Raw genomic sequence first — 57472 nt, forward strand, 5'->3', positions numbered from 1 at the left:
CGGGGCGGGAAGCCGGGGTGGCGGATATGAAACCGTGCGGAGCGAACTGGGGGTCGGGGAGTCCGCGGGTCAGTACTGGTCGCCGGCCGCGCGGGAGGCCAGGAGGCGGCGGATCGAGTCGACGCGCGCGTGGCGGTCCGCGACGTCGCCTGCCCACGCGTCGAGCTCGCAGCCCAGCTCGGCGGACTCGTGGGTGCACCCCCGCGGGCACAGCTCGTCCGCGGCGTCCGCGATGTCGGGGAAGGCGAGGATGAAGTGCGCGGGGTCCACGTGGGCGAGCCCGAAGGACCGGACGCCCGGGGTGTCGACGATCCACCCGCCGGACGGCACCTCGTAGCGGATCGCGGAGGTCGAGGTGTGGCGGCCGCGGCCCGTGACGTCGTTGACGATCCCGACCGCGCGGCCCGCGTCCGGCACCAGCGCGTTGACCAGGGTCGACTTGCCCACGCCGGAGTAGCCCACCAGCACGGTGGTGATGCCGTGCAGCTCCTCGCGGAAGCGCACGAACCCCGGGTCCGCCTCTGGCCCGCCGTCGCGCCGCACCGAGGTCTCGATCACGGTGACGCCGAGCGGCTCGTACGCCGCGCGCAGGCCCTCCGCGCTCGCGAGGTCCGCCTTGGTGAGCACCAGCACCGCGTCCATGCCCGCGTCGAAGGCCGCGACCAGGCAGCGGTCGATCATGCGGGGGTTCGGCTCGGGGTCGGCGAGGGCGGTCACGATCGCGAGCTGGTCCGCGTTGGCGACGATCACGCGCTCGGTCGCGTCCGTGTCGTCCGCCGTGCGGCTGAGCGAGTTGCGGCGCTCGAGGCGCTTGACCACCCGTGCAAGCGTGTCGGGCGCGCCGGAGACGTCCCCGACCACCTTCACCCAGTCGCCGATCACCAAGCCGCGCCGCCCCAGCTCGCGGGCCTTGACCGCGGTGACCACCGCATCGTCCACCTGCACGGTGAAACGGCCCCTGTCGACCGCGATCACGGTGCCGTCCACTGCCTCCTCATGCGCGGGCCGGATCTTCGTGCGCGGGCGCGAGCCGCGCCGATTGGGCCGGACCTTGGCGTCCGACTCGTCGTACTCGCGGCGGGCCATTCAGCCGTCCAGGTCGAGCATCCCGCGCCACATGGCGGGGAAGTCGGGCATGGTCTTCGCGGTGGTGCCCACGTTGATCACGCGCACGCCGGGCACGGCGAGCCCGACGATCGCGGCGAAGGTCGCCATCCGGTGGTCGTGGTAGGTCTCCATCGCGGCGGCGCGGAGGCCGCTCGCGGGCAGGCCGCCGAAGGTGAGCGAGTCGGCGTCGGCGGTGCAGGACCCGCCCAGGCGCTCGACCTCGGCCGCGATGGCGGCGAGGCGGTCGGTCTCGTGGCCGCGCAGGTGGCCGATCCCGGTGAGCCGCGACGGTCCCTCCGCGAGGGCGCACAGCGCCGCGATGGTGGGCGTGATCTCGCCGGCGGGGGAGAGGTCCGCGTCGATGCCGCGGAGCTCGCCGGTCCCGGTCACTGTCATGACGTCGCCGTCGAGCGTGCAGGTCGCGCCCATCCGGGTGAGCAGCTCGGGGAAGTACGCGCCCGGCTGCGTGGTGGTGGCGGGCCAGCCCGGGATGCGGACGGTGCCGCCGGCGACCAGCGCGGCGGCCATGAACGGGCCGGCGTTGGACAGGTCGGGCTCGACGCGGACGTCGCCCGGGTGGATCTCGCCGGGGTGGACCACCCAGGTGCGCTCGTCGGGCTGGTCGACGCGGATCCCGGCCTCGCGCAGCGCCTCGCACGTCATGTCGATGTGCGGCAGGCTCGGCAGCGTCGCGCCGGCGTGGCGCACGGTGAGCCCCTCGGGCAGGCGCGGCGCGGTGAGCAGCAGGCCCGTGACGAACTGCGACGAGGACGAGGAGTCCACCTCGACCACGTCCGGCACCTCCGCGGGCGGCGTGACGGTGAAGGGCAGCGTGCCGCGGCCCTCGTCCTCGACGGTCGCGCCCAGCAGGCGCAGCGCGTCCAGCAGGGGACCCATGGGGCGCACGCGGGCGCCCTCGTCGCCGTCGAAGCTCACGGGGCCGTCCGCGAGCAGCACCATCGGCGGGACGAACCGCATGACCGTGCCCGCGAGCCCGCAGTCGACGTGGACCCCGCCACGGAGCGGGGCGGGCGTCACGCGCCACTCGGCCCCCGCATCGTCCACCGCGACGCCCAGGCCGCGCAGCGCGCCGATCATGAGGTCCGAGTCGCGCGAGCGCAGGCCGCCGCGGACGGTCACGGGCTCCGCGGCGAGCGCCGCGAGCACCAGGTAGCGGTTGGTGAGGGACTTCGAGCCGGGGACGGAGACCGTCGCGTCGAGGGGACGATGCGCGGAGGGCGCGTCCCACGCCTCGCCGAGTCCGGTGCCGGGGGGAAGGGTGCCGCTCACGCGGCGCGCTTCTTCTTCGCGCTCTTCGAGCTCTTCGCGGGCGTGGCCTCGGGCTGGTCCTTGGCCTTGGCGGCGGCCTTGAGGGCGGCCTTGACCTCCGCCTTGGCCTCCTTCTCCTTGAGCTTGGCCTCGACCGCCTTCTCCTTGGCCTTCACCTTCTTGGCCTTCTTGCGGTCGATGTGGCGCTGGCTGTGGCCCGCGGTCGCGGCGAGCAGCACGCCGCCCACGAGCGACAGGTTCTTGAGGAACTGCTCGAGCTCGGCCTCCTTGCGTGCCTCGTCCTGCTCCTTCCAGAAGGGGTGGGCGAGGGCCGCGGTGGCGCCGGCGAGGCCGGCCAGGCCCAGGGCGGCGGCGCGCGGGCTGCGCGACAGCGCCAGGGTCGCGGCCAGCGCGACCGAGGCGGCGCCGTGCACCTTCACCAGGTCGACGGTGCTGACCTCCTCGAGGCCCAGCTCCTTGAGCGCGGGCTCGACGGTGGGGGCGACGCGCGCGGCGCGCGTCTCGGGCTCGAGGTAGCTCTGGACGCCTCCGTAGATGAACCACGAGGCGAGCAGCGGCCGGGCAAGTGCACGCAACATGCCTCCTACGCTACCAACACGCGGGCGCGCCGTCAGGGGCGGGAATGCGAGAGCGATGCTCGCCGTTAGCAACCCTTGTGACGACCACCGTGGAGAGGCCCCGGGCGTCGCGCACTCCCGCGCGGCGTCCCTCGGCTGTACGCTCGCAACCGATGACCGACATAACCGAGTTCGATTTCGAGGCGGAGGCGCTGTCCTACATGGACCAGCTCTACGCCGCCGCGCTGCGCATGACGCGCAACGGCGCGGACGCCGAGGACCTGGTCCAGGAGACGTTCGCCAAGGCGTTCGCCGCGCAGGACAAGTTCACGCCGGGGACCAACCTCAAGGCGTGGCTGTACCGGATCCAGACCAACGCGTTCATCAACACGTACCGCAAGAAGCAGCGCGAGCCCAAGCGCTCCGACGCGGAGACCGTCGAGGACTGGCAGCTCGCCGCCGCGGCGGAGCACACGTCGAGCGGGCTCGCCTCGGCCGAGGACAACGCGCTCGACGCGCTCGGCGACGACGAGATCAAGCGGGCCCTGTCCGAGCTCTCGGACGACTTCCGCATGGCCGTCTACCTCTCCGACGTGGAGGGGTTCGCGTACAAGGAGATCGCACAGATCATGGACACCCCCGTGGGGACCGTGATGTCCCGGCTGCACCGCGGCCGGAAGCTGTTGCGAGAGAAGCTGCGGGACTACGCCGCCGAGCGTGGTCTCTACGAGAAGGCCCCGATGAAGAAGGACCAGAAGGACAAGGACGGGGGTGTGTGCCGTGCCGAAGCCTGAATGCGAGGAGGCGCTCGATCGACTGTTCGAGTACATCGATCACGAGCTGCCCGAGGATGAGATCCACCGGATCGGCGAGCACCTCAAGGAGTGCCCGCCGTGCGAGGCGGAGCACAAGATCAACGAGAAGATCAAGCGCCTGGTGAACAAGACGGGCCACGACGTGGCCCCCGAGGACCTGCGCGCGCGCATCCTCCAGACCATCCGGGCGACCCGCCCGGACGGCGCCTAGCGCCGGGGACGATGCGGGGGGCGCGCCACGCGCCCAGGTGACCCGCGCATCGTCCCCCCGAGAACGACGAAAGCCGCATCGGCGAGGCCGATGCGGCTTTCCTCATTCATCCGGGCGGAACGGCTCAGGCGTTGGGCCGCTTGCCGTGGTTGGCGCCACCCTTCGCGCGCGCCTTGCGCTTGCGGCCTCGCTTGCTCACAACGTTCCCCTTTCTGGACGCAGGAATTCGACCCCCTATCCTCCCACATCTGAGGACATCGTCACACCGGGCGCATGGGACGGTGCGGGGACCGCTACGCTCCCCTCAAGCCGCCCATGCCGGATGCCGATGGAGGAACCGTGAGCGATCAGCCCCAGTCAGTCATCCCGTTCCTGCACGCGCTTGCCTCGACGGGCGGCTCCGACCTGCACTGCAAGGTGGGCTCCGCGCCCCGCGTGCGCGTCGACGGCCGGCTGCGCAAGCTGCAGGTGCCGCCGCTGACCCCCGAGGACACGCGCCACATGGTCGCGCAGGTGCTCCCCGAGGACCTGGTGCCGGTGTTCCGCGACACCCACGAGGCGGACTTCGCGTTCTCGCTGTCGGGCGTGGGACGCTTCCGCGTCAACGCCTACGTGGCGCGCGGCGCCGAGGGCCTGGTGTTCCGCCGCGTCGCCGTGGGCGCGCAGAGCTTCGAGGAGCTGGGCCTGCCGGGCGTCATCGCGGACCTCGCGCTGGAGCCGCGCGGGCTGGTGCTGGTCACGGGCCCGACGGGCTCCGGCAAGACCACCACGCTGGCGTCGATGATCGACCTCATCAACAGCTACCGCGAGGTCAACATCGTCACCATCGAGGACCCGATCGAGGTGCTGCACCAGGACAAGAAGGCGATCATCTCGCAGCGCGAGGTGCGCTCCGACACGCTCGACTTCACGTCCGCGCTGCGCGCCGCGATGCGCCAGGACCCCGACGTCATCATGGTCGGCGAGATGCGCGACATCGAGACCGTGCGCGCGGCGCTGTCCGCCGCCGAGACCGGTCACCTGGTGCTCGCGACGCTCCACACGGTGGACGCGCAGGACACCATCAACCGCATCGTCGACTTCTTCACGCCGCACGAGCAGAACCAGGTCCGCGCGACCCTCGCGCAGACGCTGCGCGGCATCGTGTCGCAGCGGCTGGTGCGCAAGGGCGACGGCGGCGGCCGGACCCTGGTCGCCGAGGTCATGGTCAACACCGGCCGCACGGCCGAGGCGATCGTGGACCCCGCGAGCCAGCCGCCCATCCTCGACCTCATCGCGGACGGCGAGTACTACAAGATGCAGACGTTCGACCAGCACCTGTTCCAGCTGGTGCGGGACAACGTGGTCGCGCTGGACGACGCGGTCGCGATCGCGTCGCGTCCGCACGACCTGCTGGTCGAGCTCCGCGGCGCCGGCGTCATCGACTGACGCGGCGCCGGGCTCAGGCGGCGGGCGGCTCGATCCCGAGCCAGGAGTGCCAGCGCGAGTGCAGCACCAGCCACGCCATGAGGCCGTAGCCGGCCTGCAGCGGCAGCGAGTCGTGACCCGTGGCCATGTCCGCGCCCCACTGCTCGTGGCGGGCGAGGGGGCCGTACATGTCGATGTAGCCCACGCCGCGGCGGGAGGCCGCGTCCTCGCACACCGCCGCGAGCTCCGCGATGCGCGGGTTGTCCGGCTCGGCGCCGGGCGGCGGGCCCGCGATGAGGGTCTCGAAGCCCAGCGCGTGCGCGCGGTCGAGGAAGTTCGCGATGTTGAGCCGCGTCATGGTGGGGGAGACCCCGCGGTGCACGTCGTGGCGACCGATCGCGAAGAGCACGTGGTTCGCCTCGGGCTCCGTGCGGGCGGTGCGCCGCAGCGCCTCCTCGTCCCAGCGGCTGGTGAGCTCGCCGGTGGTCTCGTGCGGCACCGCGAGCGTGTGGAAGGCGAGGTCCGGCGCGAGGGGGAGGGTGCGCGCAGCGACGCGCCCCGCCCACCCCAGCGCCTTGGGGTCTCCGTGTCCGGCGACCAGCTCGTCGCCGACGAGGAAGACGTTCCTCATCGGGCGAAGGCCCGCGCGACCAGCTCCGCCTGCTCGGCCGCGTGGCGCGACGCCAGGCCCGAGGCGGGCGAGGCGGACGCCGGGCGGGACACCACCCCGAGGGTGGTGCCGACCACCTGCGGAAGGCTCAACGACATGCGCGACCACGCTCCCTGGTTCTGAGGCTCCTCCTGGACCCACACCAGCTCGGCGCCATCGAACGGGGCGAGGGCCTCGCGGATCGCGTCGTGCGCGAGCGGGTACAGCTGCTCAAGACGCACGATAGCGGTCGACGTGTCCCCCGCGCGCTCACGCTCCGCGACGAGGTCGTAGTAGACCTTGCCCGCGCACAGGAGGACGCGGTCGACCGAGGCCGGATCCACCGCATCGTCCCCGATGACCTCCCGGAAGGTGCCGGTGGTGAAGTCCTCGACCGCGGACTGCGCGGCGCGCAGGCGCAGCATCGACTTCGGGGTGAACACGATGAGCGGCTTGCGCGGCCGGTTGTACGCCTGGCGGCGCAGCAGGTGGAAGTAGCTGGCCGGCGTGGACGGCATCGCGGCGATCATGTTCTCCTCGCCGCACAGCTGGAGGAAGCGCTCGACGCGGGCCGACGAGTGGTCGGGGCCCTGGCCCTCGAAGCCGTGGGGCAGCAGCAGCACCACGGAGGAGGACTGCCCCCACTTCTGCTCGGAGGAGGAGATGAACTCGTCGATGATGGTCTGCGCGCCGTTGACGAAGTCGCCGAACTGCGCCTCCCACACCACCAGCGAGTCCGGCCGCTCGACCGAGTAGCCGTACTCGAAGCCCAGCACGCCGTACTCCGACAGCGGGGAGTCGTAGATGTGCAGGCGGGCCTGGTCGGAGGACAGGTACAGCAGGGGGGTCCACTCGGAGCCGGTGTTGCGGTCGTGGTAGACCGCGTGACGCTGCACGAACGTGCCGCGGCGCGAGTCCTGCCCGGACACGCGGACCGGGACGCCCTCCTGCAGCAGGGTGCCGAACGCGAGGATCTCGCCGTAGCCCCAGTCGATGCCGCCCTCGCGGCTCATGACCTCGCGACGCTCGAGCAGCTTCTCGAGCTTCGGGTGGACGGAGAAGCCCTCGGGCGGACGCACGTGGGCGCGCCCGATGCGCTCGACCTGGCTGGCGGAGACGGCCGTCTTCCAGCCCACCATCACGCCCGCGTCCGAGGACTGCGAGGACGGCAGCTCGAGGCCCGAGATGGCCTCGGAGTCGGAGGACGGCTTGTAGCCCTCGCGGGTCTCGATGAACACCCGCTCCAGCTGGGCGAGGTAGTCCTTCGAGACCGACTCCGCCTCCTCGGTGGTGATGTCGCCGCGGCGGATGAGCGCCTCGGTGTAGAGGTGGCGGACGGAGCGCTTGCCCTCGATGAGGTCGTACATGCGCGGCTGCGTCATCGACGGGTCGTCGCCCTCGTTGTGGCCGCGACGGCGGTAGCAGACCATGTCGACGATCACGTCGCGGCCGAACCGCTCGCGGTACTCGAACGCGAGCCGGGCGGCGCGCACGCACGCCTCCGGGTCGTCCCCGTTGACGTGGAAGATCGGGATCTGGAACCCCTTGGCGATGTCGGTGCAGTAGCGCGTCGACCGCGAGGACTCGGGCCCGGTGGTGAAGCCCACCTGGTTGTTGATGATGACGTGCACGGTGCCGCCGGTGCGGTAGCCCTTGAGCAGCGCCATGTTGAGCGTCTCGAGCACCACGCCCTGGCCGGCGAAGGCCGCGTCGCCGTGGATGAGCAGCGGCAGCACCGGGTAGCCGTCCGTGGCCGGGTCCGCGCCCAGCGCGTCGAGCTTGGCGCGCACGATGCCCTCGAGCACCGGGTCGACCGCCTCGAGGTGCGACGGGTTTCCGGCGAGGTAGACGCGCGTGGTGGCGCCCGACTCGGCGGTGAACGTGCCCTCCGTGCCCAGGTGGTACTTGACGTCGCCGGAGCCCTGCACCGAGCCGGGCACCGCGGTGCCCTCGAACTCGGAGAAGATCTGCCCGTAGCTCTTGCCGGCGAGGTTCGCGAGCACGTTGAGGCGGCCGCGGTGGGCCATGCCGATGCAGACCTCGTGGACGCCCGCCTCGGCGGCGGCGCTCATGACGGAGTCGAGCAGCGGGATCAGGGACTCGCCGCCCTCGAGCGAGAAGCGCTTCTGGCCCACGTACTTGGTCTGCAGGAACGCCTCGAAGGCCTCTGCCGCGTTGAGGCGGTGGAGGATCCGCAGGTGCTCCTCGCGCGTGGGCTTGGTGTAGCCGTGCTCGAGTCGGTCCTGGAAGAACGACCGCTGCTCGCGGTCCGCGATGTGCATGTACTCGAGGCCGATGGTGCGGCAGTACGCGTCGCGCAGGCGGCTGAGCACGGTGCGCATCTTCCACGACTGCTGGCCGGCGAAGCCGCCCGTCTCGTACGAGCGGTCGAGGTCCCACAGCGTGAGCCCGTGGGTCTGCACGTCCAGGTCGGGGTGCTTGCGCGGGCGGCTCGACAGCGGGTCGACGTCGGCCATGAGGTGGCCGCGCGAGCGGTACGCGTGGATGAGCTCGGCGATGCGCGCGGGCTTGGCCGCCTCGGTGGCGGGGTCCGTCGCCGCGTCCTGCACCCAGCGGACGGGCTCGTACGGCACGCGGATCGAGGAGAACACGCGGTCGTAGAAGCCGTCGAGGCCCAACAGCTTGCGGTGCACGATCCCGAGGAACTCGCCCGACTGCGCGCCCTGGATGACGCGGTGGTCGTACGTCGAGGTGAGGGTCATGACCTTCGACACGCCCAAGCGGGTCACGGTCTCCTCGGACGCGCCCTGGAACTCGGCCGGGTAGTCCATCGAGCCGACGCCGATGATCGCGCCCTGGCCGTTCATGAGGCGCGGCACCGAGTGGACCGTGCCGAGCGTGCCCGGGTTGGTGAGCGTGAGCGTGGTGCCCTGGAAGTCGGCGGCCTGCAGCGCGCCGTTGCGGGCGCGGCGCACCACGTCCTCGTAGGCGGCCCAGAACTCGGCGAAGTCCATGCGGTCGGCGCCCTTGATGGACGGCACCAGGAGCTGGCGCGAGCCGTCGGGACGCGCCAGGTCGATCGCGAGGCCCAGGTTGACGGACGCGGGCGTCGACAGGGCGGGCTTGCCGTCCTGCTCCGCGTACGCGACGTTCATCGACGGGAACTCCGCGAGCGCCTCGACGATCGCGAAGCCGATGAGGTGCGTGAAGCTCACCTTGCCGCCGCGGGTGCGCGCCAGGTGGTTGTTCACCACCACGCGGTTGTCCATGATCAGCTTCGCGGGCACGGTCCGGACCGAGGTCGCGGTGGGCACCGCGAGGCTCGACTCCATGTTCTCGACCACGCGCGCGGCGGGGCCGCGCAGACGCTCGACGCCCTGCGTCACGTCCTTGGGCGCCACCTGGGAGAACTCCGGGCGCTGCAGGTAGGCGGCGGTGGGGGCCTGCGCGGTCGCGATGGGCTGCGTCGCGGTCGGGTCCGCCTCGGGGGACGATGCGGCGGCCGGGGGCGCCGGCTTGCTGCGGGGCGCCTCGGGGGCGGCGGGGGAGGTCGCGTCCTGCGCGGGCTCGGCGACCGGCGCGGGGGCGTCGGCGCGCTGCGCCGCGGGCGGCGGAGGCGGCGGAGGCGGGGGCGGCGGCACGGCTCCGGCGGCCGCGGACGGGGTCACCGTCGGGATGGCCTGCGTCGGGGGCTGGGGGACGGTGGCGTTGTGCCCGGCGTCAGGGGTCTCCTGGCGCGTCGCGGAGTCGCCCGGCGTCGCATCTGCCCCGCGCGCGCCGCCCAGGATGAGCGACGCCACTGACGGGGCACCTGCAGCGCGGGCGACGGAGACACGGTCGGTATCGGGCGCAGAGGTGTCTGGGGACACGGTGGAGGCCGCTCGCTTTCTTGGCGCATCAGCGTCGATGGTGATCAGTGGTTCCTATCCTTCCCCCAAAACGGGTGCGCTCGGAACCAAGTTCCGAAAGTTTTGGGGAACCTTTACGTGATGCGATGCCAGGGAAGACCGCGCGCCCGGTCCTGTGCGGGGGACGGGCCCGCCTGTACTCTTTCGACACCATGGACCCCGACAGTTCCGGCCGACCATGACCGCGTGGCTCCTCGTGGGTGCCGGGGTGCTCCTCACGCTCGGCACCGCCGTGTTCGTCGCCGCCGAGTTCTCGCTCGTCGCGCTCGACCCCTCGCACGTCGAGGACGAGGGCCGCGGACGCCGCGTCCGTGCCGCGCTGCGGCGCCTGTCCACGCAGCTGTCGGGCGCGCAGGTGGGCATCACGCTCACCACCATCCTGCTCGGCTACACGGCGCAGCCGGCGCTGGTCGAGCTGCTGTCCATCCCGCTGTCCACGAGCGCGCTGTCGCGCGCGGCGGTGGCGGGCCTCGCGGGCACCATCTCGCTGGTGGTGGTCAACGCGTTCTCCATGATCGTCGGGGAGCTCATCCCCAAGAACCTCGCGCTCGCGGAGCCCCTGCGCACGGCGCAGGTCGCGGCGCCCCTCAACATGGCGTTCACCGGGGCGCTGCGCCCCGTGATCGCGCTGCTCAACGCCGCCGCCAACGGGATCCTGCGGCTCATGGGGATCGAGCCCAAGGAGGAGCTCGCCGGCGGGCGCTCGCGCCAGGAGCTGGCCGCGCTCGTGAGCCGCAGCGCGGAGGCCGGCACGCTCGCACCGTCGACGGCCCTGCTGCTCAAGAACTCCATCGAGCTCGACGACCTCGCCGCGATCGACGTCATGACCGACCGCACCCGCCTCCACACGCTCGGCCGCGACGCCACCGCCACGGACGTCATCGCGGCGTCGCGTGCGACGGGGCACTCGCGCTTCCCGGTGGTGGGCGAGGGCACGGACGACGTCCTCGGCATCGTCCACCTGCGCGCCGCGATCGCCGTGCCCGCGCATCGTCGCCCCGACGCGTCCGTCCGGGCGCTCATGGCGGACGCCCCGCGCATCCCCGAGACCATGCAGATGGGCCCGCTGCTGGTCGAGCTGCGCGGGCTCGGCTACCAGTGCGCGATCGTGGTCGACGAGTACGGCGGCACCGCCGGGTTCGTCACGCTCGAGGACGTGGTCGAGGAGCTGGTCGGCGAGGTCGCCGACGAGCACGACCGCCGCCGCGCCGCCGTGCACCGCGCGCCTGGAGGCGCGTGGATCGTCCCCGGCGACCTCCGCCCCGACGAGGTCCACGAGCGCACCGGCCTGGTGATCCCCGAGTCGCCCGCCTACGAGACGCTCGGCGGGTTCGTGATGGCGCGGCTGGGCCGCGTGGCCGAGGCGGGAGACGCGGTCGAGGCTCCCGGCGTGGGCGCGCGGGTCGAGCGCATGGACGGCCGTCGCATCGACCGCGTGCGCCTCACCCCGATCGACGTCGAGGAGGACGAGCGATGAGCGCCGGCATGGTGCTCGCCGTGATCGGGCTGCTGCTGGCGAACGCGTTCTTCGTGGGCGCGGAGTTCGCGATCATCTCCGCGCGCCGCAGCTCGATCGAGCCGCGCGTCGAGCAGGGCTCGCGCGCCGCCCGCACGGTGCTGTGGGCCATGGAGAACGTGTCGCTCATGCTGGCCACGTCGCAGCTGGGCATCACCGTGTGCTCCGTGGCGCTGGGCGTGGTGGCGGAACCCGCGCTCGCGCACGCCCTCGAGCCCGTCCTGCACACGTTCGGCCTCGGCGAGGCGGCCGCGCACGGCGTCGCCGTGGCGATCGCGCTCCTCGTGATCGTCGGGCTGCACGTGGTGGTGGGCGAGATGGTGCCCAAGAACGCCGCCGTATCGAGCCCGGACCGCGCCGCGATGGTGTTCGGCCCGCCGCTGGTCGCGGTGGCGCGCGCGGTGCGCCCCATCATCGTGGCGCTCAACTGGGTCGCGAACGCCACGGTGCGCCTGCTCGGCTTCGAGCCCAAGGACGAGGTCACGAGCGCGTTCACGGCGGACCAGGTCCACAGCATCGTCGAGCTGTCCTCCGCGGAGGGCACCATCTCCGACCCGACGGGCCTGCTCACCACCGCGATCGAGTTCTCCGAGCGCTCCGTCGAGGAGGTCATGGTGCCGCTCGACGCGGTCCACGCGGTCGCGCTCGGCGTCACGGTCGAGGAGCTCGAGCGGGTCGCCACGGACACCGGGTTCTCTCGGTTCCCCGTCACGGATGACGGCGCCTACGTGGGCTACCTCCACATCAAGGACGCGCTGTACGCGCGGCCGGGGGAGCGCGAGGAGCCCATCCAGGCATGGCGCGTCCGCGACCTGCCCGCGGTCGCGCACGGCGCCGAGGTCGAGCTCGCGCTCGCGCTCATGCGACGCTCCGGCGCGCACGTCGCGACGGTGATCCGTGACGACCGCGCGGTGGGCATGGTGTTCCTCGAGGACATCCTCGAGGAGCTGGTCGGCGAGGTGCGCGACTCGCTCGCCCGCAGGGACGCCGGCGCGTAGCAGGACGGTGACCGATCACGGGATGTGACGGAGCCGACATCCCCAAGGGGTTGGCCCCATCGTTACCATTTGGTAATAATTGATCCGGACGCCCCGGCGGAGATGACGCCCCGGGACGTTCGTGCATCCGATGTCCGTGGCCCCAAGGAGGCGATGGTGAGCAAGCGCGCCGCCCATCACGCGCTCCGGTCGACCCACCGCTCCCGCAGGGAGCGCCGCATCGAGCACACCGCCGAGATCCAGGTCCGCACCACGCTGCGCCGCCGCAAGGTCGTCACCCGCGCGGGCGTCATGGTCGGCTTCCTCGCCGCCATGGTGATCTACCCCGTGATGGGCACCATCGCGCCGTACGCGAACGCCGCGGAGCAGCTGCCCGGCGTGGTCAAGGGCGAGTCGCCCACCACCGCGACCGCGATCCTAGGTGCGGGCCCGCAGTTCGAGTCCTCGGACCTGCCGCTGCCGACGGTCGACGACCAGTCCGGCGCGGTCCTCACCGCGAACGACGTCCCGGTGACCTCGAGCCTTCTGCCCGACTGCGACCCCGACTTCGACCCCGTGATGTCCAACGGCAACCTGCGCAGCGACCAGCTGTGCTCGCTGTGGATCTCCGGCCAGGCGCTGCGTCCGGACGCGGCGCTCGCGTTCGCGGCGCTCAACGAGCGCTTCCGCACGGAGTTCGGCACGGACATCTGCATCACCGACTCGTACCGCACCCTGTCGAGCCAGTACGCGACCAAGGCGTCGAAGGGCTATCTCGCCGCGACGCCCGGCACCTCGATGCACGGCCTGGGCCTCGCGATCGACCTGTGCAGCTCGCACGCGTACGGGATCTACTACAACTGGTTCGCGAACAACGCGGCCACCTACGGCTTCTGGAACCCCGACTGGGCCAAGACCAGCAAGTACGAGCCGTGGCACTGGGAGTACCAGACCTACGACCAGTACTGATCGCGCGCGCGTCGCGCCCCCAGGTCCGGGTGTAGGACTGGAGGGAGACGCGAGGAGGCGGCGATGCGGGTCGGGGTCCCCACGGAGACCAAGAGCGGCGAGACGCGCATCGCGCTGACGCCCTCCGGCGCGCACGCCCTCACGGCGCGCGGCCACCAGGTCCTGGTGCAGTCCGGCGCGGGCGCCGGCGCCGGGATCACCGACGCGGACCTGCGTGACGCCGGCGCACGGCTGGTGTCCGCGGAGGACGCCTGGGCGGCCGACCTGGTGGTCAAGGTCAAGGAGCCCCAGCCCGACGAGCTCGCCCTGCTGAGCGGCAACGTGCTCTTCACGTTCCTCCACCTGGCGGCGAACCCCGCGGTCGCGGACGCGTTGGTCCGCGCCGGCACCACGGCGCTGTCCTACGACACGGTGCAGGCGGCCGACGGCTCGCTGCCGCTGCTCACGCCCATGAGCGAGGTCGCGGGGCGTCTCGCGGTCCTCGCCGGCGCGCACCACCTCCTCAGCCCGCAGGGCGGCCGCGGCGTGCTGCTCGGCGGGGTGCCCGGCGTGCCGGGCGCACGCGTCACCGTGCTGGGCGCCGGGGTCGCGGGCTCGCAGGCGATCGCGCAGGCGGTGGGCCTGGGTGCGGACGTCACCGCCGTGGACCTGTCCCTGCCGGCGCTGCGGCGCATCGACGAGCGCCACGGCGGGCGGGTCCGTACCGTCGCGTCGACCGCCCACGCGATCGCCGCCGCGGTGGAGGGGTCCGACCTGGTGATCGGCGCCGTCCTGGTGCCGGGCCGCCCCGCGCCGGTGGTGGTGACCCACGCGATGGTCGAGAGCATGGCGCCAGGCAGCGTGCTGGTGGACATCGCGATCGACCAGGGCGGCTGCCTCGAGGACTCGGTGCCCACCACGCATCGCGACCCGGTGCGCGAGGTCGCCGGCAGCCTGATCTACGCGGTCGCCAACATGCCCGCCGCGGTCGGGGTCACCGCCACCCGCGCGCTCACCAACGTCACGCTGCCGTACATCCTGCGCCTGGCGGACGGGGTGGACGATGCGCTGGCCGGGGACCCCGCGCTCGCCGGCGGGGTCAACGTGCGGGACGGGCGGGTGGTCCACCCCGCAGTGGCGGCGGCGCTCGGGAGGGCGCGGACGCCCGCCTAGGCTGGGCGCATGTCCGAGACCCCCGACGCGAACCCGACCCCCCGCACCTGGATGCCGCTGGCGATCGCGGGATCGATCGCCGCGCTGGTGGTGATCGGCGCGTTCGTCGCGTCGGGCCTGCGGTCCGGCATGAGCGCCGGGCAGGCGGACGCGGTCGAGGTGTGCGAGGCCGCGTACGCGGCCACGGCGACGGACGGGGAGACCCCGCCGCGCATCGTCGCCGGGGACGTCTACGGCAGCGCGGACTGGCGGGACCTGCGGGCCTTCCTCGAGGAGCAGGGGCTGCTCGAGTCCGCGGGCGCGGAGGTCGACGAGGCCGAGGCGGACGCGTCCGCCGCAGCGCTCGCGCAGGAGGGCCGCGACCACGTCACCGTGGTGTGGTGGCTCGACAGCGAGGAGCACCTCACGTGCGAGGTGGACGTCGACGGAGAAGCGGCGCTGGCGGACACCGTCGCGATCGCCCCGCTCGGCTGACCGGGCGCCGTCAGGCGACGGTGCGGGCGGGCTCCTCGGCGCGCGAGCCGACCGCGTCCTGCACGCGGGCGAAGCCGTCCGCCTGTGCGAGCGCGACCAGCTGCTCGGCGATGGTGCCGACCACCGCCGGGCCGCGGAAGATCAGGCCCGAGACGAGCTCCACCAGCGTCGCTCCCGCGGTGATCTTGTCGTAGGCGTGGCGCCCGTCGAACACGCCCCCGAGGCCGGCGAGGGTCAGCCGGTCGCCGGCGTGGAGGTAGGTGCGGCGCACCAGCTCGGTGCTGAGTTCGCGCACGGGACGGCCGGACAGGTTGCCGCGGATCGCGGGGTCGAGCGTGACCGCGTCGCGGTCCTTGCGGAGGTTCGCGAGGGTGAGGCCGTCGACGCGGTGGTCGAGCGCGACGTCGACCAGGTCGCGGAAGTGCTCCCAGGGCTTATCGGAGGGCATCTTGAGGACGATGCGCTGGCTGGGGGACGCCTGGTCCACGGCGGCGAGCAGGCGGTCCAGGGCGTCGGGCTCGGTGAACGCCTCGCCCACGGTGGTGTTGGGGCAGGAGATGTTGAGCTCGAGCAGCGGGCTCAGGCCGTCGAGCGCGCGGACGGAGGCGACGTAGTCCTCGATGCCCTCCTCGAGGTCGCCCGCGAGGGCGTCGTTGGTGCGCGCGACGGACAGCTTGAAGGGCAGCGCGGTGAGGCGGGGGTGGGAGGCGTCGGCGAGCTCGCGCAGCCGGGCCGCGACGCGCTCGGCGCCGCCGTTCGCGAGGCCCACGTGCACCACCAGCGACTCGTCCGCGGGGAGGCGGTGGAACCACGGGCGCGGGTTGCCGGCGCACACGCGGGACGTGACCGACCCGAAGGTGAGGAACCCGAAGCCTGTCATCTGCAGGATGCCGGGGATGGCGACGTTCTTGTCGAGCCCGGCGCCCAGGCCCAGAGGGTTGCGCAGCGTGAGGCCGTACGCCTCGGTGGTGAGCGCAGGGTCGCTGTGCGTGAGGAGCGACTCCGCGGCCGCGAGCACCGGGGTGAGCCGCTGGGCCCATCCGCCGTGCCTGACCATGTCGTCGTGCACCCGGTCCGGGTGCATCCGGAAGATCACGGGCTTGACGCCCTTGGTGTACGCGGTGGTCATCGCGCGGCGTGCGGTGGTGCCCATGGAGCCCGGTTCCTTCTCGTAGCTGCGGCACGGCGGGCAGGGACCGGGGAGCTCGCGAGGTCCCGTCGCGTCGCTCGTCGGTGAGGTCGCCGCCACGCTAGACCCCCGCATCGTCCCCCTCCCGGGACCTCGGGGCCTGGCGCGTGGGCGGCGCCGCCCTGGGGTGCCCTCACAGGGCGTCATGCCTGCGAGAAGGGCGGCCCGAGCGCCCGTAGAGTGGGCGCGTGACCTCAGGACCGTCCGTCCGCCGCGCCGCCGCGGCGCGGCGCAGCAGCCTCGCCGACGTGGCGGCGCTCGCGGGCGTGTCCAAGGGCACGGTGTCGCACGTGCTCAACCACCCCGAGCGCGTCGCGGAGGCCACGCGCCAGCGTGTCGAGAGCGCGATCGCGGAGCTGAGCTTCGTGCCGCACGGCACCGCCCGCTCGCTCGCGGTGGGCACCATGCCGGCGGTGGGGCTGGTGCTGTCCGACGTCGCAAACTCGCTGTTCGTGGAGATGCTGCGGGGCGTCGAGCGGATCGTGGAGGAGCGCAACGGGTACGTGCTCATCGCGAACTCGTACACGGACCTCGACCGGGAGCGGCGCTACCTGGGCATGTTCGAGGCGGTGCACACGCTCGGCGCGCTGGTGTCGATCAACAACCCCGCCCACTACGAGAGCCTCGCCGCCCATCACCGCGGCGAGCGGCCGCTGGTGTTCCTCGACTACCGCAACCTCGACGACCGCTACTGCTCGGTGCACGCCGACAACCGCGCGGGCGGCGCGATCGCGGCCCGCCACCTGGTGGAGCTGGGCAGGCGGCGGCTCGCGGTGGTGTCGCCGCCGTACGAGCTGCAGCCGGTCGCCGAGCGCCTCGCCGGCTTCGAGGAGGTGGTGGACGCGAGCGACGCCACCATCGTCGCCCGCGTGGGCGTCGAGAACGTCCACCGTGCCGACGGCTGGCGGGTGGGCCGCGAGCTGCTGCCGCGGATCGAGAGCGGCGAGATCGACGGGATCTTCGCGGTCGCGGACCTCGCCGCGGCCGGCGTGCTCCAGGCCGTGTCCGCGTCGGGCACGGTCGACGTCCCCGGCGACGTCGCGATCGTCGGCTACGACGACAACCAGGAGGCGTGGGACAGCCCCATCCCGCTCACCACCGTGAGGCAGCCGGGCGAGGACATGGGCGCGCGCGGGGCGGAGCTGCTCTTCGAGGAGATCAACGACCCGAGCCACGAGCACCGGGTGGTGGGGCTCGCGCCGAGCCTGATCGTGCGGCAGAGCACCGTCGGGCTTGCGTAGGAGGGGCACGCGGCGCCTGAATCGTTTCGCCGCGCTGAATGTGCTCGTTAACACCTGCTATGTGTTGCGATGCCCTGTTTCCATTGATACGTTCCAATCGGGTTGAAGCGGTTCAACCTGGCCGCAAGGTCTCTCAAAGGCGAGAGAAGGAGCATCAATGTCCCTACGACTGACACCGGGCGGGCGCCAGCGGCGCCGTGCCTCCGCCGCGCTCACGGTCCTGGCCGCGGGCGCCATCGCGGTCCCTGCGATCGCGACCACGGCGACCGCCGCGGACGAGCCACTCGACTGCTCGACCGTCCCCTGGATGGACACGAGCCTCACCGCGGGCGAGCGCGCCGATGCGCTTCTCGATGCGAGCTCCCAGCACCAGATCTACCGCTGGCTGGTGGAGCAGCCGGCGAACAGCCCGACGCGCGTGCAGTGGAACCCGGGGTTCACCGGCGAGGCGCCCGTGATCTACCCGGCCCAGGTGGAGTGCACGCCCAACGTCGTCTACACCAACGGGGCGGAGGGCATCCACCGGACCGCGGGAACCACGGCGTGGCCTGTGCCGGTCGCGAACGCCGCGACCTGGGATCTCGACCTGCAGGTCGAGCGCGGCGCCGCCATCGCGGACGAGTCCTTCGACAAGGGCCGCAACGTGGTGCTCGGCCCCGGCGTCAACAGCGCCCGCGCGCCGTTGTCGGGCCGCACCTCCGAGTACTTCGGAGAGGACCCGGTCCTCTCGGGTCTCCTCGCCGGCGCGACCATGCGTGGCATCGAGGACGAGAACGACCCCGACAAGCCTGTGGTTGCGAACCTCAAGCACTACTACGCGAACGAGCAGGAGCTCGACCGTTCGGCGAGCTCGTCGAACATGTCCGAGCGAGTCGCGCGCGAGATCTACAGCCTGCCGTACGAGATCGCCGTCACCGACTCCGACCCGGGCAGCATCATGTGCTCGTACAACCAGGTCAACGGCGTGTGGGCCTGCGAGGACCCCATCATGCAGAACGTCCTCAAGGACGAGGTGGGCTTCAGCGGCTACATCATGAGCGACTTCGGATCGGTGCACTCGACCGGACCCTCGCTGATGGCGGGCATGGACCAGGAGCTCAACCGTCCCCGCTGGTTCACGCCGGCGCGGCTCGACGCTGCGCTCGCGGCAGGCGAGATCACGCAGGAGCGCATCGAGGAGGCGGCCAAGCGCGTCATCTCCACCTACATCGGTGAGGGCCTGTTCGACCACCCGCTCCCGACCGACACCTCGGCGAACGCGTCCACGCCCGAGCACAAGGCGCTCGCGCTCGAGATCGCACAGAAGTCGATGGTGCTGCTCAAGAACGAGGAGGCGCTCCCGCTCGCTCCCGCGTCGGGCGACTCGATCGCGATCATCGGTGCGACCGCTTCGAAGACCCCGACCAACGGGATCAGCGCGATCCGGGCCTGCAGCACGGGCACCACGGGCAACGTGCTCAACTGCGACGCGATCATCGACCCGCTCACGGCGATCACCGAGCGTGCGGCCCAGGACGGCGCCTCGGTGACCTTCAACGGCGGCACCGAGCTCGCGAGCGTGGCGGCCGACGCCGCGGCCGCGGACGTGGCCATCGTGTTCGGGTACACCAACCAGGGCGAGTTCTCCGACATGCCCGACATGGTGCTCGACAACGGCGGCGACGCGCTCATCGAGGCCGTCGCAGGCGCCAACCCGAACACCGTGGTGGTGCTGCAGACGGGCAGCGCGGTGGAGATGCCGTGGCTCGACGACGTCCCTGCCGTCATGGAGGCGTGGCACGCCGGTGAGCAGGTGGGCCCCGCGCTCGCCTCGCTGCTCTTCGGCGACGTCGCCCCGTCCGGCAAGCTGCCGATGGCGTTCACGCCCGACCTCGAGACCGGTCCGCTCCTCACCGCGGAGCAGTACCCCGGCGTCGAGATCATCAACGGCATCCGCCAGGTCGAGTACTCCGAGGGTCTCGAGGTGGGCTACCGCTGGTTCGAGGCGAACGGCGTGGATCCGCTGTTCGACTTCGGTCACGGCCTCACCTACACGGACTTCGCGTACTCGAAGCTGCAGATCACGCCGACGTCCCACTCGGGCACGAACGACGTGCGCGTCCGCTTCCGGCTGACCAACACGGGTGACACCGCCGCCACCGAGGTGGCGCAGGTGTACCTCGAGCTGCCGGCCTCCGCGGGCGAGCCGTCCAAGCGCCTCGCCGGCTGGCAGCGCGTGACGCTCGAGCCGGGTGAGCACAAGAACGTCCAGGTGACGTTCACCGGCGACGACCTCGAGGACCTGCGCCTGCTGCAGTACTTCGAGGAGGCGTCCGGCGAGTGGACCACCCCGACCGGCACCTTCACGGTGCACGTCGGCGGCTCGGTCGACACCGTGCTGGAGGACACCTTCACGCAGAAGTAGGGGAGAGGCGCGGGAGGCCCGGGGCGTACGCCTCGGGCCTCCCGTGCTGTCCGGATGGTGACGGGACGATGCGGGGGGCGCCTCGGGTGCGTGCGGCGCGGCGCCGTGGGTGCTCGCCTCGGCAATCTGATCCGATCGCGCAGATCGGAGGCCCGATCTCTGCACCGGCGTATCAGCCTGGCGCGCGGGTCTGCCCAGCCTGGCGTGGAGGCCCGAGGAACGTGGCACGACAGCGACCCCAGAAACGGCGAAGGCCCCTCGTACGAGGGGCCTTGCGTGCGTCGACACCAGGTGTCGGATGGTGCCCCCGACAGGAATCGAACCTGCGACCTACGGTACCGGAAACCGGCGCTCTATCCGCTGAGCTACGGGGGCATGCCCGGACTGGCCGGGCCGAATGAGGATATCAGCAGGGCGCGTCGGCACGGACACGCGGCGGCAGCGCGCCGCGGCGCGCTGCACCCGAGGCGTGCGGGCGGATCGTGACGTACACGTTATTGAATCGTTACACAATTCCTTGCGGGACCTAGGGCCCCCGTGCTTGAATCGGTTCAACGGCAGGGCAAAGGTGCCCGCCGGAACAGGAGGACAATGATGCCTTTCCGTCTCCGCCGCGGTGCCTTCGCGCTCCCGGCCGTCATCGCGGTCTCGGCCCTGGGCCTGGCCGCCTGCTCCTCGGGGGGCGACCCCGAACCGTCCGGATCCGCCGGCGGCGGCGAGACCACCGAGGCGATGGAGCCCGTCGAGCTCAGCTTCCTGGTCGACAACGCCGAGACCAGCATCGGCGTGGTCGAGGCGCTGACCGCCGCGTACACCGCGGCCCACCCCGAGGTCACGTTCGCGATCGAGCAGCGCCCCGGCGGCACCGAGGGCGACAACATCATCAAGACCCGCCTCCAGACCGGGGAGATGACGGACCTCTTCTTCTACAACTCGGGCTCGCTGTTCCAGGCGCTCGCGCCCACGCAGACGCTGCTGCCGATCGACGACATCGAGAACGCCGGCGCGATTCAGGACACGTACAAGTCGGGCGTCACCGCGGACGGCGTGCTCTACGGCGTCCCGGCCGGCACCGCCATGGGCGGCGCGATGCTCTACAACATCCCGCTGTACGAGGAGCTCGGCCTCGAGGTCCCGACCACGTGGGACGAGTTCATGGCCAACAACCAGGTCATCCTCGACGAGTCCGACGCCGCTCCGGTGATCCAGACCTTCAAGGACACCTGGACCTCGCAGCTGTTCGTGCTCGGCGACTTCGCCAACGTGCTCGCGGCGGACCCGGAGTGGGCGGACAAGTACACCGCCAACGAGGTGAAGTACGCGGACGGCTCTCCCGCCATCGACGGCTTCGTGCACCAGCAGGAGGTCTTCGATGCCGGCTACCTCAACAAGGACTTCGCCTCCGCGACGTTCGCCGACGGCGCCCGCATGGTCGCCACCGGTGAGGGCGCGCACTACCCGATGCTGACCTTCGCGCTCGCGGAGATCCAGGCGAACGCTCCCGACAACGTCGACGACGTCGGCGTGTTCGCGATTCCCGGCGAGTCGGGCCCGAGCCCGCTCACCACGTGGCTCGCCGCCGGCATCTACGCCCCGGCCACCACCGAGAACGCGGACGCGGTCAAGGCCTTCATGAACTGGGTCGCCACCCCCGAGGCCTGCGACGTGCAGACCGAGGCCGTGGGCGCCCAGGGCCCGTACTTCGTGGACGGCTGCACGCTGCCGGACGACGTCCCGCAGATGGTGGCGGACATGCTCCCGTACTTCGACGAGGGCAACACCGGCCCCGCGCTCGAGTTCCTGTCGCCCATCAAGGGCCCCGCGCTCGAGAACATCACCGTCGAGGTCGGCTCGGGCATCCGCTCGGCCGAGGACGGCGCCGCCCTCTACGACGAGGACGTCAAGAAGCAGGCCCAGCAGCTGGGCCTCGAAGGCTGGTGACCTGAGGGTTCCATGACCGACACGCGGTGGGCCCGGCGTCGCCGGGCCCACCGCCCCCTCAGGAGAGACTCATGACCATGACGACAACGACGTCTCAGACCGGCTCCGCGTCCGCCTGGCCCGCCGAGCCGGAGCCCACGGGCAAGCGGCGACGCGCCAAGAAGCGCAGCCCGTACCCGATGTGGTTCTACCTGCCGGCCGCCATCATCTACGGCGCCCTGTTCGTGGTGCCGACCTTCGCATCGTTCTACTTCTCGCTCACGCGATGGACCATCTTCGACTCCCAGTTCATCGGCCTCGACAACTTCCGGACTTTCTTCTCCGAGCCGTACCTGTTCGAGAGCCTCATCAACACCATCATCTTCGCGACCATCACCTCGGGCATGAAGGTGGTCCTGGGGCTCCTCATCGCGGTGTTCCTGTCGAGCCAGATCATCGCCCGCGGGTACCTCCGCAGCGTGGTGTTCTTCCCCGTGCTGGTCTCGGCGGTCGGCATCGGCGTCACCTTCTCGGTGCTGATGGACCCGTTCGACGGCCTCATCAACAAGGTCCTCGCCGTGTTCGGGATCGAGGGACCGGGCTGGCTCACCGACCCGAACCTCGCCCTCATCTCCGTCGCGCTCACCGACGTGTGGCGCGGCGTGGGCATCGCGGTGCTCATCTACATCGCGGGCATCGTCGCGATCCCGCAGGAGTACTTCGAGGCCGCCAAGGTGGACGGCGCGAGCGCGACCAAGGCGTTCTGGAACATCACGCTGCCGCTGATGCGCCCCGCCACCACCACGGTCATCATCCTGTCGCTCATCGGCGGCCTGAGGTCCTTCGACCTCATCTGGACCATGACCCGCGGCGGACCGGGCTTCAGCTCGGACGTGCTCGCCTCCGTGGTCTACAAGCAGTACCAGGCGGGCTTCTACGGCCTCTCGACCGCGGGCAACGTGGTCCTCTTCGTCCTCGTGGCGGCGATCATCATCCCGCTCTTCTGGTTCCTCAACCGCAAGGAGGTCGACCGATGACCACCGCCACCGGCACGCCGAAGCTCAACAAGACCTACTCCTGGGTGAGCGGCACCCTCGGCATCCTCGTCACGGGCGTCGTGTTCGTGGTCCCGTTCATCTTCATCTTCCTCACTGCCGCCAAGTCGCGGCAGGAGGCCTCGCTGCTGCAGTTCTCCTGGCCCACGGAGTGGGCCCTGTGGGAGAACCTGGTCGAGGTCATCCAGACCCGCGACTACATCCTCATCACCGCGTTCATCAACTCGACCATCATCACGGTCGGCTCCGTCGCGCTGATGGTGATCGTGTCCGCGCTGGTCGGCTACGTGCTGCAGCGGCGCAGGACCAGGTGGAACGGGCTCATCAGCTTCCTGGTGCTCGCCGGGCTGATCGTCCCGCCGGCCGTGGTGCCCACCATCTGGGTGATGCAGGCCCTCGGCATCTACAAGACGCTGCACGGGCTGATCTTCATCGAGGTCGCGTTCGGCATGGCGTTCTGCATCCTGATGTTCCGCGCCTTCGTCGCGACCATCCCCCGGGAGCTCGACGAGGCCGCGATCATGGACGGCGCGGGCCCCATCCGGCTGTTCTTCCAGGTGATCTTCCCGCTGCTGCGCTCCGTGATCGTCACCGTGATCGTGGTCCAGGCCGTGTTCGTGTTCAACGACTTCCAGAACCCGCTCTACTTCCTGCCCGGCGACCAGGGCGCGACCGTCCAGCTCACGCTCTACAACTTCCAGAGCCAGTTCTCGACCTCCTGGAACCTGCTCTTCATGGACATCCTGCTCATCACGGTGCCCATGCTGCTCATGTACATCTTCTTCAACCGTCAGATCGTCGCCGGCATGACCTCCGGCGCCGTCAAGGGGTGACTCATGCCTGACCGCACCACCGTCCGTGTCCGCGTCGACTCCGGAGCCTTCGGCGCCGTCGTGATGACCCGGACCCCCCGGCTCTCCTGGGCCACCGACACCGACGCGCCCGGCTGGACCCAGCAGTCCGCCGAGGTCTCCTGGACCGGCCCGCACGGCGCGCTCATCCGCGAGATCACGGGCGGCTCGTCCGTGCTGGTCGCGTGGCCCTTCGCGCCGCTGCGCGACGGGGAACGCGGCACCGTCCGCGTCCGGGTGCACTCGCGCGAGACCGGCTGGTCGCCGTGGAGCGAGGACGTGCCGGTGCTGTGCGGCGTCCGCGACGGCTGGCCCGCGACGTGGATCGCACACCCGGGTCCGCGCACCGAGCAGTGCCCCGTGCGCCTGCGCCGCACGGTCGACGTGCGCGACGGGCTCGTGTCCGCGATGTTCCACGCGACCGCGCACGGCGTCTACCAGGCGTACGTCGACGGCGTCGCCGTCGACGACGAGCGGCTCAAGCCCGGCTGGACCACCTACGGCGTCCGCGACACGTACGCCGCGACGGACGTCACCGCGCTCGCGGCCGCGGGCACGCGCACGCTCACCGTGGACCTCGCCGCCGGCTGGTACTCCGAGCGCTTCGGGTTCCACGGTCAGGAGCGGTACGTCTACGGCGCCCAGCCGGCCTTCACGGGGGTCCTCACGCTGACCTACGCGGACGGCACGGTCGAGGAGATCGCGACAGACGGCTCGTGGGAGGTCACGGACGAGGGCCCCGTCATCGCCTCCGGGATCTACGCCGGCGAGCACGTGGACGCGCGCAAGGAGAACCCGACCACCTGGGTGCCCGCCGCATCGTCCCCCGTCGACACGGTGCCGGTGCCGCGCACCAGCCCGCCCGTCCGCGCGACCCAGGAGCTCGCGCCCGTCGAGCTGATCCGGACGCCCTCGGGCGCGACGGTGCTCGACTTCGGGCAGAACCTGGTGGGCCACCTGCGCATCCGCGTCTCCGGGCCCGCCGGCGCCACGGTCACCCTGCGCCACGCGGAGGTGCTGGAGAACGGCGAGCTCGCGCTGCGCACCCTGCGCCGCGCCGCGGCCACGGACCGCTACACGCTCGCTGGCGACGGCGAGGAGGTGTGGGAGCCGCGGTTCACGTTCCACGGCTTCCGCTACGCCCAGCTCGACGGCTGGCCCGGCGTCCTCGACCCCGCGGACGTCACCGCGGTCGTGGTCGGCTCCGACATGCGCCGCACCGGGACCTTCGCGTCCTCGCACGCACTGCTCGACCGGCTCCACGAGAACGTCGTGTGGTCCATGCGCGGCAACTTCCTCTCGATCCCGACGGACTGCCCGCAGCGCGACGAGCGCCTCGGATGGACCGGCGACATCCAGGTGTTCGCGCCCACCGCGTCCTTCCTGCACGACTCGGACGCGTTCCTCAGCTCCTGGCTCGAGGACCTCGAGCTCGCGCAGACCGAGGACGGGTCCGTGCCCTTCGTGGTCCCGGACGTCCTCGACTCCGCGCATGTGGGCACCGCCGCGTGGGGCGACGCCGCGACGCTGGTCCCGTGGACGCTCTACCAGCGCTTCGGCGACCGCGACACGCTCGCGCGCCAGTTCGGCTCCATGACCCGGTGGGTCGACTGGATGGCCGGCCGCGCCGGCGAGAACCTCCTGTGGGAGGACGACTTCCAGTTCGCGGACTGGCTCGACCCGTCCGCCCCGCCGGAGAACCCGGCGGACGCGAAGGCGGACAAGGACCTGGTCGCGACGGCGCACCTGTTCCGCTCGGCGGGGGTGGTCGCGCAGGCGGCCCGGGTGCTGGGGGACGATGCGGCGGCCGGGAGGTACGCCGACCTCGCCTCCCGCGTGCGCGCGGCCTGGCTGGCGCAGTACGTCACCGCCAACGGCCGTCTCATGTCCGACGCGCAGACGGCGTACGCCGTGGCGATCGGCTTCGGGCTGGTTGACGACGCGCGCCGGCAGGCGATGGGCGACCGGCTTGCCGACCTGGTGGAGCGCGCGGGCTACCGCATCTCCACCGGGTTCGTGGGCACGCCGCTCATCGCGGACGCGCTGTCCGACACCGGCCACGCGGACGTCGCGGGGCGCCTGGTGCTCAACGACGAGAACCCCTCGTGGCTCTACCCGGTCACCATGGGCGCGACCACCATCTGGGAGCGCTGGGACTCGATGCTGGAGGACGGCTCGGTCAACCCCGGGGAGATGACCAGCTTCAACCACTACGCGCTCGGCGCCATCGCGGACTGGATGCACCGGCGCCTCGCCGGGCTGACCCCCGTCGAGCCCGCCTACCGCAGGGTCGAGGTGCGGCCGCTCCCGATCGATGGCCTCGACCACGCGCGCGCCACGTTCGAGTCCGCGTACGGCACCCACGAGGCCGGCTGGGAGCGGGTGGGGGAGAGCCTCCGCCTCCGCGTGGTGGTGCCGCCGAACACCACCGCGGTGGTGCACGTGCCCGGCGCCGACGAGCCCGTCGAGGTGGGCTCGGGCACCCACGAGTGGGTCGCTCCCGCGCCGGCGCGAGCCACCGGGTGGGAGGGCTTCTCGGCGGACACCCCGCTGGTGGAGATCCGTCGCAACCCCGGCGCGTACGCCGCCGCGAAGACCGCGCTGCAGGGCGCGCTCGGGGCGGACGGCGCGGCCCGCTTCCTCACCATGGTCGAGTGGGGGCCGCAGGGCACGTTCCGGCAGCACGCGCTGATGCTCCCGCCGGGGGTGATGTCGGCTCTCGACACGGCGCTCGCGGACGTGTGAGCCGGCGCGCCCTACGGCGCGCCGTGCCATGCTGAACCATGCGTACCAGGATCGTCGCCGTCGCGGTGGTGATGCTCGCCCTCACGGCGTGCACGCCCCGCGGCGGCGGCGACGCGCGTGACGACCGCGAGCCCGATGCGGTGGGCACGGTGATCAGCGTCGACGACGCGACGGGCGTGATCGCCGTCGGATTCGCCCCCGACCCCGGCTACGAGTACTTCGAGGGCACCACCTTCGAGTTCGCGGAACAGGGCGCGATCGAGCGGCCCGACGGCGAGGCCGCCGTGGCCTCCGACCTCGACGTGGGCACGCGGCTCGAGGTGTGGGTCGAGGCGTGCGCGGAGTCCTTCCCGGTCCAGTGCGCGGATCCGCTCGCGCGGATCCTCGAGTAGCCGCCGTGGCGACGATGCGCGGGTCGGGCCACACTGGAGCCATGCCCGACGTCGAGCTCGCCCTGGTAGGCGGCCCCACCGTGGTGATCGGCTACGCCGGGCTCACCCTGCTGACCGACCCGACTTTCGATCCGCCGGGCGTGTACGGCAACCTCACCAAGCTCACGGGTCCGGCGTTCGGGCCCGAGCACATCGGCCACGTGCATGCGGTGCTGCTGTCCCACGACGAGCACGAGGACAACCTCGACCACGCCGGCCGGGCCCTGTTGGAAGGCGCGGGTCACGTGCTCACCACGCCCGGCGCATCGTCCCGCCTGCCGGGCGCGGTGGGGCTCAAGCCGTGGCACTCCATCACGCTGTACGGCGCCCACGCGCCGGTGTGCGTGACCGCGGTGCCGGCGCAGCACGGCCCCACGGAGATGCGCGACCTGCTTGCGGAGGTGACCGGGTTCGTGGTCCGGGCGGCGGGCTGGCCCACGCTGTACTTCTCGGGCGACAACTCGGAGGTGGACGTCGCGGCCGCCGTCGCGCATCACTTCCCCGACGTGGACATCGTGCTGCAGTGCGCCGGGGCGGCCCGCGTCGCGCGGCTCGACAACGCGCTGCTCACCGCCGATGCCGCGCGCACCCTCGCGATCGCGGACCTGTGGCCGGCCGCGACCGTGGTGCCGGTGCACGTGGACGACTGGGCGCACTTCTCCGAGCCCCGCGTCGCGTTCCGGCGGGCGGTCGAGGGCGACCCGGCGCGCGAGCGGATCGTGCTGCTCGAGCGGGGAGCCGCGGTGCGCGTCCCGCGCGCGTGGAGCGCGCCCGCCCACGCCTAGAATGGCCTGGTGACCCCCGAAGAGCTCTCCGCGACCATCCGCGCCGCCATCCTGGCCGGCATCGACGACAGCGACTTCCAGCTGTCCCCGTTCGACGTCCCGGAGGCGCGCGTCGAGCGACCGCGCCAGCGCGAGCACGGCGACTGGTCGACCAACGTCGCCATGCAGCTCGCGAAGAAGGCCGGCACCAACCCGCGCGAGTTCGCGGAGACCCTGGTGGACCGCCTGCGCGTCATCGACGGCATCGCGACCGCGGACGTGGCGGGCCCGGGCTTCATCAACATCTTCCTCGACGCTGACGCGGCGGGCCTGCTCGCCAAGGGGATCGTCGACTACGGCGACGACTACGGGCGCGGCGAGTCCCTCACGGGCCACACCGTCAACCTCGAGTTCGTGTCCGCGAACCCGACCGGGCCGGTCCACCTGGGCGGCGCCCGCTGGGCCGCGGTGGGCGACTCGCTCGCGCGCCTGCTCGAGTTCCACGGCGCCGAGGTGATCCGCGAGTACTACTTCAACGACCACGGCGTGCAGATCGACAACTTCGCGAAGTCCCTGGTCGCGGCCATCCTCGGCGAGGACACGCCCGAGAACGGCTACGGCGGCGACTACATCCAGGAGACCGCGAACCGCGTCCTCATCGAGGCGATGGAGGCGGGCGACAAGGACCCGCTCGAGCTGCCCCGCGAGGAGATGCAGGAGTTCTTCCGCGCCCGCGGCGTGCACCTCATGTTCGACGAGGTCAAGCGCTCGCTCCACGACTTCGGCGTCGACTTCGACGTGTACTTCCACGAGGACTCGCTGCACAAGTCGGGCAAGGTCGAGAAGGCCGTCGCGGAGCTCAAGGACTCCGGCGCGCTCTACGAGGCGGACGGCGCCTGGTGGCTGCGCTCGACCGAGTACGGCGACGACAAGGACCGCGTGGTCATCAAGTCCGACGGCCACCCCGCCTACATCGCCGGCGACATCGCGTACATCCGCGACAAGCACGAGCGCGGCGCGGACCGCTTCATCTACCTCCTCGGAGCCGACCACCACGGCTACATCGCGCGCCTCAAGGCCGCCGCGGCCGCGCTGGGCTACAACGCGGACTCGGTCGAGGTCATCATCGGCCAGCTGGTCAACCTGGTGAAGGACGGCCAGCCGGTGCGCATGTCCAAGCGCGCGGGCACCGTGGTCACCATGGCGGACCTGGTCGACGCGACGTCCGTGGACGCGGCGCGCTACGCGCTCGCCCGCTCGAGCGCGGACTCGACCATCGACATCGACCTCGACCTGCTCGCCTCCGCGAGCAACGCGAACCCGGTGTTCTACGTCCAGTACGCGCACGCCCGCACCTCCGGCGTCGCGCGCAACGCGGCGGAGTACGGCATCCGCCGCGAGGACGGCTTCGACCCGTCGCTGCTCACGCACGAGACCGAGTCCGCGCTGCTGGGCATCCTGGGCGAGTTCCCGCGGATCGTCGCGCAGGCAGTCGACTTCCGCGAGCAGCACCGCGTCGCCCGCTACCTCGAGGACGTGGCCGCCGCGTTCAACCAGTGGTACGACCGCACCCGCGTCACGCCGCAGGGCGACGAGCAGGTCACGGACCTCCACCGCACCCGCCTGTGGGTCAACGACGCCACCGGCCAGGTGCTGCGCAACGGCCTGCGCCTGCTGGGCGTCTCCGCTCCCGAGAGGATGTGACGGTGACCGCGCCCGTGTTCTCCCGGACCGTGCTGCGCGGCGAGGACGGCGCGCTGTCCGTGGGCGGCGTCGACGTGCGCGAGCTCGCCGGCCAGTACGGCACCCCGCTGTACGTGGTCGACGAGGAGGACATGCGGGCGCGCGCGGCCGCGTTCCGCGACTCGTTCACCGCAGCCTTCGGCCGTCACGGCGCTAAGGTGGACGTCTACTACGCGTCCAAGGCGTTCCTGTCCTCGAAGGTCGCGCGCTGGATGCGCGCCGAGGACCTCAGCATGGACGTCGCCAGCGGCGGCGAGCTCGAGATCGCGCTGCGCGGCGGCATGCCGGCCGCCCGGATCGGGCTGCACGGCAACAACAAGTCCGACGCGGAGCTGCGCCGCGCGCTCGAGGTGGGCGTGGGGCGGATCATCGTCGACTCGTTCACCGAGATCGAGACGCTCGACCAGATCGCGCGCGAGCTCGGCACCACCGCGCCGGTCCTGGTGCGCGTCACCACGGGCGTCCACGCGGGCGGCCACGAGTACATCGCCACCTCCCACGAGGACCAGAAGTTCGGGCTGTCGCTCGCATCCGGCGCGGCGTTCGAGGCGCTGGTGGCCTGCCACGACGCCGCCGGGATCGACCTGCGCGGCATCCACACCCACATCGGCAGCCAGATCCTGTCGCTCGAGGCGTTCCAGGAGAGCGCCGAGCGCATGCTGGGCCTGCGCGCGGCCTTCCTCGCCGAGCTCGGCGCCGACCTCCCCGAGGTGGACCTGGGCGGCGGCTACGCCATCCGGTACACGCCGCACGGCGAGGAGCTGACACCGGACGATGCTGCGGCCGGGATGGCCGCGGCCGTCGCCTCCGCGGTGGCGAAGGTGGGCGGCACGTGGCCGCACCTGTCGATCGAGCCGGGCCGCGCGATCGCGGGCCCCGCCGGCCTCACCCTCTACCGGGTGGGCGTGGTGAAGCAGGTGGGCCTCGACGAGGGCGGCTCGCGCCAGTACGTCGCGGTCGACGGCGGCATGAGCGACAACATGCGCACCATCACCTACGGCGCCGAGTACACGGCCACCATCGCGTCGCGGCTGTCCGAGGCCGAACCCGCGCTGTCGCGCGTGGTGGGCAAGCACTGCGAGAGCGGCGACATCGTGGTGCGCGACGTGGACCTGCCGCACGACGTGGCGCGCGGCGACCTGCTCGCGGTGCCCGCGACCGGCGCGTACGGGCGCGTGATGGCCTCCAACTACAACGCGGTGCTGCGGCCCGCGGTGGTCGCGGTCCGCGACGGCGCCTCCGAGGTGCTGATCCGCCGCGACACCCTCGAGGACCTCTTCAGCTGGGACGTCGCGCCCGACTGAGCCGGCGCATCGTCCCTATCCCGCCGCTCCGCTCGCGCGGGCGCGGCCGTCGCGGTTGACTGGGAGGAGTCCCCGAGAACGAAGGGAGCCGCCGTGTCCACCGGAGCCGACAAGCCGCATCTGGGGGTCTTCGACCCCGCCCCGACGGACGACTGGGACGAGGAGGCCGACGAGGATGCGGGCGACGTGATCCCGCCGGCCGCCGTCGACATGGAGATCCTGCATCCGCTCGGCCGTCACGAGGGCTGAGGCGCCGCGGGCGCGCACGAGGAGGAGCGAGATGAGCGAGCAGTTCGCCGACAACACCGAGGCGATGGAGGAGATGGAGGCCGCGGTCGAGCGTGAGCGCGAGGCCGAGGCCGCCGCGTACGACACCTCCGTGGACCCCGAGGACGAGATCGACGAGGAGGCGCCGGCCGACGGCCCCGTGGTCCCCCTCGAGGACGAGCCCGAGGGGGACGAGGGCGGCGACGAGGCGCGCTACCTCTGACGGTCCGCGCTGTTACGCGCGGGCGGCGGCGACGGCGTCCGCGAGCGGCGTCGCGGGACGGCCGATGAGCTCCTCGAGCGCGGTGCTGTCCGTGTCGAGCTCGCCTTTGGCGATCGAGCCGTCGATCGCGGCCCAGAAGCCCGCGGTGCCCGCGTCCATGCCGACCTCCTGGAAGGTGGCGGCCAGCTGCTCGACGGTGACGTCGGAGTGGGTGATCTCCGCGCCGGTGACGGTCGACGCCGCCTCGGCGAGGTCCGCGAGCGTGAAGCGCGTGCCCGCGAGCTCGTAGGTGTCGCCCTCCTGCTCCTGGAGGAGCGCGACCGCGGCGGCCTCGGCGTAGTCGGCGCGGGTCGCGGCGGCGATGGTCGCGCCTCCCGTCGCGCCGAGCACGGTTCCGGTCTGCTCGTAGGTGGCGAGCTGGCCCGTGTAGTTCTCGAGGTACCAGGAGTTGCGCAGGATGGTCGCGGGGATGGCGGAGGCGGCGAGCGCCTCCTCGGTGGCGACGTGCTCGGGGGCGAGCGGGTTGCTGGTGGTGTCCGCGCCCAGGAGCGACGTGTAGACGATGCGGGCGACGCCCGTGCGCTCGGCTGCGGCGATGACGTTGGCGTGCTGCGCGGCGCGCTGGCCCACCTCGGAGCCGGACACCAGGACCAGGCGGTCGACGCCCGCGAGGGCCGCGTCGAGCGAGCCGGCATCGGTGTAGTCGCCGTGGCGGACGGCGACGCCGCGGGCGGCGAGGTCCTCGACCTTGGCGGTGGTGCGCGCGATCGCGACCACGTCGGCGGGCGCGGTGCCGCGCGCGAGCAGGCTCTCGACGATCAGGCGGCCCAGCTGGCCGCTGGCCCCGGTGACGGCGTAGGTGGTCATGGCGGTGTCCTTCCGTGCGGCGGCGGGGCCGGATGCCGCGCCTTCCGGGGGTACTAACGAAGAGTAAGTACCTACTATTCCGTTCGTATTCAACTATCTCGACGTACCGACCTACAGTGGGGGCGTGGAGGATCTCGAGGCGCTGGACCCGTCACCGCAGCTGGTGACGGACGTGTTCGCGCGCGCCTGCACCTCCCGCGCGGCGTTCGAGGACGTCACCTCGCGCTGGTCGTCCCTGGTGATGCTCGCGCTCGCGGAGGGCCCGCACCGCTTCGGCGAGCTGCGCCGCCGCGTCGAGGGCGTGAGCGAGCGGATGCTCGCCCAGTCGCTGCGTGGGCTCGAGCGCGACGGCCTCCTGATCCGTGACGTCGCGGGCACCATCCCGCCGCGCGTCGACTACGCGCTCACGCCCCTCGGGGCGAGCGTCGCGGAGAGCCTGCGGGTGCTCGCGGACGTGCTCGAGGGGGCCGTCCCCGAGATCGACCGCGCGCGTCTCGACTACGACGCCCGGTGAGGGCGGCGGGGCGCCCCGACCGGCGCATCGTCCCCCTGCCAGGACCGCCGGGAGGGACCCAGCCATAACGCTAGAGTGGGAGCCGTGCCCAGCCCCCTGTCCTCCGTCAAGGTCGCCCTCCTCGGCCCTGGAACCGTCGGCTCCGAGGTGGTCCGCCTCCTGACGCAGGAGGCCGACGACCTCGCGGCGCGCGTGGGTGCGCCGCTCGAGCTCATCGGCGTCCACGTCCGCGACACGTCGCGCGACCGCGGCCCCCACATCCCCCGCGAGCTGCTGACCTCCGACGCGTCGGCGCTGGTCGCGGCCGCGGACGTGGTGGTCGAGCTCATGGGTGGGATCGAGCCCGCGCGCACGCTCATCCTCGAGGCGATCGCGGGCGGCGCGTCCGTGGTGACCGCGAACAAGGCGCTGCTGGCCGCGCACGGCCCCGAGCTGTACGAGGCCGCCGACGCCGCGAACGTGGACCTCTACTTCGAGGCCGCCGTCGCCGGCGCGATCCCGCTGGTCCGTCCCGTGCGGGAGTCGCTCGCGGGCGACCACATCACGCGCATCCTCGGGATCGTCAACGGCACCACCAACTACATCCTCGACGAGATGACCCGCAGCGGCCTGTCCTACGACGTGGCCCTCAAGCAGGCGCAGGAGCTCGGCTACGCCGAGGCCGATCCCACGGCCGACGTCGAGGGGCACGATGCTGCGGCCAAGGCCGCGATCCTGGCCTCGCTCGCGTTCCACCAGCGGGTGGCGCTGTCCGACGTCTACTGCGAGGGCATCTCCGCCATCACCGCGGAGGACGTGATCGCGGCGCGGGAGACGCGCCAGGTCATCAAGCTGCTCGCGATCGCGGAGCGCACGCCCGAGGGCGTCGCGGTGCGTGTGCACCCCGCGCTGGTGTCGCAGGACCACGTGCTCGCGGGCGTGCATGGGGCGTTCAACGCCGTGTTCGTCGAGGCGGAGTCCGCCGGCGGGCTCATGTTCTACGGCCAGGGCGCCGGCGGCACCCCGACCGCGTCCGCGGTGCTGGGCGACCTGGTGTCCGTCGCGCGCCACCGCGCGATCGGCGGCAAGGGTCCCCGCGAGTCGAACTACGCGGTCCACGAGGTGCTGCCGATCGACGCCACGCAGACGCGCTACTGCATCCGCATGGCCGTCGAGGACCGGCCGGGCGTGCTCGCCGCGGTCGCGACGGTGTTCCAGAAGCACGGCGTCGGCATCGAGATCGTCCGTCAGGTGCCGGGGCAGACGCACGCCGGCCTCATCCTGTCGACCTACGCGGCGCCCGAGCGGGACCTACGCGCGACGGTCGAGGACCTGCGCGCGTCCGACGCCGTAGCGGAGGTCAAGTCCGTGCTTCGTATCGAGGGGGAGTAGTCCGTGGCGCACGTGTGGGGCGGGATCATCCGCGAGTACCTGGACCGGCTTCCGTTCTCCGCGGAGGACCGGATCGTGAGCCTGGGCGAGGGCGGCACGCCGCTGGTCCACGCGCCGTCGATCTCCGCCGAGGTGGGCGCCGAGGTCTTCGTCAAGGTCGAGGGCATGAACCCGACCGGCTCGTTCAAGGACCGCGGCATGACCGCGGCCGTCACCCAGGTGGTGAAGGAGGGGGCGCACACCATCGTGTGCGCCTCGACCGGCAACACCTCGGCGTCCGCCGCGGCCTACGCCGCGCACGCCGGGCTCCGCTGCGTGGTGATGATCCCCGAGGGCAAGATCGCCGCGGGCAAGATGGCGCAGGCGATCGTCCACGGGGCCGACCTGGTGCAGGTCGACGGCAACTTCGACGAGTGCCTCGACATCGTGCGCGACCTGTCCGAGCAGTACCCGATCGCGCTGGTGAACTCGGTCAACCCGTACCGCCTGCAGGGGCAGAAGACCGCGGCGTTCGAGATCGTCGACCAGCTGGGAGACGCCCCCGACATCCACATGCTCCCCGTGGGCAACGCGGGCAACATCTCCGCCTACTGGATGGGCTTCCGCGAGGCGCTCGCCTCCGGCGACGCCACCCGCACCCCGAAGGTGTGGGGCGTGCAGGCCGCCGGCGCCGCACCGTTCGTGGCCGGTCACCCCATCAAGGACCCCGAGACCGTCGCCACGGCGATCCGGATCGGCAAGCCCGCGTCCTGGGATCTCGCGATCGCTGCCCGCGACGAGTCGGGCGGCTGGATCCGTGCCGTGTCCGACTCCCAGATCCTCAACGCCCAGGCGCGCCTGGCCGCCGACGTCGGCGTGTTCGTCGAGCCCGCCTCGGCGGCGCCCATCGCGGGCCTGCTCGCGGCGGCCGCGCTCGGCGAGGTGCCCAAGGGCGCGACCATCACCTGCACCGTCACCGGCAACGGGCTCAAGGACACGGCGACCGCGCTGGGCGACCGTTCGGTCGAGCCGATCGTGATCCCGGTCGACGTCGAGGCCGCCGCCGCGGCGCTCGGCCTGTAGCGGGGCGCGGCCATGGCCATGCGCCTCGCCGCGGATCACGTCCGCGTCTCCGTGCCCGCGACAGCGGGAAACCTCGGGCCCGGCTTCGACGCGCTCGGCATGGCGCTGGGCCTGGTCGACGACCTGGAGGTACGCGCCGTCGCGTCCTCGTCGGTGACCGTCGAGATCGAGGGGGAGGGCGCATCGTCCCTTCCCCGCGACGAGTCCCACCTGGTGGTGCAGGCGCTGCGCGCCGCGCTTGACCACGTGGGCGCGTCCCAGACGGGGCTGGAGATCCGCGCCGTCAACCGCATCCCGCACGGCCGCGGCCTGGGATCCTCCGCCGCCGCCGTGGTCGCCGGGATCGTGGCCGCGCGCGCGCTGATCGCCGAGCCCGAGGCCCTGCCGGCCGCCGAGGTGCTCACGCTCGCCAACGCCTTCGAGGGCCACCCCGACAACGCCGCGCCCGCCATCTACGGCGGCGCGACCGTCGCGTGGAAGGACGTCTCCGGCGTGCACGCGCGGCCCCTGGTGGTCGCCGACGAGATCGAGACGGCCGTCCTGGTGCCCGGGTCCACGCTGCCCACCAAGGAGGCGCGTGCCGTGCTCCCGGCCAAGGTGCCGCACGTGGACGCCGCGTTCAACGTGGGCCGCGCGGCGCTGCTGGTGAACGCGCTGGCCGGCCGCCCGGAGGACCTGTTCGCCGCCACCGAGGACCGGCTCCACCAGACCTACCGCGCCGACGTGCTGGGCCCGGCGAGCTTCATGGTGCGCACGCTGCGCGAGCGCGGACTCGCTGCCGTGGTCTCCGGAGCGGGCCCGTCGGTGCTGGTGCTCGGGACCGGGCTCGCCGAGGCGGGGCTGGGCACCGGTGTGCTCGACTGGGCCGAGGGTGTGGGCGGCGACCGCTGGCACTGCATCCACACGCGCGAGCGCGTGACGGGCGCGACAGGGGTGCGGCTCTAGCAGCGCCCGCGGGGCCCTTCAGCCCCGGCGGTCCTCGTCGTCCTCGTCGTCCTCGTCGCCGGGCTCCTCATCCGCCTGCGCGTCCTCGTCCGCGTCGGCCTCCGCCTCGACCTGCGCGGCCCACTCCTGGGACGGTGAGGCGTGCCCCAGGCCGGGGCCGTACTCGTCGATGACCAGGGTCTCGGTGGCGGTGGGCGCCTCGTCGGACTCGTCCGCCCCGTCCCAGGACTCGTCCCAGGCCTCCGGCTCGGGCGCGGGCTGGGGGTGCGCGAGCGTCACGGCCGCCAGCGATCCGGTGGCAGGGGCGAGCTCGCCCACGCCCTCGGGAAGGGTGCCTGCCCGGCGCGCACGCCGGAACGCGCGGCGCATCTTGAGCTCGTAGGCGTGCTTGCGCGGCTGCGGCACGGTGACGTGGAACAGCGGCCCCGACAGGCGGATGAGCACCGCCACGGCGGTCGACAGGATCAGCGTGACGATCGGCTCGGTGGGCCGGGCGAGCAGCACGTATGCGATGCCCGCGCCCAGGCCCGAGATCGCGTTCGGCGGTCCCATGTACATGATCGACGAGGGCCGGCCCTGGAGCACGTCGCACAGCATCAGCCCGCCCACCGACGCGACCGTGCCGATGATGATCGCCGGCAGCCACCGCACGCCCGAGAGCAGCGCGGTGTTGACGCCCACCACGGCGAACACGCCGATGATGATCGAGTCCAGCCACCACAGCAGCTGCCCGAGCTTGCGCAGGTAGTACAGGAACAGCATCCCGACGCCTGCCGCGATGCCGGCGGCGATGAAGTAGGAGGGGTCGCGCAGCGACTGCGGAGGGAGGCGGCCCAGCAGGATGTCGCGCATGATCGCGCCGCCGAAGCCCATGGTCGCGGACAGCGTGAGCACGCCCACCAGGTCGGTGTGCTCGTCCTCGCCGGCGCGGATCGCCCCGCCGAGGGCGCCGATGAACACGGCCGCCACGTAGATCCACTGGGGCATGTCGATGAGATCCGCTGCGACGATCACGGCACGAGCCTACGGGCGCGCCCCTAGGCTCGTCGCATGGGATCTCGCAGATCGGCGCTGGTGCCGCCCAGGAAGGCCCTCCGGCTCGCCGCCATGGTGGTGGCCGTCCTGGTCGCCGTGGCGGGCGCGATCGGGCTCGTCGTCGGGGTCGGAGCCGGCGTGGGTGCCGCGCTCGGCGGGCTCACCGTCGTGATGGTGTCGCTCATGGAGGGCCCTCGCCGCCACGCGGTCGCGCTGGGCCTGGCTGTCGCGGCGCTGGCGGCGCTCGCGACCGTCGCGAGGGACGATGCGGTGGTCCTGGGCCTCCTGACCGCCGCCTCGGTCGCGGTGACGCTGCCCGTGGTGATCCGCTACGGCCCGGCGGCCGGCACGGCGCCCGTGGTGGTGGCGGTCGCGGGCACCGCGGCGGCCGACATCGGGCCGTGGGCCGCGCTCGTCGGCGTCGCGGCGTCGGCGCTGCTGGTGCCGCTCGTGGTCGCGGCGCTCGGGCTCGCGCGGCTGCCCGCCGCCCCGGTCCCGCGTCGCGTCGGCGTCGCGTACGTCGCCGCGCTGGCGATCGGCGCCGGCGTGGCGATCGCGGTCGGGACGGCGCTGGGCCTCGAGCATGCGTTGTGGCTCGTGGTCGCGCTCAGCGCGGTGCTGGTGCCCGTCCGCGGCGAGACCACGTCGCGCGCGCGACGGCGGGTGACGGGCACCGTGGTCGGGACGCTCGCCGGTGCCGTGCTCGCGTCCTTCCTGCCGCCGTGGCTCGCGATCGCGCTCGCGGTGCTCGCGGCGGTCGGCGGCGTCGCGTGGAGCGTCGCGAAGGACGAGGTCCGCGGCGCGGCGTTCACCGCCGCCGTGATCGTGCTGCTCGCCGGGGCGGCGTCACCCGCCGGCGCCTGGGACGCGGCGCTGCAGCGCATCGGCCTCACCGTGGTGGGCGTCGCTGTCGCGATCGCGCTCGCGCTGCTCATCGCGCGGCTCGAGCGCGCGCACGAGGGGCCGTGACCATCCGGCCCGCGGGTCCCGGGGATCACGAGGCGATCGCCCGCATCTGCCTCCTCACCGGTGCGCAGGGTGCAGACGCGACGGGACGCTTCGGGGACGACACGGCGCTCGCCGACGTCTACGCCACGCCCTACCTCCACGGACCCGGCGGCTTCTGCCTGGTCTGGGATGTGGACGGCCAGGCGCGCGGCTACGTCCTCGGCACCGCGGACACGGCGGCGTTCCAGCGGTGGTTCGTCGAGGAGTGGTGGCCGGAGGTCGGGCCCCGGCACGCCGAGCGCACGCCAGACGACTCCTGGCTGCTGCCGTCCGCCGCCGACCCCGCGCGCATGATGGTCCCCCGGCTCGCCGAGTTCCCCGCGCACCTCCACATCGACCTCCTGCCGGATCAGCAGGGGCGCGGCGCGGGCCGCCTGCTCATCGAGGCCGCGTGCCCGCTGCTCGCCGCGCGCGGCGTCCCCGGCGTCCACCTGGTCGCCGAGCGCGCCAACGCGGGAGCCCAGTCCTTCTACCCGCGCGTGGGCTTCGAGGCGATCGCGGGGGACGATGCGGTGGTCACCTTCGCGCGTCCCCTCGCCTGAGTTCTCCACAGATCGAGGGTCGTCCCTGGTCCGAGCCCTTCTCGCCGCCTAGCGTCCGAAGCGGTGAGAGGGGGCGCACATGAGGCGCATGTGGGTGGCGGCGCTGGTCGCGGCGGTCGCGGTGACGGGATGCACGCGCGAGCAGGCGGACGGGACGGACGCGCCGGGCGGGGCGAGCGCGAGCGCCACCGCCGCGGCGGAGGACCCGGCCGCGGCGGCGCGCGAGAAGCTCGAGCCCATCTGGTCCGCGTACGGAGTCTTCGGCGGCCCCGCGGAGGTGGTGGAGGGCATGGTGGTCGCCCGCGACTACGAGGGGACGCCGGACATCCTCAAGGGGCTCGACCTCGCGACGGGCGAGGTCGCGTGGCGGCGCGCGTCGAGCCGGGGCTTCCTTCACCGGGAGGCCGCTCGCGACGTGTGGTCGATCGCGGCGGAGGGCGGCGACCGGGTCCTTCTCAACCTGTCCCCGATGGAGGTCATGTACCTCGATCATCCCGATGTCGACGGCCCGAGCATCTTCCAGGAGATCGAGCTGATCGACCCGGCGACGGGGCAGATGGTCGCGTCGGCGGGGAGGTATCGGGTCGGGAGCTCCTTCACGTGCCCGGGGTCGGGCGGGATCTGCGTGAACGTCGCGCCCGGAGGCGGCGGCGGCGAGCCGATGCCGCCGGTGAGGATCGATCCCGAGACCCTCGATGCCGTGTTCTACAGCGAGGGCGAGGCGCTGCCGAGGGTCGACGCGATCCGCGACATCCGTGATCGCGTCGCGGCGGAGACCGGTGCGGACGGCGTCGAGCGGCTGGTGCGGCGCGATGCGGACGGCGCGATCGCATGGACGCTCCCCGTCGCCGACCTCGGCGAGGGCTCGGTCGCGGCCGGGGTCCTGATCTCCCGCACGGTCGAGCATGCGGGAGGGAAGGTGCTCGTCCTGTCGAGCGCGATAGCGGGCGGCGACGCGGGGCGCCTGCGCGCCGCCGCGTTCACGTCCGCGGCGATCGACCTCGCGTCCGGCGAGCTGCTCGCGGTGCACCCCGGCCGCGCGTGGTGCGGCGATGCCGTGCTCTGCGGGCGTGGGTTCGTGGCGCTCGACGGCGGCGGCGGCGAGTGGGGCTACGAGACGGCGGATGTCGCGCTCGAAGGCGTCGACCTGCGCACCGGCGAGGTGCGGTGGGAGCGCGTCGCACGAGCGCTGTCGCTCGGTGCGGTCGGCGCGAGGGGTGCCGGCGTCGAGGGTGCGCCGGACGAGTGGTGGGTGGAGGAGCAGGGCGCCCTGGGGACGCTCGACGCCTCCACCGGCGAGTTCACCGCCCTCGGCGGCGGCACGGTCGCCTGTCGGGAGCCGCGGTGGACCCGTGACGAGGAGATCGGGCGGATCTTCGTCGGCGGTTCCACGGTCCTCTCGGGCTACTGGTTCCACCCGTGCGACGGGAACGGCAAGCATGCCCGCACCTGGTCCCGCGCCGCCGTCGAGGCCGCGGCGGTGGTGGGCGAGGCGGACGGACGGCGGATCGGCGTGGTGATCGCGAAGCGGGCGCTGCTGGCCTTCGACCTGGGGCCTGCCGAGGAGGGGAGAGAGGAGGGGAGATAGGCCGCAGAGCACCGCTCGAGTTGCGGAGTGAGTGCTCACTCACTTAACGTGGCGGGGTGGTGACCACTGCCAAGCGAGCCCGCCCTATGTCCCCCGAGGACCGGCGCGAGCAGATCCTCGACGCCGCGATCCCGCTCATCCTCGAGCGCGGCGCGGAGGTCACCACGCGCGAGCTCGCGGACGCGGCCGGCATCGCCGAGGGCACCGTGTTCCGCGTCTTCTCGGACAAGGCGGAGCTCATCGACGCCGCGGTCGCCCGGGTGATGGACCCGGCGGCGACGCTCAGGGTGCTCGAGCAGATCGACCCCGCGCTGCCGCTCGAGGTCAAGATCGAGCACATCGTCGCCGTGCTGCACAGCCGCGTGCGCGGCGTGGTGCGCTTCATGACGGCGCTCGGCCCGCGCGAGCACAAGCGCCACGCGCCGGGAGACGACCACCCGCATCGTCAACCGCCCCTGGGTGAGACCACCGGGGTGGTCGCCCGCCTTCTCGAACCCGATCAGCACCGGCTTCGCGTCCCCGTCGCGACAGCCGTCGATTACCTGCGCATCCTGGTCTTCGGGACCACGATGCCGTTCCTCGCCACCGGCGCGGCCTCGGATCCCTCCGAGCTCGCCGACTTCATCCTGCGCGGTATCGCCACGGAAGGGGACTGATCCCATGCTCTGGAGACTCCTGGTCTCATCGGTCAGGCCGTACTGGTCGCTGCTCCTCGGAGTGGTGGTCTTCCAGCTCGGCCAGTCGATCGCCAACCTCTACCTGCCCACGCTCAACGCCGACATCATCGACAAGGGCGTGGCGACGGGCGACATCGGCTACATCTGGCGCGTGGGCGGCTGGATGCTCGTGCTGTCGTTCGTCCAGGTCGCCTGCACCATCACCGCCGTCTACTTCGGCGCGAAGATCGCGATGCGGGTGGGTCGCGACCTGCGCGGTCAGATCTTCGGCCGCGTCGCGTCGTTCTCCGAGGCGGAGGTGCAGCGGTTCGGCGCGCCGTCGCTCATCACCCGCACCACCAACGACGTCCAGCAGGTCCAGATGCTGGTCCTCATGACGTGCACGCTGCTCATCTCGACGCCGTTCACCGCGATCGGCGGCGTGATCCTCGCGATCGAGCAGGACCCGAAGCTGTCCTGGATCATGGCGATCGCGATCCCGCTGCTGCTCATCATCGTGGTCGCGATCGTGACCCGCATGGTGCCTCACTTCCGGCGCATGCAGACCCGCATCGACGGCATCAACCGGGTGCTCCGCGAGCAGCTCACCGGCATCCGCGTCATCCGCGCGTTCGTGCGCGAAGGCCAGGAGGGGGAGCGCTTCGCGGACGCGAACGCGCTGGTGACCGAGTCCGCGGTGAAGGCCGGTCGGCTCATGGCCTCGATGTTCCCGCTGGTGATGCTCGTGGTGAACATGGGCTCCGTCGCCGTGATGTGGTTCGGCGCCGAACGTATCAACAACGGCGAGATGCAGGTCGGGGCGCTCACCGCGTTCCTCAGCTACCTCATCCAGATCCTGTTCTCGGTGCTGATGGCCACCTTCCTGTTCGTGCTCGTGCCGCGCGCATCCGTCGCAGCGGACCGCATCGGCGAGGTGCTCGAGACCGAGAGCACGGTCAAGCAGACCCGCGACGGCGCCGCCGTCCCCGCGCGGGGCGAGGTGGTGTTCGACAACGTCACCTTCACCTACCCCGGGGCCGAGCAGCCCGTCCTCGCGGACATCAGCTTCACGGCCCGGCCAGGCACCATCACCGCCATCATCGGCTCGACCGGCGCCGGCAAGACCACGCTCGTCAACCTCATCCCGCGCCTCTACGACGCGTCGGGCGGCACCGTGAGCGTGGGCGGCGTCGACGTCCGCGACGCGGGGCTCGAGTCGCTGTGGTCGCGCATCGGCGTGGTCCCCCAGCGGCCGTACCTGTTCGCGGGCAGCGTGGCGAGCAACCTCCGCTTCGGCAAGGACGACGCGACGGACCAGGAGATCTGGGACGCGCTCGCGATCGCGCAGGGCGAGGACTTCGTGAGGGCCATGCCCGAGGGTCTCGACAGCGCGGTCGCGCAGGGCGGCACCACCGTCTCGGGCGGCCAGCGCCAGCGCCTGTCGATCGCCCGCGCCCTGGTGCGCCGTCCCGAGGTGCTGATCTTCGACGACTCGTTCAGCGCGCTCGACACGGCGACGGACGCGCGCCTGCGCGCGGCCCTCGCGCGCGAGGTCACCGACGCGACCGTGATCGTGGTCGCGCAGCGCGTGTCGAGCATCGTCGACGCGGACCAGATCCTCGTGATGGAGGACGGCCGGATAGTCGACCGCGGCACCCATGCGGAGCTCCTCGCGAGCTCCGAGACCTACCAGGAGATCGTCAGCACCCAGCTGCGTGCGGAGGAGGCGGCATGAGCGAGACCACCACCGACGAGAAGCCGTCGACGCCCCGTCCGCCCCAGCAGCGCCAGCACGGCCCCGGCGGCCCGGGCATGGGCGCGCCGGGGGAGAAGGCGCAGGACTTCAAGGGGTCCTCGATGCGGCTCGTGCGGCTGCTCGGGCCCGAGAAGCTCCTGGTCTACCTCGTGATCGTGCTCGGCGCGGGGTCCGTCGCGCTCAGCGTGATCGGACCCAAGATCCTCGGCAACGCGACCACGGTCATCTTCGAGGGGTTCACCTCGGGCACCGGGATCGACTTCCCGAAGCTCCACGGGATCCTGTGGAGCGTCGCCGCGATCTACGTGGTGTCCGCGATCCTGGCGCTGGTGCAGGGCCTGGTGCTCAACGGCGTCACCCAGCGGACGGTCTACCGGCTCCGTCAGCGGGTCGAGGACAAGATCCACGACCTTCCGCTGAGCTACTTCGACCGCCACCAGCGCGGCGACCTGCTGAGCCGCGTCACGAACGACATCGACAACATCTCGCAGACGCTCCAGCAGACGCTCAGCCAGCTGTTCACCTCGGTGCTCACCGTGGTCGGCATCCTCATCATGATGCTGTCCATCTCCTGGGAGCTCGCGCTCATCGCGATCGTCTCGATCCCGCTCACCACCGTGATCGTGGCGATGGTGGCGAAGCGCTCGCAGCCCAAGTTCGTGGCCCAGTGGAAGCACACGGGCGACCTCAACGCGCAGATCGAGGAGGGCTACACCGGCCACGCGCTGGTCAAGGTGTTCGGCCGGAACAAGGAGACGCAGGAGGAGTTCCGCCGCAAGAACGAGGAGCTCTACGAGGCCAGCTTCGGCGCCCAGTTCATCTCCGGCATCATCATGCCGAGCGCGATGTTCGTGGGGAACCTGGTCTACGTCGCGATCGCCGTGGTCGGCGGCATCATGGTGACCAACGGCCGCCTGCCGTTCGGCGACATCCAGGCGTTCATCCAGTACTCGCGCCAGTTCCAGCAGCCCATCAGCCAGCTGGGCTCGATGGCCAACCTGCTGCAGTCGGGCGTCGCGTCCGCCGAGCGCGTGTTCGAGCTGCTCGACGCCCACGAGCAGGAGCCCGACGAGGACCCCGCGCTCACGCCCGCCGACGACCACGGCCGCCTGGTGTTCGAGGACGTGTCCTTCCGCTACGTGGAGAACAAGCCGCTGATCGACCACCTCGACCTCACCGTCGAGCCCGGCCGCACGGTCGCGATCGTGGGCCCCACCGGCGCGGGCAAGACCACCCTGGTCAACCTCATCATGCGGTTCTACGAGCTGTCCGGCGGGCGCATCACGCTCGACGGCACGGACATCGCGCACATGACGCGCGACGACCTCCGCTCGCGCACCGGCATGGTCCTCCAGGACACGTGGCTGTTCGGCGGGACCATCCGCGACAACATCGCGTACGGCCGCTCCGATGCCACCGAGGAGGAGATCCTCGACGCCGCGAGGGCCGCCTACGTCGACCGGTTCGTGCACTCGCTGCCGGACGGCTACGACACCGTCCTCGACGACGACGCGACCAACCTGTCCGCCGGCGAGCGGCAACTGGTCACCATCGCCCGCGCCTTCGTCGCGCAGCCCCAGGTGCTCATCCTCGACGAGGCGACCTCCTCGGTGGACACCCGCACCGAGCTGCTGGTGCAGCGCGCCATGGCGAGGCTGCGCCGCGACCGCACGGCGTTCGTCATCGCGCACCGCCTGTCGACCATCCGTGACGCGGACCTCATCCTCGTGATGGAGAACGGGTCGATCGTCGAGCAGGGCAACCACCAGGAGCTGCTCAAGGCGAAGGGCGCGTACGCCCGCCTGTACGAGGCCCAGTTCGCCGCCCCGATCGACGAGGTCGAGGCGCCGATCGACGAGATCCACCCGGAGACGGACGCGATCCCGACCACGTTCGACGACCCGTCGGTGCCGCACCCCGAGGGTCCGGCGCACGCGGGCGAGCAGGCCTAGCGTCACCACAGCGACAGGGGACGATGCGCGGGTCACCCGACCCGCGCATCGTCCCCTCGCCGTGTGTCAGGAGGCGGGCGCCTCGAGGTGGTCCGCGTCGAAGGTGTAGGCCGGGATGAACTCGAGGTCGATCAGCGACGTGTCGAGGCCGTCGGCCTCCATCGCGTCGAACACCGCCGCGACGTCCGGGATCGGCGGCTCGCCCTTGACCTGCACGAGGATGCGGTTAGCCTCGCGCGGCTCGATCGTCACGATCTGCCAGCGCGAGTCCTCGGTGACCTGCTCGACGAACGCGGTGACGCGCGCCATCCTGGCGCGGTCCTCGAGCGTCTTGAGCGAGGAGTAGGTGAGCGGCACCGAGACCACCAGGAGCAGCACGATGGTGGTGAGGTAGGCGCGGGCGCGGCGACGGCGCTCGGCCTCCTTGTCCTCGGCCATCTCGATCCGCAGGCGCGCGTATCCGTAGACCGCCATCACCACGGACCCGGTCGCGAGGATCGCCGCGACGTTGGTGGTGAAGAGCAGCATCGCGCCGGCCGCCTGCGACCAGTGGCCCGACTCGAGCGTCAGGCCCACCACCGCCAGCGGCGGGACGAGGGAGATCGCGATGGCCACGCCGGGGAGCGTGTCCGAGATGTCGGAGCGGACCAGCGCGATCGATCCCACGACACCGGTGGCGAGGGCCGCGAGCAGGTCGACCACCTTGGGCGAGACGCGGCCCGCGACCTGGCTGTTGGTGGCCGCGGACATGTCCTGGACCAGCATGAGGCCGAACACGAACCCGATCGCGATCACCGCGGCGATGCCGGCGATCATGATGATGACGGAGCGCACCAGGTTGGCGCGGTCCCCCAGCACCGTGGCCAGCATGGTGCCCTGGATCGGCTGCATCAGCGGCGCCACGATCATCGCGCCGATCACGGTGGCCGTGGAGTCCGCGACCACGCCCGCCGTCGCGATGATCGACGCGAGGATCAGCAGCAGCCAGAAGCGGGTGTGCTTCGCGCGCGAGCGCTCGCCCGCGAAGAACACCGCCTCGCGCATGTAGTCGACGGTGTTGAGCCTGGCTCCCCACCGCGTGTCACGCGGGACGGACGCAGCCGTCACCCGAGGAGCTTCGCCTTGGCGGCGGCGAACTCCGCGTCCGACAGGACGCCCGCGTCCTTCATCTGCGCCAGCTGCGCGAGCTTCGCCATGAGGTCGTCGCCGCCCGCAGGGGCGGCCGCGACCTGCGGCGCCTGCTGCTGCTGGAGCTGCGCCATCTGCGCCTGCATGGCCGCCATCTGCGCCTGCGACTGCTGCTGCTGGTAGGCGGCCTGCTCGGCCTCGTACTGCTCCTGCTGCGCCTGCTGCTCCTGTCCCGCCCAACGCTGCTGCTGGCGGCGGTTCACGCGGCCGCCCACCGCCTGCGCGGTGCCGGCGATGACCGCCGTCCGTGCCATCGTGCCCACCAGTCCCGGTCGACCCATCCTGCGCATGGTCCTGCTCCCTTGTCTCTCGGTGTGTCTCTGTCGGTACGTCTCAGGCCTCGGCGCGGATCGCGTCGAGGACCTCCTGGACCACGGGGCCCGGCACCCGCACGGTGTCGAGCAGCTCGCCGCCCGCCGCGGCGATCGTGTCGCGCAGCGGCACCACCCACGAGTGCTCGAAGCACAGGATCGCGGCGCTCGCGCCGGGCGCGAGCGACTCCGCGAGGATGTCGGCGTCCTCGTCGTTGAGCAGCCCGTCGAGGCGCGCGAGGAGCTCGCTCAGCGCGGTCACCTCCGGGTCGTCGGTGATCTCCGCGAGCTCGAGGATCTCGACGGCGCCATCCGCGTTCTTGTGCACCACCACGGCGTCGACGATCGAGATCACCCCCGCCTCTACCAGCTTCTTGATCTCCGCGAGGATCGAGCCGTCGAAGCGGCTCTCCGCGAAGGCGATGGTGACGATCTCGACCGGGCCGATCATGGTGGTGCTCCCTTGCTCTGAGGCGTGGCGACGGGCGCGACGTGCACCCCCAACCGGAAGGCTAGGCCCGCCGGGCACGGCGCGGCAACAGGAGCGCGACGCGCGTCTCCACCAGGGGTGATTGTTCCCGCGGTGCCGCGGTGATAACCTGGTTCCGCTTCCCCCGGACGGCGCATCGCGCCCCGGACGAACGCTATCCACGTTGCAGGCGTCTGACGAAGATGTCCCGTCAGCCGTACCCACGTGGGCGAATCTCGCACTTCTGGAGCCACAGGGGCTCGTGCGAGGAAAGGACAGTACGTGACCGACACGACCGTGGCGCCGGACCAGACCGCCACCCTCACCGCGATGAAGCTTCCGCAGCTCCAGGCGCTCGCCGCCGAGCTCGGAGTCTCCGGAACCGCGCGCATGCGCAAGAAGGACCTGATCGACGCCATCAAGAACGGCGGCGTGGTCCCGGCGAAGGCGCCGGCGGCCGAGAAGGCCCCCTCCACGACCCCCGCGAAGGCCCCCGCGAAGGCGTCCGCTCCCGCGGCCGCGACGGGGGACGATGCTCCGGCGAGCGAGCGCCCCGCGCGCCAGCCCCGCCGCCGCGCCGAGTCGCCCCAGTCGGCTCCGGCCGCGTCCGGGGCCTCCGACAACGAGGACCCCGCCTCGCGCGCCCGCCGCGCCAAGGAGGCCGTGAGCCTCGACCTGCCCCGTGGCGACCGGCCCGAGGCGGCCCAGGGCGACGAGGACGCCGAGTCCCGCGCCCGACGGGCGAAGGAGGCCGTGAGCCTCGACCTGCCCCGCGGCGAGGAGGACGGCGAGCAGCAGGGCGACCGCCGCCAGCAGCAGGGCCAGCAGCGTCAGCAGCAGAACCAGGCGCAGCAGGACGACGACGGCCAGGGCAACCGCCGCCGCCGAGGCCGCGGTCGCGGTCGCGGCCGCGGGCGCGAGCGCGACGGCCTCGACGCCGCCCAGCCCGCCCAGCAGCTCGACGAGGACGACGTGAGGGACGACGAGGAGCTGACCCCGGTCGGCGGCATCGTCGACATCCTCGACAACTACGCGTTCATCCGCACCACCGGCTACCTCCCCGGCAAGTCGGACGTGTACGTGTCGATGAACCAGATCAAGAAGTACGGCCTGCGCAAGGGCGACGCCATCACCGGCACCGTCCGCCCACCCCGCCCGGGCGAGCGCGGCCAGCGCCAGAAGTTCAACGCGCTCGCCGAGGTGGACCGCGTCAACGGCCTCACGCCCGAGGAGGCGCGCGGCCGCGCGGCCTTCGGCGACCTCACGCCGCTGTACCCGCAGCAGCGCCTGCACCTCGAGACCGAGCCGCGCAACATGACCAACCGCGTGATCGACCTCGTCGCGCCCATCGGCAAGGGCCAGCGCGGCCTCATCGTGTCGCCCCCGAAGGCGGGCAAGACCCTGGTGCTGCAGTCGATCGCCAACGCGATCGTCACCAACAACCCCGAGGTCCACCTCATGGTCGTGCTCGTCGACGAGCGCCCCGAGGAGGTCACCGACATGCAGCGCACGGTCAAGGGCGAGGTCATCGCCTCGACCTTCGACCGCCCGGCCGACGACCACACCACGGTCGCCGAGCTCGCGATCGAGCGCGCCAAGCGCCTGGTCGAGATGGGCCACGACGTGGTCGTGCTGCTCGACTCGATCACCCGCCTGGGCCGCGCCTACAACATCTCGGCGCCCGCGTCGGGCCGCATCCTCTCGGGAGGCGTCGACTCGTCGGCGCTGTACCCGCCCAAGCGCTTCTTCGGCGCGGCGCGCAACATCGAGAACGGCGGCTCGCTCACCATCCTCGCGACCGCGCTGGTCGAGACCGGCTCGAAGGCCGACGAGGTGATCTTCGAGGAGTTCAAGGGCACCGGCAACATGGAGCTGAAGCTCTCGCGCACGCTCGCCGACCGCCGCATCTTCCCGGCCGTCGACGTCAACGCGTCGGGCACGCGCCGCGAGGAGATCCTCATGAGCCCCGAGGAGCTCAAGATCATGTGGAAGCTGCGCCGCGTCCTCACGGGTCTCGAGCAGCAGCAGGCCATCGAGGTGCTCCTGGGCAAGCTCAAGGAGAACAAGACCAACGCCGAGTTCCTCATGCAGGTCGCCAAGACCACGCCGGGGAGCGACGAGGAGAAGTAGCACCCTCGCATCCGACAGGGCCGGGTCCGCCGCGAGGCGGGCCCGGCCCTTCGCGTACCCCGCGCCCGCCTGCGGCGACGGGTCCACCCGGGCCGGCCCGCGCATCGTCCCCTCGCACGTCCGATCGCGCGCCCGGGATCATGGCACAGGACCGCGCGCGCCGCAGGACAACAGGGGCGAATGTGAGAAACGCCCCACACCAGGACCTTCGGCCCAGGCAGGGATGATGCTGGAGGCCGGGACGTGACGTAGAGGTGCCGGATCCGATCGGGTCGAGGCAGCACAGGGGGCGGCGCATCCCGCGGCGGCCGGACCGGACCGCCGAGCAGAGCGTCGCGCCCGTTATCAGCGTGCCCGGCGCTCCTCACGCATGGAGGAGATGCATGCCCAAGTCCCTGCTGGCAGCCACCACGGCGGTGGCTCTCGGAGCAACGCTGGTCGCGGCCCCCGCCGCCACGGCGGCGCCGCCGATCGCGGCCGTCCCGCCCGCGGATCCCGCGCCCTCGGCGGCGCCTCCGTCGGACAACATGCCCAACCCGCTCGACGAGAAGCGCAGCGCGCTGCGCGAGACCGCCATCACCGGCGTCCTCGAGGGCGAGCTCCAGCCCGAGCAGCGCGGCGGCAGCGAGGTGGTCAAGGTCGGCACCGAGGAGGCGCCGACCACGGACTCGCGCTCGGCGCGCGGCGGCAAGTCGCGTCCGCACACCCAGGACCAGTACGTGGAGCTGTCGCGCGAGGCGACCGACCGGATCTTCGTGATCCTCGCCGAGTTCGGCGACGAGCCCTCGCCGTACGCGCCCGCCGAGGACGCGCAGCGCACCGAGGGCCCGCTTCACAACGAGATCCCGGAGCCCGACCGCACGGTCGACAACAGCACCGTGTGGCAGGCCGACTACTCGCAGGACCATTTCCAGGACCTGTACTTCGGCGAGGGCGAGTCCCTGCGCGACTACTACGAGACGCAGTCGTCGGGCCGCTACAGCGTCGACGGCGAGGTCACCGACTGGGTCAAGGTCGACGCGACCCAGGGCCGTTACGGCACCGACCAGTGCGGCAGCAATGTGTGCTCGACCGTCTGGGACCTCGTGCGCGACGCCGCGAACGTCTGGTACGAGGACCAGCTCGCGCAGGGCCGTTCGGTCGAGGAGGTGAACGCGGACCTCGCCTCGTTCGACGAGTGGGACCGCTACGACTTCGACGGCGACGGCGACTTCAACGAGCCCGACGGGTACATCGACCACTTCCAGATCGTCCACGCGGGCGGCGACCAGGCGGACGGCGACCCGATCTACGGCGGCGACGCGATCTGGTCGCACCGCTGGTACGCGTACTACACCGCCGCGGGCCGGACCGGCCCCGAGGCCAACCCGCTCGGCGGCACCCAGATCGGTGACTCCGGCGTGTGGATCGGCGACTACACGATGCAGCCCGAGAACGGCGGCCGCAGCGTGTTCTACCACGAGTACGGTCACGACCTGGGCCTGCCGGACGACTACAACGTGCAGTCCGGCGGCGACAACAACAACGAGCACTGGACGCTCATGGCGCAGAGCCGCCTGGGCGCGAAGGAGGACGACGGCATCGGCGAGCGCGGAGGCGACCTCGGTGCATGGAACAAGCTCCAGCTCGGGTGGCTCGACTACGAGCTGGTCGACGCGGGGGAGCGCGCGAAGGTCAAGCTGGGGCCCGCGGAGTACAACTCCCGCAACCCGCAGGCGCTGATCGTGTCGCTGCCCGAGAAGACCCTCACCACCGACCTGGGCGCGCCCGCGTCGGGGGAGTCGCAGTGGTACAGCGGCACCGGTGACGACCTCACCAGCACGCTGACCCGCTCGGTCACGCTGCCCGAGGGGTCGCCCGCGCTGACCTTCCAGGCGCGGTACGACATCGAGGAGGGCTACGACTACTTCTACGTCGAGGTCGACTCGGGCGAGGGCTTCGTGCCCATCGCCGGCAGTACCACCCACGACATCGGCGGCGGCATCCAGGCCACCGACGGGACCCAGGCCGACTGGACCGAGGCGACGTTCGATCTGAGCGCGTACGCGGGCCAGACGGTGGACGTGCGCATCCGTTACACCACCGACGGCGGCGTCGCGGGCAACGACCCCGACGTGGTCGACGGCCTGTTCCTCGACGACATCGCGATCGAGGGCGTGTTCACCGACGGCGCGGAGGAGGGCGACAACGGCTGGACCGTCGACGGCTTCTCCGTGGTGGGCACCACGAGCACGGAGGACCACCCGCACTACTACATCGCGGCCAACCGCTCCTACGTCTCGTACGACAGGTACCTCGAGACGGGCCCGTACTTCTTCGGGTACGCGAGCACCAAGCCGGACTGGGTGGACCACTACGCGTACCAGGAGGGCCTGCTGATCTCCTACTGGGACACCTCCTTCGCGGACAACGACACCTTCGCCCACCCGGGCGGCGGCAGGAACCTCTACATCGACGCGCACCCGCGGCCGCTGCGGAACGTGAACGGCGACCTGTGGCGCGCGCGCGTCCAGGTGTACGACGCCCCGTTCGGGCTCGAGCGCACGGACTCGGTGATGCTCCACGTCGACGGCGAGCGCAGCCCGATCCGCGGCCAGCGCGGCAACCCGGTGTTCGACGACACGGACCAGTACTGGTTCGCCGAGCTGCCCAACCACGGCGTCAAGCTCCCCGCCGAGGGCGTGGAGATCCGCGTGGTCAAGCAGAAGGGCACGTCCATGACGGTCAGGGTGTCCTGACCCTGGCGTGACGGCGGGCGGCGCCCGGGGCTTGCGGCCCCGGGCGCCGTTCGCGCGCGGACGCGGGACGATGCGCGGGTCGCCGGGACCTGCGGCGCGGGCTGCCCTTGACAGGCGTGGCAGAATAGTTCGTTGGCCCCGCCTGCGGACGGGGTCCGAGGTTGCCGGTTCACCGTCGTGAGATACGCGTCGGACCCGGTGGCGAACAAAGGGAGATCATGAAGAAGGACATCCACCCCGAGTACGTGGCCACCACTGTCACGTGCACCTGTGGCAACACGTTCGAGACCAAGTCCACCGTGACCGCCGGCGCGATCAGCGTCGAGGTCTGCTCCGCCTGCCACCCGTTCTACACGGGCAAGCAGAAGATCATGGACACCGGTGGCCGCGTGGCGCGCTTCGAGCGCCGCTACGGCAACAAGAAGTAACCCGCCCGACGACGTGGCCGAGGCCTTCGCAGCCGTCCAGCCGATGCTGGACGAGTACGCCGACATCGAGCGCCAGCTCGCCGACCCTGCCGTCCATGCGGACGGCGGGCGCGCGCGCACGCTCGGGCGTCGCTTCGCGGAGCTCGGCCGCGTCGTCGCCGCGCATCGTTCCTGGCAGTCCGCCCAGGACGATCTCGAGGCCGCCACGGAGCTGGCGGACCTCGACCCCGAGATGGCCGCGGAGATCCCGGCCCTCAAGGACGCCGTCGACGAGGCCACCGAGCACCTCCGGCGCATCCTCATCCCTCGCGACCCCGACGACGCCCGCGACGTGATCCTCGAGATCAAGTCTGGCGAGGGCGGCGAGGAGTCCGCGCTGTTCGCGGGCGACCTGCTCAAGATGTACCTCAAGTTCGCGGAGACCAAGGGCTGGAAGGCCGAGGTCCTCGAGGCCGTGCACACCGACATGGGCGGGTACAAGGACGTGTCCGTCGCCGTGAAGGCGCGCGGCTCCGTCGAGCCCGAGGACGGCGTGTGGGCCCAGCTCAAGTACGAGGGCGGGGTGCACCGCGTCCAGCGCGTGCCCGCGACCGAGTCGCAGGGCCGCATCCACACCTCCGCCGCCGGCGTGCTGGTCTACCCGGAGGTCGAGGAGGTCTCCGAGGTGGAGATCGACATGAACGAGGTGCGCGTCGACGTGTACCGCTCGTCCGGCCCCGGCGGCCAGTCCGTCAACACCACGGACTCGGCTGTCCGGCTCACGCACCTGCCCACCGGCATCGTGGTGAGCTGCCAGAACGAGAAGTCGCAGCTCCAGAACAAGGAGTCCGCGCTGCGCATCCTGCGCGCCCGCCTGCTGGCCGCCCAGAAGGAGGCCGCGGAGGCCGAGGCCCAGGACATGCGCAAGTCGCAGATCCGCACGGTTGACCGCTCCGAGCGCATCCGCACCTACAACTTCCCCGAGAACCGCATCGCGGACCACCGCACGGGATACAAGGCGTACAACCTCGACCAGGTGCTCGGCGGCGAGCTGCAGCCGGTCATCCAGTCCGCGATCGACGCGGACGAGGCGGCCCGCCTCTCCGCGGCCGAGTAGCCGCGCCGACGCCGTAGACTCCGACCGTGCCTACCGTCGGCAAGCGTCTGCGCGACACCACCCGCCGCCTCGCCGAGGCGGGGGTGCCGTCCGCGCACCACGACGCGATCGTGCTCATCGCCCACACGCTGGGCCTCGAGCCCACCGCCATCCGCACCGCGGCCGCGCGCGACGACGACTGGCCGCCGGGCGCCGACCTGGACCTGCTCGAGGCGCGCGTCACGCGCCGGATCGACCGCGAGCCGCTCCAGCACATCACCGGCAAGGCGTACTTCCGCTCGCTCGAGCTGCAGGTCGGGCCGGGCGTGTTCATTCCGCGCCCCGAGACCGAGGTGGTCGCGGGCGTCGCGATCGCGTCCGCGCGGCAGGCGCTCGAGCTGCGCGGCGAGGTGCGTGTGACCGACCTCTGCGCCGGCTCGGGCGCGATCGGGATCTCCGTGGCCACCGAGGTGCCGGAGGCCCAGGTGTCCATGGTCGAGGCGAGCGAGGAGGCGCTGGTCTACCTGCGCCTCAACGCGCGCGCCCAGCCCGCCGGCGTCCGCTCGCGGCTGCGCTCCGTGTACGCCGACGCGCGCAACTGCCTGCGCCAGTTCGACGCGTGCGCGGACGTGGTGGTGACCAACCCGCCGTACGTGCCCACCGCCGCCATCCCGCGCGACCCCGAGGTCGCGCTGCACGACCCGCCGCAGGCGCTGTACGGGCTGGGCGAGGACGGCCTCGCCGTGCCGCGCGCGATCCTCGACGAGGCGCAGCGGCTGCTGCGTGTGGGCGGCACGCTCATCATGGAGCACGGCGACGAGCAGGGCGCCGCGATGCGCGCCTACGCCGGGTCGTCCGAGTGGTGGGGCGACGTCCGCACCCTCACGGACCTCACGGGGCGCGACCGCATGCTCGTCGCGACCCGCGTGGGCGTCTGAGACACTTGACCCCGTGATCCTCGACACCCACGACCCCTCGACCTGGGGGCCGTCGCTCGACGCCGCCGTCGACGCGGTGAGCCGCGGCGCCGTCATCGTGCTCCCCACCGACACCGTCTACGGCGTGGGCGCCGACGCGTTCCAGCCGGACGCCGTCGCGGCCGTGCTCGCGGCCAAGGGCCGGGGCCGCCAGATGCCGCCGCCCGTGCTGATCCCGAGCGTGCGCACCGTCGACGGGCTCGCGCGCGAGGTGCCCGACGCGGCGCGCTCCCTCATGGAGGAGTGCTGGCCAGGCGCGCTCACGGTGATCGTCAAGGCGCAGCCGTCGCTCGCGTGGGACCTGGGGGAGACCCACGGCACCGTCGCGCTGAGGGTCCCCGACCACCCGGCCGCGCTCGCGCTGCTCACACGCACCGGACCGCTCGCGGTCACCAGCGCGAACCGCACCGGCGAACCCGCGGCGACCACCGCCGCCGGCGCCGAGGAGCAGCTGGGCGAGGCGGTCGCCGTGTACCTCGACGCGGGTGACAGCCCGCTCGGCGTGGCCTCGACCATCGTCGACGCGACGGGCCCCCGCCTGCGCATCGTCCGCCAGGGCGGCATCTCCCGCGACACCATCGTCGACATCGTGGGGGAGGACGCCGTCGCAGGTGACGACGGGTGAAGGTCTACCTCACCCTGATGGCCATCGCGGCGCTCGTCACGTACGTCGCGACCCCGGCCATGCGGCACCTCGCGTTCCGCGTGGGCGCCATCACCGCCGTGCGGGCGCGCGACGTCCACACCACCCCGATCCCGCGCCTGGGAGGCGTCGCGATCTTCCTCGGGATCGCCACCGCCGGGATCGTCGCCTCGGCGATCCCCTTCCTGTTCCCCGTGTTCGAGGCGGGCCGCGAGGCGTGGGCGGTGCTCGGCGCCGCCGCGATCGTGTGCGCGCTCGGCATGGTTGACGACATCTTCGACCTCGACTGGATGGCCAAGCTCGCCGGGCAGTTCCTCGCCGGGCTGGTCCTCGCCTCGGGAGGCGTGCAGCTGGTGACCGTGCCCATCGCGGGCGTCACCATCGGCAGCTCGTACGTGTCGCTCATCGCCACGGTGTTCGTGGTGGTGATCGCGATGAACGCCGTCAACTTCGTGGACGGCCTCGACGGCCTCGCCGCGGGCATGATCGCGATCGGCGGCCTCGCGTTCTTCTCCTACACGTACATGCTCGCGCGCTCCGCGACGCCGGGGGACTACTCGTCGCTCGCCGCGATCGTGGTCGCGCTGCTCGTGGGCGCGTGCCTGGGCTTCCTCCCGCACAACGTCCACCCCGCGCGCATCTTCATGGGCGACTCCGGCTCGATGGTGCTGGGCCTCATGCTGGCGGCCGCCACCATCATCGTGACCGGGCAGATCGACCCGGCCGTGGTCTCCGAGCGCGAACGCATCCCCGCGTTCATCCCGATCCTGCTGCCGATCATGGTGCTGGCCGTGCCGCTCGTCGACATGGCGGCCGCCGTGATCCGGCGCACCGCGCGCGGCGACTCGCCGTTCTCGCCCGACAAGCACCACCTGCACCACCTGCTGCTGCGCCGCGGACACTCGCACCGCTGGGCCGTCACGGTCCTCTACATCTGGACGGCGGTGCTGTCCTTCGGCACGGTCTCCGTGGTGTTCCTGCCGCTGTGGGGCGCGGTGCTGGTCACCGGGCTCGGCATCGTCGGCGCCGCCGCCATCACCTTCTCGCCGCGCCTCGCGCGGTTCTTCTCGCGCCAGTGGCGCCGGGCCGGCCACGCCGTCTTCGCGCTGCAGCGCATCACCCCCGAGGGACGGCATGGGGACGATGCGCCCGCCGGCCCCGCGCCCGCCGTCACCGCGGCGCCCGGGGCCACCGCCGCATCGTCCCCCGTCCCCCACTCCGAGGAGGAGAAGTGACCGCCGAGGAGCAGCTGTACCGCCGCGCCATCCGGGTGACCTCGATCGTGCTGGTCGCGATCGCCGTGATCGGGGCCGCCGCCGCGTGGCTCCTCGTGGGGCCGGAAGGGGCCGTCGCCGCGCTGGTCGGGGCCGTGGTCGCCGCGATCGGGGCGATCCCGACCCAGGCGTCCATGCTGGTCGCGCACCGCAAGCCGCCGCACGTCATGGCGGGGATCGTGGCGTTCTCGTGGCTGGGCAAGATGGCCGTCATCATCATCGCGCTCCTGCTACTTCAGGGGGTCGACGGCTTCCACCGCGAGGCCTTCGCCGCGACCGCCGTGACGGGCATCATCGCGTCCCTCGCGGTGGACGTCGCGGTGATGCGCAAAGCGCGCATTCCGTACGCGGATCCGGGTACTTCGTCCCGGGATTGATGCGTTAGGCTTACGGCCAGTCAACGGCGCCGGACGGTGGTCCGCGCCCAAGAAGCCATTCGCACAGGAGACTTCGTGGGGAACTTGCTGGCCGCGGTCGTGAGCGCTGAAGCCACCGACTCGGGAGAGTCGAAGAGCTACATCGAGAGGATGTTCAGCTCGGACGGCTTCCACGCCCCGTCGATCACCGACTTCTTCCCCCCGGCCATCTTCGGCGATGGCACCATCTTCGAGTTCAACCGCATCATGATGGTCCGCGTCATCGCGGCCATCGCGCTGATCGCCCTGTTCTGGTTCGTCGCGAACCGCGCGAAGGTGGTCCCCGGCCGCCTCCAGGGCGCCCTCGAGATGATGCTCGACTTCGTCAAGGACCAGATCGTCGAGCCCGTGATGGGCGCGGAGACCAAGAAGTTCCTGCCGATCCTCACCACGATCTTCCTGGCGATCACGTTCTTCAACATCACGGGCGTGATCCCGTTCCTCAACATCGCGAGCACGTCGCTGATCGGCCTGCCGATCATCATGGCGCTGTGGGTCTACGTGCTGTACCTCGCGTACGGCATCAAGAAGCACGGCCTGGGCGGGTACCTCAAGAACAACCTGTTCCCCCCGGGCGTGCCCAAGGCGATCTACCTGCTGCTCACGCCCATCGAGATCCTCCAGGTGTTCATCCTGCGTCCCGCGACGCTCGCGCTGCGACTCGCGGCCAACATGATCGCGGGTCACCTGCTCCTGGTCCTGTGCTTCTCCGCCACGCAGTACTTCTTCTTCGCTGCGGCGGGCGCGATGAAGTCGATGGCCGCGGTGACGTTCGCCGCCGGCTTCGCCTTCACGCTGTTCGAGATCTTCGTCGCCCTGCTTCAGGCGTACGTCTTCACCATGCTTGCGGCCGTGTACCTCAACATGGCACTCGAGGAAGAGCACTAAACCCCAAGCCTGCGCGGCCGGAAGCCCCGGCCTCGTCACAACGGAAGGAAACACACAGTGGACACCACCACTCTCGCTGAGGTCTCCGGCAACGTCGCGACCATCGGCTACGGCCTCGCCGCGATCGGCCCCGGCATCGGCCTGGGCATCCTGATCGGCAAGACCATCGAGGGCATGGCGCGCCAGCCTGAGGTCTCCGGCCAGCTCCGCGCCACCATGTTCATCGGTGTCGCGTTCGTCGAGGTGCTCGCGCTCCTCGGCCTGGTCACCGGCTTCATCTTCTGATGATGCTCGCCCAGACTCTGCTTCTCGCGGAGGAGGCGCACACCACGGAGGTGGAGGGCGCGGATCTGATCCTGCCCGCCCCCTACGACCTGCTGTGGTCGATCGTGATCTTCGCGATCATCGCGGTGGTGTTCACGCGGGTGTTCCTCCCGAAGATCCAGAAGGTGCTCGACGAGCGCGCGGAGCTCATCCAGGGCGGCATCGAGAAGGCCGAGAAGGCTCAG

General features: G+C 71.9%; 53 protein-coding genes and 1 tRNA gene (1 of these 54 cut by a window edge). 41 read left to right on the forward strand and 13 right to left on the reverse strand.

The window, feature by feature from the left end; translation table 11 throughout:
• Positions 1-69: 69 nt before the first annotated feature.
• From rsgA to AOM05_RS13150, 3 genes are read right to left on the reverse strand one after another with little or no spacing between them, the layout of a single operon-like run.
• Positions 70-1086 (reverse strand): ribosome small subunit-dependent GTPase A, encoded by a 1017-nt coding sequence (rsgA, locus tag AOM05_RS13140; RefSeq protein ID WP_062522992.1) that lies wholly within the window; start codon positions 1084-1086, stop codon positions 70-72.
• Positions 1087-2397 carry a 3-phosphoshikimate 1-carboxyvinyltransferase gene (gene aroA, locus AOM05_RS13145; RefSeq protein ID WP_062522994.1) on the reverse strand — a complete coding sequence of 437 codons (1311 nt, stop codon included), beginning with the start codon at positions 2395-2397 and terminating at the stop codon, positions 1087-1089.
• A complete protein-coding gene (locus AOM05_RS13150; RefSeq protein ID WP_062522996.1) occupies positions 2394-2975 on the reverse strand; it encodes a hypothetical protein in 582 nt (193 codons plus the stop codon). Before AOM05_RS13150 ends, aroA begins: the two co-directional genes overlap by 4 nt.
• Positions 2976-3127: 152 nt before the next feature.
• Between AOM05_RS13150 and AOM05_RS13155 the strand changes: the two genes are divergently transcribed.
• A complete protein-coding gene (locus tag AOM05_RS13155) occupies positions 3128-3748 on the forward strand; it encodes a sigma-70 family RNA polymerase sigma factor (RefSeq protein ID WP_062522998.1) in 621 nt (206 codons plus the stop codon).
• Positions 3735-3980, forward strand: a complete 246-nt coding sequence (gene rsrA, locus AOM05_RS13160; RefSeq protein ID WP_062522999.1) for a mycothiol system anti-sigma-R factor — start codon at positions 3735-3737, stop codon at positions 3978-3980. Before AOM05_RS13155 ends, rsrA begins: the two co-directional genes overlap by 14 nt.
• 124 nt (positions 3981-4104) lie before the next feature.
• On the opposite strand, the gene AOM05_RS14755 is transcribed toward rsrA, so the two are convergent.
• Complete coding sequence (locus AOM05_RS14755) at positions 4105-4179, reverse strand: 50S ribosomal protein bL37 (protein ID WP_371327667.1); 75 nt, start codon at positions 4177-4179, stop codon at positions 4105-4107.
• Positions 4180-4319: 140 nt separating this feature from the next.
• On the opposite strand from AOM05_RS14755, the gene AOM05_RS13165 reads away from it, so the two are divergent.
• Positions 4320-5408, forward strand: a complete 1089-nt coding sequence (locus AOM05_RS13165) for a type IV pilus twitching motility protein PilT (protein ID WP_062523001.1) — start codon at positions 4320-4322, stop codon at positions 5406-5408.
• Positions 5409-5421: 13 nt separating this feature from the next.
• Here AOM05_RS13165 and AOM05_RS13170 read toward each other — a convergent pair whose 3' ends face one another.
• Both AOM05_RS13170 and AOM05_RS13175 read right to left on the reverse strand, forming a co-directional pair.
• Complete coding sequence (locus AOM05_RS13170) at positions 5422-6018, reverse strand: GDSL-type esterase/lipase family protein (protein ID WP_062523003.1); 597 nt, start codon at positions 6016-6018, stop codon at positions 5422-5424.
• Positions 6015-9797 (reverse strand): multifunctional oxoglutarate decarboxylase/oxoglutarate dehydrogenase thiamine pyrophosphate-binding subunit/dihydrolipoyllysine-residue succinyltransferase subunit, encoded by a 3783-nt coding sequence (locus AOM05_RS13175; RefSeq protein ID WP_174442368.1) that lies wholly within the window; start codon positions 9795-9797, stop codon positions 6015-6017. The genes AOM05_RS13170 and AOM05_RS13175 overlap by 4 nt, the downstream gene beginning before the upstream one ends.
• A gap of 286 nt (positions 9798-10083) precedes the next feature.
• Between AOM05_RS13175 and AOM05_RS13180 the strand changes: the two genes are divergently transcribed.
• The 5 genes from AOM05_RS13180 (at position 10084) to AOM05_RS13200 (ending at position 14993) form a co-directional block, all read left to right on the forward strand.
• Positions 10084-11382, forward strand: a complete 1299-nt coding sequence (locus tag AOM05_RS13180; RefSeq protein WP_062523005.1) for a hemolysin family protein — start codon at positions 10084-10086, stop codon at positions 11380-11382.
• Entirely contained in the window at positions 11379-12419 is a 1041-nt protein-coding gene (locus tag AOM05_RS13185; protein WP_062523007.1) for a hemolysin family protein, read from the forward strand. The genes AOM05_RS13180 and AOM05_RS13185 overlap by 4 nt, the downstream gene beginning before the upstream one ends.
• A gap of 156 nt (positions 12420-12575) precedes the next feature.
• Positions 12576-13367: a M15 family metallopeptidase gene (locus AOM05_RS13190; RefSeq protein ID WP_228373310.1), complete on the forward strand. Its 792-nt coding sequence runs from the start codon at positions 12576-12578 to the stop codon at positions 13365-13367.
• A 63-nt stretch (positions 13368-13430) separates the two neighbouring features.
• Positions 13431-14519: an alanine dehydrogenase gene (gene ald, locus AOM05_RS13195; RefSeq protein WP_062523011.1), complete on the forward strand. Its 1089-nt coding sequence runs from the start codon at positions 13431-13433 to the stop codon at positions 14517-14519.
• Positions 14520-14528: 9 nt separating this feature from the next.
• On the forward strand, positions 14529-14993 hold the full coding sequence (locus AOM05_RS13200) for a hypothetical protein (RefSeq protein ID WP_062523013.1): 465 nt from the start codon (positions 14529-14531) through the stop codon (positions 14991-14993).
• A gap of 10 nt (positions 14994-15003) precedes the next feature.
• On the opposite strand, the gene pyrD is transcribed toward AOM05_RS13200, so the two are convergent.
• Positions 15004-16146: a dihydroorotate dehydrogenase (quinone) gene (pyrD, locus tag AOM05_RS13205; protein ID WP_062523015.1), complete on the reverse strand. Its 1143-nt coding sequence runs from the start codon at positions 16144-16146 to the stop codon at positions 15004-15006.
• 224 nt (positions 16147-16370) lie between these two features.
• On the opposite strand from pyrD, the gene AOM05_RS13210 reads away from it, so the two are divergent.
• Positions 16371-17423: a LacI family DNA-binding transcriptional regulator gene (locus AOM05_RS13210; RefSeq protein WP_062523017.1), complete on the forward strand. Its 1053-nt coding sequence runs from the start codon at positions 16371-16373 to the stop codon at positions 17421-17423.
• A gap of 157 nt (positions 17424-17580) precedes the next feature.
• A complete protein-coding gene (locus AOM05_RS13215; RefSeq protein ID WP_062523020.1) occupies positions 17581-19827 on the forward strand; it encodes a beta-glucosidase in 2247 nt (748 codons plus the stop codon).
• A gap of 299 nt (positions 19828-20126) precedes the next feature.
• Here the strand turns inward: AOM05_RS13215 and AOM05_RS13220 are convergent.
• Positions 20127-20202 (reverse strand) — tRNA-Arg (locus AOM05_RS13220).
• 219 nt (positions 20203-20421) lie between these two features.
• On the opposite strand from AOM05_RS13220, the gene AOM05_RS13225 reads away from it, so the two are divergent.
• The 10 genes from AOM05_RS13225 to AOM05_RS13265 all read left to right on the forward strand — a co-directional run bounded on the left by AOM05_RS13225 (position 20422) and on the right by AOM05_RS13265 (position 31130).
• Complete coding sequence (locus AOM05_RS13225; protein ID WP_156165196.1) at positions 20422-21768, forward strand: ABC transporter substrate-binding protein; 1347 nt, start codon at positions 20422-20424, stop codon at positions 21766-21768.
• 77 nt (positions 21769-21845) lie between these two features.
• Complete coding sequence (locus AOM05_RS13230; protein WP_062523179.1) at positions 21846-22784, forward strand: carbohydrate ABC transporter permease; 939 nt, start codon at positions 21846-21848, stop codon at positions 22782-22784.
• Complete coding sequence (locus AOM05_RS13235) at positions 22781-23635, forward strand: carbohydrate ABC transporter permease (protein WP_062523024.1); 855 nt, start codon at positions 22781-22783, stop codon at positions 23633-23635. Before AOM05_RS13230 ends, AOM05_RS13235 begins: the two co-directional genes overlap by 4 nt.
• A 3-nt stretch (positions 23636-23638) precedes the next feature.
• Positions 23639-26398 (forward strand): family 78 glycoside hydrolase catalytic domain, encoded by a 2760-nt coding sequence (locus AOM05_RS13240; protein WP_082097547.1) that lies wholly within the window; start codon positions 23639-23641, stop codon positions 26396-26398.
• Positions 26399-26436: 38 nt separating this feature from the next.
• Positions 26437-26790, forward strand: a complete 354-nt coding sequence (locus tag AOM05_RS13245) for a hypothetical protein (RefSeq protein WP_062523026.1) — start codon at positions 26437-26439, stop codon at positions 26788-26790.
• Between the two features lie 41 nt (positions 26791-26831).
• A complete protein-coding gene (locus AOM05_RS13250) occupies positions 26832-27614 on the forward strand; it encodes an MBL fold metallo-hydrolase (protein WP_062523028.1) in 783 nt (260 codons plus the stop codon).
• A 9-nt stretch (positions 27615-27623) separates the two neighbouring features.
• Positions 27624-29297 carry an arginine--tRNA ligase gene (gene argS, locus AOM05_RS13255; protein ID WP_062523030.1) on the forward strand — a complete coding sequence of 558 codons (1674 nt, stop codon included), beginning with the start codon at positions 27624-27626 and terminating at the stop codon, positions 29295-29297.
• The gene (gene lysA / locus AOM05_RS13260; RefSeq protein WP_082097548.1) at positions 29294-30640 is read left to right on the forward strand and encodes a diaminopimelate decarboxylase; all 1347 of its coding nucleotides are present in this window, start codon (positions 29294-29296) and stop codon (positions 30638-30640) included. The genes argS and lysA overlap by 4 nt, the downstream gene beginning before the upstream one ends.
• 93 nt (positions 30641-30733) lie before the next feature.
• Positions 30734-30889, forward strand: coding sequence for a hypothetical protein (locus AOM05_RS14335; RefSeq protein ID WP_156165197.1), 156 nt, complete (start codon positions 30734-30736; stop codon positions 30887-30889).
• 31 nt (positions 30890-30920) lie between these two features.
• A complete protein-coding gene (locus AOM05_RS13265; protein ID WP_062523034.1) occupies positions 30921-31130 on the forward strand; it encodes a hypothetical protein in 210 nt (69 codons plus the stop codon).
• Positions 31131-31142: 12 nt separating this feature from the next.
• Here the strand turns inward: AOM05_RS13265 and AOM05_RS13270 are convergent, their stop codons facing one another.
• Positions 31143-31997: an NAD(P)H-binding protein gene (locus AOM05_RS13270; protein ID WP_062523036.1), complete on the reverse strand. Its 855-nt coding sequence runs from the start codon at positions 31995-31997 to the stop codon at positions 31143-31145.
• 124 nt (positions 31998-32121) lie between these two features.
• On the opposite strand from AOM05_RS13270, the gene AOM05_RS13275 reads away from it, so the two are divergent.
• From AOM05_RS13275 to thrB, 4 genes are all read left to right on the forward strand, one after another.
• Positions 32122-32511 (forward strand): winged helix-turn-helix transcriptional regulator, encoded by a 390-nt coding sequence (locus AOM05_RS13275; protein ID WP_082097549.1) that lies wholly within the window; start codon positions 32122-32124, stop codon positions 32509-32511.
• A 75-nt stretch (positions 32512-32586) separates the two neighbouring features.
• A complete protein-coding gene (locus tag AOM05_RS13280; protein WP_439644566.1) occupies positions 32587-33882 on the forward strand; it encodes a homoserine dehydrogenase in 1296 nt (431 codons plus the stop codon).
• A gap of 3 nt (positions 33883-33885) precedes the next feature.
• Positions 33886-34944, forward strand: a complete 1059-nt coding sequence (gene thrC, locus AOM05_RS13285) for a threonine synthase (RefSeq protein WP_062523040.1) — start codon at positions 33886-33888, stop codon at positions 34942-34944.
• Between the two features lie 12 nt (positions 34945-34956).
• The gene (gene thrB / locus AOM05_RS13290) at positions 34957-35889 is read left to right on the forward strand and encodes a homoserine kinase (protein WP_062523041.1); all 933 of its coding nucleotides are present in this window, start codon (positions 34957-34959) and stop codon (positions 35887-35889) included.
• Between the two features lie 18 nt (positions 35890-35907).
• Here the strand turns inward: thrB and AOM05_RS13295 are convergent, their stop codons facing one another.
• Entirely contained in the window at positions 35908-36903 is a 996-nt protein-coding gene (locus tag AOM05_RS13295; protein ID WP_062523043.1) for a trimeric intracellular cation channel family protein, read from the reverse strand.
• 36 nt (positions 36904-36939) lie between these two features.
• Here AOM05_RS13295 and AOM05_RS13300 point away from each other — a divergent pair, with 36 nt between their 5' ends.
• From AOM05_RS13300 to AOM05_RS13325, 6 genes are all read left to right on the forward strand, one after another.
• A complete protein-coding gene (locus AOM05_RS13300) occupies positions 36940-37893 on the forward strand; it encodes an FUSC family protein (protein WP_062523045.1) in 954 nt (317 codons plus the stop codon).
• Positions 37890-38474 carry a GNAT family N-acetyltransferase gene (locus AOM05_RS13305; protein ID WP_062523047.1) on the forward strand — a complete coding sequence of 195 codons (585 nt, stop codon included), beginning with the start codon at positions 37890-37892 and terminating at the stop codon, positions 38472-38474. Before AOM05_RS13300 ends, AOM05_RS13305 begins: the two co-directional genes overlap by 4 nt.
• A gap of 79 nt (positions 38475-38553) precedes the next feature.
• Positions 38554-40062 carry a hypothetical protein gene (locus AOM05_RS13310; protein WP_062523049.1) on the forward strand — a complete coding sequence of 503 codons (1509 nt, stop codon included), beginning with the start codon at positions 38554-38556 and terminating at the stop codon, positions 40060-40062.
• Between the two features lie 86 nt (positions 40063-40148).
• Positions 40149-40718: a TetR/AcrR family transcriptional regulator gene (locus AOM05_RS13315; protein ID WP_062523051.1), complete on the forward strand. Its 570-nt coding sequence runs from the start codon at positions 40149-40151 to the stop codon at positions 40716-40718.
• A 4-nt stretch (positions 40719-40722) separates the two neighbouring features.
• Positions 40723-42453: an ABC transporter ATP-binding protein gene (locus AOM05_RS13320; protein ID WP_062523053.1), complete on the forward strand. Its 1731-nt coding sequence runs from the start codon at positions 40723-40725 to the stop codon at positions 42451-42453.
• Positions 42450-44426, forward strand: coding sequence for an ABC transporter ATP-binding protein (locus tag AOM05_RS13325; protein ID WP_082097550.1), 1977 nt, complete (start codon positions 42450-42452; stop codon positions 44424-44426). Before AOM05_RS13320 ends, AOM05_RS13325 begins: the two co-directional genes overlap by 4 nt.
• A 66-nt stretch (positions 44427-44492) precedes the next feature.
• On the opposite strand, the gene AOM05_RS13330 is transcribed toward AOM05_RS13325, so the two are convergent.
• From AOM05_RS13330 to AOM05_RS13340, 3 genes are read right to left on the reverse strand one after another with little or no spacing between them, the layout of a single operon-like run.
• Positions 44493-45533, reverse strand: coding sequence for a TIGR00341 family protein (locus AOM05_RS13330; protein ID WP_062523054.1), 1041 nt, complete (start codon positions 45531-45533; stop codon positions 44493-44495).
• Positions 45530-45895 carry an SHOCT domain-containing protein gene (locus AOM05_RS13335; RefSeq protein WP_062523183.1) on the reverse strand — a complete coding sequence of 122 codons (366 nt, stop codon included), beginning with the start codon at positions 45893-45895 and terminating at the stop codon, positions 45530-45532. Before AOM05_RS13335 ends, AOM05_RS13330 begins: the two co-directional genes overlap by 4 nt.
• Positions 45896-45947: 52 nt before the next feature.
• Positions 45948-46376, reverse strand: a complete 429-nt coding sequence (locus AOM05_RS13340; RefSeq protein ID WP_062523056.1) for a DUF6325 family protein — start codon at positions 46374-46376, stop codon at positions 45948-45950.
• Positions 46377-46676: 300 nt separating this feature from the next.
• Between AOM05_RS13340 and rho the strand changes: the two genes are divergently transcribed.
• The 11 genes from rho to AOM05_RS13395 all read left to right on the forward strand — a co-directional run.
• Positions 46677-48524, forward strand: a complete 1848-nt coding sequence (gene rho / locus AOM05_RS13345; RefSeq protein WP_062523058.1) for a transcription termination factor Rho — start codon at positions 46677-46679, stop codon at positions 48522-48524.
• A 383-nt stretch (positions 48525-48907) separates the two neighbouring features.
• Positions 48908-51262, forward strand: a complete 2355-nt coding sequence (locus tag AOM05_RS13350; RefSeq protein ID WP_062523060.1) for an immune inhibitor A domain-containing protein — start codon at positions 48908-48910, stop codon at positions 51260-51262.
• A 218-nt stretch (positions 51263-51480) separates the two neighbouring features.
• A complete protein-coding gene (gene rpmE / locus AOM05_RS13355; RefSeq protein ID WP_062291434.1) occupies positions 51481-51690 on the forward strand; it encodes a 50S ribosomal protein L31 in 210 nt (69 codons plus the stop codon).
• A 13-nt stretch (positions 51691-51703) separates the two neighbouring features.
• Positions 51704-52786, forward strand: a complete 1083-nt coding sequence (gene prfA, locus AOM05_RS13360; protein WP_062523063.1) for a peptide chain release factor 1 — start codon at positions 51704-51706, stop codon at positions 52784-52786.
• A gap of 26 nt (positions 52787-52812) precedes the next feature.
• Positions 52813-53703: a peptide chain release factor N(5)-glutamine methyltransferase gene (gene prmC / locus AOM05_RS13365; RefSeq protein WP_062523065.1), complete on the forward strand. Its 891-nt coding sequence runs from the start codon at positions 52813-52815 to the stop codon at positions 53701-53703.
• 16 nt (positions 53704-53719) lie between these two features.
• A complete protein-coding gene (locus AOM05_RS13370) occupies positions 53720-54367 on the forward strand; it encodes an L-threonylcarbamoyladenylate synthase (RefSeq protein ID WP_082097566.1) in 648 nt (215 codons plus the stop codon).
• Entirely contained in the window at positions 54364-55620 is a 1257-nt protein-coding gene (locus tag AOM05_RS13375; protein WP_082097551.1) for an MraY family glycosyltransferase, read from the forward strand. The genes AOM05_RS13370 and AOM05_RS13375 overlap by 4 nt, the downstream gene beginning before the upstream one ends.
• Positions 55617-56036: a Cg1360 family ATP-synthase-associated protein gene (locus AOM05_RS13380; RefSeq protein WP_062523069.1), complete on the forward strand. Its 420-nt coding sequence runs from the start codon at positions 55617-55619 to the stop codon at positions 56034-56036. Before AOM05_RS13375 ends, AOM05_RS13380 begins: the two co-directional genes overlap by 4 nt.
• Before the next feature lie 75 nt (positions 56037-56111).
• Positions 56112-56963: a F0F1 ATP synthase subunit A gene (gene atpB, locus AOM05_RS13385; RefSeq protein WP_369401121.1), complete on the forward strand. Its 852-nt coding sequence runs from the start codon at positions 56112-56114 to the stop codon at positions 56961-56963.
• Between the two features lie 57 nt (positions 56964-57020).
• Positions 57021-57248 (forward strand): ATP synthase F0 subunit C, encoded by a 228-nt coding sequence (locus AOM05_RS13390; protein ID WP_062291419.1) that lies wholly within the window; start codon positions 57021-57023, stop codon positions 57246-57248.
• Between the two features lie 2 nt (positions 57249-57250).
• Positions 57251-57472: the start of a F0F1 ATP synthase subunit B gene (locus AOM05_RS13395; protein WP_062291843.1), read on the forward strand. Its footprint extends 345 nt past the window's final position; the window shows 222 of its 567 coding nt (coding positions 1-222); it begins with the start codon at positions 57251-57253; its stop codon lies beyond the right edge, outside the window.

This window comes from Demequina silvatica (assembly GCF_000971215.1).
Classification (GTDB): Bacteria; Actinomycetota; Actinomycetes; order Actinomycetales; family Demequinaceae; genus Demequina; species Demequina silvatica.

What these genes read in the sequence shown, in the direction of transcription:
- AOM05_RS13225 (WP_156165196.1), top strand. Translation starts at nt 20,422, where the DNA reads ATGCCTTTCCGTCTCCGCCGCGGTGCCTTCGCGCTCCCGGCCGTCATC.
- AOM05_RS13230 (WP_062523179.1), top strand. Translation starts at nt 21,846, where the DNA reads ATGACGACAACGACGTCTCAGACCGGCTCCGCGTCCGCCTGGCCCGCC.
- thrB (WP_062523041.1), top strand. Translation starts at nt 34,957, where the DNA reads ATGGCCATGCGCCTCGCCGCGGATCACGTCCGCGTCTCCGTGCCCGCG.
- AOM05_RS13265 (WP_062523034.1), top strand. Translation starts at nt 30,921, where the DNA reads ATGAGCGAGCAGTTCGCCGACAACACCGAGGCGATGGAGGAGATGGAG.
- AOM05_RS13250 (WP_062523028.1), top strand. Translation starts at nt 26,832, where the DNA reads ATGCCCGACGTCGAGCTCGCCCTGGTAGGCGGCCCCACCGTGGTGATC.
- rpmE (WP_062291434.1), top strand. Translation starts at nt 51,481, where the DNA reads ATGAAGAAGGACATCCACCCCGAGTACGTGGCCACCACTGTCACGTGC.
- AOM05_RS13180 (WP_062523005.1), top strand. Translation starts at nt 10,084, where the DNA reads ATGACCGCGTGGCTCCTCGTGGGTGCCGGGGTGCTCCTCACGCTCGGC.
- AOM05_RS13335 (WP_062523183.1), bottom strand. Translation starts at nt 45,895, where the DNA reads ATGGGTCGACCGGGACTGGTGGGCACGATGGCACGGACGGCGGTCATC.
- AOM05_RS13235 (WP_062523024.1), top strand. Translation starts at nt 22,781, where the DNA reads ATGACCACCGCCACCGGCACGCCGAAGCTCAACAAGACCTACTCCTGG.
- AOM05_RS13310 (WP_062523049.1), top strand. Translation starts at nt 38,554, where the DNA reads ATGAGGCGCATGTGGGTGGCGGCGCTGGTCGCGGCGGTCGCGGTGACG.
- AOM05_RS13185 (WP_062523007.1), top strand. Translation starts at nt 11,379, where the DNA reads ATGAGCGCCGGCATGGTGCTCGCCGTGATCGGGCTGCTGCTGGCGAAC.
- AOM05_RS13215 (WP_062523020.1), top strand. Translation starts at nt 17,581, where the DNA reads ATGTCCCTACGACTGACACCGGGCGGGCGCCAGCGGCGCCGTGCCTCC.
- AOM05_RS13300 (WP_062523045.1), top strand. Translation starts at nt 36,940, where the DNA reads ATGGGATCTCGCAGATCGGCGCTGGTGCCGCCCAGGAAGGCCCTCCGG.
- AOM05_RS13350 (WP_062523060.1), top strand. Translation starts at nt 48,908, where the DNA reads ATGCCCAAGTCCCTGCTGGCAGCCACCACGGCGGTGGCTCTCGGAGCA.
- AOM05_RS13325 (WP_082097550.1), top strand. Translation starts at nt 42,450, where the DNA reads ATGAGCGAGACCACCACCGACGAGAAGCCGTCGACGCCCCGTCCGCCC.
- AOM05_RS13170 (WP_062523003.1), bottom strand. Translation starts at nt 6,018, where the DNA reads ATGAGGAACGTCTTCCTCGTCGGCGACGAGCTGGTCGCCGGACACGGA.
- rsgA (WP_062522992.1), bottom strand. Translation starts at nt 1,086, where the DNA reads ATGGCCCGCCGCGAGTACGACGAGTCGGACGCCAAGGTCCGGCCCAAT.
- AOM05_RS13270 (WP_062523036.1), bottom strand. Translation starts at nt 31,997, where the DNA reads ATGACCACCTACGCCGTCACCGGGGCCAGCGGCCAGCTGGGCCGCCTG.
- AOM05_RS13155 (WP_062522998.1), top strand. Translation starts at nt 3,128, where the DNA reads ATGACCGACATAACCGAGTTCGATTTCGAGGCGGAGGCGCTGTCCTAC.
- AOM05_RS13200 (WP_062523013.1), top strand. Translation starts at nt 14,529, where the DNA reads ATGTCCGAGACCCCCGACGCGAACCCGACCCCCCGCACCTGGATGCCG.
- AOM05_RS13240 (WP_082097547.1), top strand. Translation starts at nt 23,639, where the DNA reads ATGCCTGACCGCACCACCGTCCGTGTCCGCGTCGACTCCGGAGCCTTC.
- AOM05_RS13320 (WP_062523053.1), top strand. Translation starts at nt 40,723, where the DNA reads ATGCTCTGGAGACTCCTGGTCTCATCGGTCAGGCCGTACTGGTCGCTG.
- AOM05_RS13245 (WP_062523026.1), top strand. Translation starts at nt 26,437, where the DNA reads ATGCGTACCAGGATCGTCGCCGTCGCGGTGGTGATGCTCGCCCTCACG.
- AOM05_RS13340 (WP_062523056.1), bottom strand. Translation starts at nt 46,376, where the DNA reads ATGATCGGCCCGGTCGAGATCGTCACCATCGCCTTCGCGGAGAGCCGC.
- AOM05_RS13150 (WP_062522996.1), bottom strand. Translation starts at nt 2,975, where the DNA reads ATGTTGCGTGCACTTGCCCGGCCGCTGCTCGCCTCGTGGTTCATCTAC.
- AOM05_RS13315 (WP_062523051.1), top strand. Translation starts at nt 40,149, where the DNA reads ATGTCCCCCGAGGACCGGCGCGAGCAGATCCTCGACGCCGCGATCCCG.
- ald (WP_062523011.1), top strand. Translation starts at nt 13,431, where the DNA reads ATGCGGGTCGGGGTCCCCACGGAGACCAAGAGCGGCGAGACGCGCATC.
- pyrD (WP_062523015.1), bottom strand. Translation starts at nt 16,146, where the DNA reads ATGGGCACCACCGCACGCCGCGCGATGACCACCGCGTACACCAAGGGC.